Source organism: Pseudomonas sp. GM80 (assembly GCF_000282515.1).
Lineage (GTDB): Bacteria > Pseudomonadota > Gammaproteobacteria > Pseudomonadales > Pseudomonadaceae > Aquipseudomonas.
Genome location: NZ_AKJD01000055.1, coordinates 1 through 46,854, shown reverse-complemented (window position 1 = coordinate 46,854; position 46,854 = coordinate 1). Strand labels below are relative to the sequence as shown.

The 46,854-nt window shown below is 60.7% G+C and carries 42 protein-coding genes and 1 tRNA gene; 17 read left to right on the top strand and 26 right to left on the bottom strand.

What is annotated here, in order from left to right:
• Positions 1-62: 62 nt before the first annotated feature.
• The gene (locus PMI37_RS08850; protein WP_008080059.1) at positions 63-1,076 is read right to left on the bottom strand and encodes an ABC transporter substrate-binding protein; all 1,014 of its coding nucleotides are present in this window, start codon (positions 1,074-1,076) and stop codon (positions 63-65) included.
• 392 nt (positions 1,077-1,468) lie between these two features.
• On the opposite strand from PMI37_RS08850, the gene PMI37_RS08845 reads away from it, so the two are divergent.
• From PMI37_RS08845 to PMI37_RS08835, 3 genes are read left to right on the top strand one after another with little or no spacing between them, the layout of a single operon-like run.
• Positions 1,469-3,067 (top strand): ABC transporter permease, encoded by a 1,599-nt coding sequence (locus PMI37_RS08845; protein ID WP_008080054.1) that lies wholly within the window; start codon positions 1,469-1,471, stop codon positions 3,065-3,067.
• Complete coding sequence (locus PMI37_RS08840; RefSeq protein WP_008080052.1) at positions 3,064-3,879, top strand: ABC transporter ATP-binding protein; 816 nt, start codon at positions 3,064-3,066, stop codon at positions 3,877-3,879. Before PMI37_RS08845 ends, PMI37_RS08840 begins: the two co-directional genes overlap by 4 nt.
• Positions 3,880-3,893: 14 nt before the next feature.
• The gene (locus PMI37_RS08835) at positions 3,894-5,504 is read left to right on the top strand and encodes an arylsulfatase (RefSeq protein ID WP_008080050.1); all 1,611 of its coding nucleotides are present in this window, start codon (positions 3,894-3,896) and stop codon (positions 5,502-5,504) included.
• Positions 5,505-5,633: 129 nt separating this feature from the next.
• Here PMI37_RS08835 and PMI37_RS08830 read toward each other — a convergent pair whose 3' ends face one another.
• A complete protein-coding gene (locus PMI37_RS08830; RefSeq protein WP_008080049.1) occupies positions 5,634-6,707 on the bottom strand; it encodes a fatty acid desaturase in 1,074 nt (357 codons plus the stop codon).
• Between the two features lie 100 nt (positions 6,708-6,807).
• Here PMI37_RS08830 and PMI37_RS08825 point away from each other — a divergent pair, with 100 nt between their 5' ends.
• Positions 6,808-7,812, top strand: a complete 1,005-nt coding sequence (locus PMI37_RS08825; protein ID WP_008080047.1) for an AraC family transcriptional regulator — start codon at positions 6,808-6,810, stop codon at positions 7,810-7,812.
• Between the two features lie 103 nt (positions 7,813-7,915).
• On the opposite strand, the gene PMI37_RS08820 is transcribed toward PMI37_RS08825, so the two are convergent.
• Together PMI37_RS08820 and PMI37_RS08815 are read right to left on the bottom strand one after the other, a co-directional pair.
• On the bottom strand, positions 7,916-9,301 hold the full coding sequence (locus PMI37_RS08820; RefSeq protein ID WP_008080045.1) for a heavy metal sensor histidine kinase: 1,386 nt from the start codon (positions 9,299-9,301) through the stop codon (positions 7,916-7,918).
• A complete protein-coding gene (locus PMI37_RS08815; RefSeq protein WP_008080043.1) occupies positions 9,291-9,971 on the bottom strand; it encodes a heavy metal response regulator transcription factor in 681 nt (226 codons plus the stop codon). Before PMI37_RS08815 ends, PMI37_RS08820 begins: the two co-directional genes overlap by 11 nt.
• A gap of 135 nt (positions 9,972-10,106) precedes the next feature.
• Between PMI37_RS08815 and PMI37_RS08810 the strand changes: the two genes are divergently transcribed.
• On the top strand, positions 10,107-10,592 hold the full coding sequence (locus PMI37_RS08810) for a GlcG/HbpS family heme-binding protein (protein WP_008080040.1): 486 nt from the start codon (positions 10,107-10,109) through the stop codon (positions 10,590-10,592).
• Positions 10,593-10,604: 12 nt separating this feature from the next.
• Entirely contained in the window at positions 10,605-11,015 is a 411-nt protein-coding gene (gene uraH / locus PMI37_RS08805; RefSeq protein ID WP_008080038.1) for a hydroxyisourate hydrolase, read from the top strand.
• Positions 11,016-11,176: 161 nt separating this feature from the next.
• Here the strand turns inward: uraH and PMI37_RS08800 are convergent, their stop codons facing one another.
• Complete coding sequence (locus tag PMI37_RS08800; protein WP_008080036.1) at positions 11,177-11,854, bottom strand: Crp/Fnr family transcriptional regulator; 678 nt, start codon at positions 11,852-11,854, stop codon at positions 11,177-11,179.
• An 84-nt stretch (positions 11,855-11,938) separates the two neighbouring features.
• Between PMI37_RS08800 and PMI37_RS08795 the strand changes: the two genes are divergently transcribed.
• A complete protein-coding gene (locus PMI37_RS08795) occupies positions 11,939-12,463 on the top strand; it encodes an Mpo1 family 2-hydroxy fatty acid dioxygenase (protein ID WP_008080034.1) in 525 nt (174 codons plus the stop codon).
• A 44-nt stretch (positions 12,464-12,507) separates the two neighbouring features.
• Here the strand turns inward: PMI37_RS08795 and PMI37_RS08790 are convergent, their stop codons facing one another.
• From PMI37_RS08790 to dibA, 9 genes are all read right to left on the bottom strand, one after another.
• A complete protein-coding gene (locus tag PMI37_RS08790; RefSeq protein WP_008080032.1) occupies positions 12,508-14,718 on the bottom strand; it encodes a GMC family oxidoreductase in 2,211 nt (736 codons plus the stop codon).
• Positions 14,715-15,227 carry a hypothetical protein gene (locus PMI37_RS08785; RefSeq protein ID WP_008080031.1) on the bottom strand — a complete coding sequence of 171 codons (513 nt, stop codon included), beginning with the start codon at positions 15,225-15,227 and terminating at the stop codon, positions 14,715-14,717. Before PMI37_RS08785 ends, PMI37_RS08790 begins: the two co-directional genes overlap by 4 nt.
• Complete coding sequence (locus PMI37_RS08780) at positions 15,224-16,591, bottom strand: hypothetical protein (protein ID WP_008080024.1); 1,368 nt, start codon at positions 16,589-16,591, stop codon at positions 15,224-15,226. The genes PMI37_RS08785 and PMI37_RS08780 overlap by 4 nt, the downstream gene beginning before the upstream one ends.
• Positions 16,592-16,833: 242 nt before the next feature.
• Positions 16,834-17,823: a sulfate/molybdate ABC transporter ATP-binding protein gene (locus tag PMI37_RS08775; RefSeq protein WP_007963490.1), complete on the bottom strand. Its 990-nt coding sequence runs from the start codon at positions 17,821-17,823 to the stop codon at positions 16,834-16,836.
• A 3-nt stretch (positions 17,824-17,826) separates the two neighbouring features.
• A complete protein-coding gene (gene cysW / locus PMI37_RS08770; RefSeq protein ID WP_008080021.1) occupies positions 17,827-18,699 on the bottom strand; it encodes a sulfate ABC transporter permease subunit CysW in 873 nt (290 codons plus the stop codon).
• A 12-nt stretch (positions 18,700-18,711) separates the two neighbouring features.
• Positions 18,712-19,530: a sulfate ABC transporter permease subunit CysT gene (cysT, locus tag PMI37_RS08765; protein ID WP_008080019.1), complete on the bottom strand. Its 819-nt coding sequence runs from the start codon at positions 19,528-19,530 to the stop codon at positions 18,712-18,714.
• A 205-nt stretch (positions 19,531-19,735) separates the two neighbouring features.
• Complete coding sequence (locus PMI37_RS08760) at positions 19,736-20,749, bottom strand: sulfate ABC transporter substrate-binding protein (protein ID WP_008080017.1); 1,014 nt, start codon at positions 20,747-20,749, stop codon at positions 19,736-19,738.
• Positions 20,750-20,893: 144 nt separating this feature from the next.
• On the bottom strand, positions 20,894-21,076 hold the full coding sequence (gene oscA, locus PMI37_RS08755; protein WP_007917682.1) for a sulfur starvation response protein OscA: 183 nt from the start codon (positions 21,074-21,076) through the stop codon (positions 20,894-20,896).
• Between the two features lie 413 nt (positions 21,077-21,489).
• The gene (dibA, locus tag PMI37_RS08750; protein WP_008080015.1) at positions 21,490-23,409 is read right to left on the bottom strand and encodes a phosphodiesterase DibA; all 1,920 of its coding nucleotides are present in this window, start codon (positions 23,407-23,409) and stop codon (positions 21,490-21,492) included.
• A 146-nt stretch (positions 23,410-23,555) separates the two neighbouring features.
• Here dibA and desA point away from each other — a divergent pair, with 146 nt between their 5' ends.
• Both desA and PMI37_RS08740 read left to right on the top strand, forming a co-directional pair.
• A complete protein-coding gene (desA, locus tag PMI37_RS08745; RefSeq protein ID WP_008080012.1) occupies positions 23,556-24,737 on the top strand; it encodes a delta-9 fatty acid desaturase DesA in 1,182 nt (393 codons plus the stop codon).
• A 234-nt stretch (positions 24,738-24,971) separates the two neighbouring features.
• Entirely contained in the window at positions 24,972-25,961 is a 990-nt protein-coding gene (locus PMI37_RS08740; RefSeq protein ID WP_008080002.1) for a GGDEF domain-containing protein, read from the top strand.
• Between the two features lie 161 nt (positions 25,962-26,122).
• On the opposite strand, the gene PMI37_RS08735 is transcribed toward PMI37_RS08740, so the two are convergent.
• The 3 genes from PMI37_RS08735 to gabD all read right to left on the bottom strand — a co-directional run bounded on the left by PMI37_RS08735 (position 26,123) and on the right by gabD (position 30,379).
• The gene (locus tag PMI37_RS08735; protein ID WP_008080001.1) at positions 26,123-27,334 is read right to left on the bottom strand and encodes a response regulator; all 1,212 of its coding nucleotides are present in this window, start codon (positions 27,332-27,334) and stop codon (positions 26,123-26,125) included.
• Between the two features lie 137 nt (positions 27,335-27,471).
• The gene (gene gabT / locus PMI37_RS08730; RefSeq protein ID WP_008080000.1) at positions 27,472-28,749 is read right to left on the bottom strand and encodes a 4-aminobutyrate--2-oxoglutarate transaminase; all 1,278 of its coding nucleotides are present in this window, start codon (positions 28,747-28,749) and stop codon (positions 27,472-27,474) included.
• Between the two features lie 187 nt (positions 28,750-28,936).
• Positions 28,937-30,379 carry an NADP-dependent succinate-semialdehyde dehydrogenase gene (gene gabD / locus PMI37_RS08725; protein ID WP_008079999.1) on the bottom strand — a complete coding sequence of 481 codons (1,443 nt, stop codon included), beginning with the start codon at positions 30,377-30,379 and terminating at the stop codon, positions 28,937-28,939.
• Positions 30,380-30,811: 432 nt separating this feature from the next.
• Here gabD and PMI37_RS08720 point away from each other — a divergent pair.
• A tRNA-Arg gene (locus PMI37_RS08720) sits at positions 30,812-30,888 on the top strand.
• A gap of 68 nt (positions 30,889-30,956) precedes the next feature.
• Here PMI37_RS08720 and PMI37_RS08715 read toward each other — a convergent pair.
• From PMI37_RS08715 to PMI37_RS08675, 9 genes are all read right to left on the bottom strand, one after another.
• Positions 30,957-31,268 carry a type II toxin-antitoxin system RelE/ParE family toxin gene (locus tag PMI37_RS08715; protein ID WP_045123071.1) on the bottom strand — a complete coding sequence of 104 codons (312 nt, stop codon included), beginning with the start codon at positions 31,266-31,268 and terminating at the stop codon, positions 30,957-30,959.
• The gene (locus tag PMI37_RS08710) at positions 31,265-31,564 is read right to left on the bottom strand and encodes a type II toxin-antitoxin system Phd/YefM family antitoxin (RefSeq protein ID WP_008079996.1); all 300 of its coding nucleotides are present in this window, start codon (positions 31,562-31,564) and stop codon (positions 31,265-31,267) included. The genes PMI37_RS08715 and PMI37_RS08710 overlap by 4 nt, the downstream gene beginning before the upstream one ends.
• Positions 31,565-31,704: 140 nt before the next feature.
• A complete protein-coding gene (locus PMI37_RS08705; protein WP_177323302.1) occupies positions 31,705-31,971 on the bottom strand; it encodes a hypothetical protein in 267 nt (88 codons plus the stop codon).
• 20 nt (positions 31,972-31,991) lie between these two features.
• Complete coding sequence (locus PMI37_RS08700; protein ID WP_008079992.1) at positions 31,992-32,576, bottom strand: hypothetical protein; 585 nt, start codon at positions 32,574-32,576, stop codon at positions 31,992-31,994.
• Positions 32,573-33,154 (bottom strand): RNA polymerase sigma factor, encoded by a 582-nt coding sequence (locus PMI37_RS08695; protein ID WP_177323303.1) that lies wholly within the window; start codon positions 33,152-33,154, stop codon positions 32,573-32,575. Before PMI37_RS08695 ends, PMI37_RS08700 begins: the two co-directional genes overlap by 4 nt.
• Positions 33,155-33,183: 29 nt before the next feature.
• A complete protein-coding gene (locus tag PMI37_RS08690) occupies positions 33,184-34,872 on the bottom strand; it encodes a vWA domain-containing protein (RefSeq protein WP_008079989.1) in 1,689 nt (562 codons plus the stop codon).
• A 97-nt stretch (positions 34,873-34,969) separates the two neighbouring features.
• Positions 34,970-36,304, bottom strand: a complete 1,335-nt coding sequence (locus tag PMI37_RS08685) for an OprD family outer membrane porin (RefSeq protein ID WP_045123074.1) — start codon at positions 36,302-36,304, stop codon at positions 34,970-34,972.
• 98 nt (positions 36,305-36,402) lie between these two features.
• Complete coding sequence (locus PMI37_RS08680) at positions 36,403-37,797, bottom strand: amidase (protein WP_045123070.1); 1,395 nt, start codon at positions 37,795-37,797, stop codon at positions 36,403-36,405.
• Between the two features lie 50 nt (positions 37,798-37,847).
• The gene (locus PMI37_RS08675) at positions 37,848-39,161 is read right to left on the bottom strand and encodes an MFS transporter (protein ID WP_008079986.1); all 1,314 of its coding nucleotides are present in this window, start codon (positions 39,159-39,161) and stop codon (positions 37,848-37,850) included.
• 239 nt (positions 39,162-39,400) lie between these two features.
• On the opposite strand from PMI37_RS08675, the gene PMI37_RS08670 reads away from it, so the two are divergent.
• The 7 genes from PMI37_RS08670 to PMI37_RS08640 all read left to right on the top strand — a co-directional run.
• Positions 39,401-40,330 (top strand): asparagine synthetase A, encoded by a 930-nt coding sequence (locus tag PMI37_RS08670; protein ID WP_008079970.1) that lies wholly within the window; start codon positions 39,401-39,403, stop codon positions 40,328-40,330.
• A 65-nt stretch (positions 40,331-40,395) separates the two neighbouring features.
• Positions 40,396-41,469: an LLM class flavin-dependent oxidoreductase gene (locus PMI37_RS08665; RefSeq protein WP_008079969.1), complete on the top strand. Its 1,074-nt coding sequence runs from the start codon at positions 40,396-40,398 to the stop codon at positions 41,467-41,469.
• Positions 41,462-42,706: an MFS transporter gene (locus PMI37_RS08660; RefSeq protein WP_008079968.1), complete on the top strand. Its 1,245-nt coding sequence runs from the start codon at positions 41,462-41,464 to the stop codon at positions 42,704-42,706. The genes PMI37_RS08665 and PMI37_RS08660 overlap by 8 nt, the downstream gene beginning before the upstream one ends.
• A complete protein-coding gene (locus PMI37_RS30930; RefSeq protein ID WP_008079967.1) occupies positions 42,703-43,158 on the top strand; it encodes a cobalamin B12-binding domain-containing protein in 456 nt (151 codons plus the stop codon). Before PMI37_RS08660 ends, PMI37_RS30930 begins: the two co-directional genes overlap by 4 nt.
• A gap of 41 nt (positions 43,159-43,199) precedes the next feature.
• Positions 43,200-44,438 carry an ATP-grasp domain-containing protein gene (locus tag PMI37_RS08650; protein ID WP_008079966.1) on the top strand — a complete coding sequence of 413 codons (1,239 nt, stop codon included), beginning with the start codon at positions 43,200-43,202 and terminating at the stop codon, positions 44,436-44,438.
• Positions 44,435-45,931: a hypothetical protein gene (locus tag PMI37_RS08645; RefSeq protein WP_008079965.1), complete on the top strand. Its 1,497-nt coding sequence runs from the start codon at positions 44,435-44,437 to the stop codon at positions 45,929-45,931. The genes PMI37_RS08650 and PMI37_RS08645 overlap by 4 nt, the downstream gene beginning before the upstream one ends.
• Positions 45,932-45,934: 3 nt before the next feature.
• Positions 45,935-46,854, top strand: a 920-nt coding sequence (locus tag PMI37_RS08640) for a glutamate mutase epsilon subunit (protein ID WP_008079964.1), incomplete at its 3' end; no start/stop codon positions are given.

The window sequence follows — 46,854 nt, the reverse complement described above, 5'->3', positions numbered from 1 at the left end:
AGCCTGCGGCAGCTCCTACCTGGATCGATGTAGGAGCTGCCGCAGGCAGCGATCTATTGCTTTTAGAGCTTGGCCGCTGCCAACTCAGGCGCCACCCATTCATTGACCTTGAACGGCTTGCGAATCAGCTTCTGCTGCGCCGCCAGATCTACCTTGTCCTGCAAGCTGCCCAGGAACGCCGGATCCAGGGTCGACGGGAATACTTCGCTCAATTTCTGATCCTTCAGATCCTCGGTGAGGATCACCGGTGGATAACTCGCCAGCCCTGACACCAGCTGCACATAGGCATCCTTGTTGCTGTCCTGGGTCAGCCATTCCACCGCCTGCTGCTGCGCCTTGAGCAATTTCGCGACTACCTCCGGGTGCCCGTCGACAAACTTGCCGCTACCCACCAGCACCGACTGCACACTGCCGGCACCGCCCAAATCCTTGGTGTTCAACGGCAACTCGGCCAAGCCCTTGACTTGCAACGCCGCCAACCCGGAACTGCCCCACGATGCATCAATCTGTTTGGCCGCCAGCGCTGCGGTCGCGCCGGTGAAGTCGAGGTTGATCACCTTCAAATCCCTCTCGCTCAAGCCCTGACTGGCCAGCGCCGCGTCGAACGACAACTGCGTCGCGGTACCCTTGAAGATCGCCACACGCTTGCCCTTCAGATCCTGCAAGGTCTTGATCCCGGAACCCGGCACCACGCCGAGATACTGCTTCACTCCACGCGCACCGGCACTGAGCAATCGCGTATCGAGGCCGTTGGACTTGCCGATGATCGCCGCCAGATCGCCCAGATACGCCAGATCGACCTGGCCATTGGCAAACGCCTCATTGATCACCGGCCCGGCGCCCTTGAAGAAGCTCCACTGAATCTTGATGCCTTGGTCGGCAAAGGCCTTTTCGAAGATCTGCTGATCGCGCAGTACGTCCACCACTCCGCCACCGCTGTGCTGGGTGCCGGCGCTCAGGTCCGGCACGGCGATACGAATTTCCTTTAGCTCATCAGCCTGCGCGGTGAACGCAAGCAGGCCCGCCAGCGCAGGAACGGCAAACAGACTGAAAACGCGTTTAAAGGGAAGGTTCATGGGTGCGGCTCCTTGATCACGACGGGCGTTGAGGAACCGAAAGTAGGCTGAAGCGATGCATTCACTTAAATACTATAAATTCACATTTTTATAGCTTTTTGAGCTAAGCAAGGCATATCGGGGCTTGCGGCGGCGTATGCATTAACAGCATCGAAAATATTCTTCGAATGCATTGGATGCGCATGGGCTGGAGGCCTTAAATGGCCTCGCTTATCTCTCAAATGAATCTTTATCAGGTTTGTTATAACCATTTGTTTTTAGCTAATGCCGCTAAAGATCGCAGCCTTCGGCAGCTCCTGCAGGGGCAACGCAATGCCATGTAGGAGCTGCCGCAGGCTGCGATCTTTTGATCTTGACTCGATCTCGATCCAACCCGACAACGGAGGTCACCCATGGCCCGTCAATCCTTGCTCAGCCTGCCGCTGCCGGTGCCGCCGCTGAAACGCCGACGCACCTGGCCCAGCATCAATCAACGCGTGTTGCCATGGCTGCTGCCGCTCAGTCTGTTCGCCCTGTGGTGGCTGGCCGCGCGCAATGCCTGGATGAGCGAGCAGATCCTGCCCGCGCCATCACTGGTGTGGAACAGCGCCGTCGAGCTGGCGCATGGCGAGCTGTGGAGCCATTTTTGGATCAGCCTGCAGCGCTTGTTCTGGGGTTTGCTCGCAGGGATTTCGGCCGGTGCGGTACTGGGGGCGGCGCTGGGTTTCAGTCCGCGTCTTGAACGCTTGATCTTCCCGACCTTCGCCGGTCTGTCGCAGGTGCCGACGCTGGCGTGGATTCCCTTGTTCATGGTGTTTTTCGGCATCGGCGAAGTGCTGAAACTGGTGGTGCTGATCAAAGCCATCGTCGTTCCGGTGACCTTGCATACATTGGTCGGCGTACGCGATGCACAGCCAAAATTGCGCGAAGCCGCCGCCGTCTTGCGCCTGCCACCGCACCTGCTGATTCGTCGACTGGTACTGCCAGCCGCCCTCCCCGCATTCATGGCCGGCGTGCGTCTGGCGCTGGCGGCCGGCTGGACCTCGTTGCTGGCGGTCGAGCTGCTCGCTTCCAGTGAAGGCATCGGTTACCTGATGGTCTGGGCACGCCAGCTGTTCATGCTCGACATCGTCTTTGTGTGCATTGTGGTCATCGGTGTGATCGGCGTGGCGATGGATCGCGGCATCGGCCTGCTGGACCGAAAACTGGTGCACTGGCCGCACCCGGCCACTGCTGAAATTCGTCGTGGCCCGCGTTATCAAGGCTGGCAGCGTCTGCAACCGTGGCTGTTGCCACTCGGTTTGCTGGCACTGTGGCAACTGGCCAACGATCAGCAGTGGGTCGACGCCAATATTCTGGTCAGCCCATTGGCCGTGTTGAGCACCACGTGGGATGGCTTGCTCGACGGCACGCTGATCAGCGGCATGGCGCTGAGCCTGGGGCGTACCCTTGGTGGTTTGCTGTTGGGTGGTGGACTCGGTTTCGCCCTTGGCTTGCTGCTGGGTCTGTCGCGCACCAGTGAAAGACTGCTCGGCCCGACCCTCGCCGCCCTGCGCCAGATTGCCATCTTCGCCTGGGTGCCATTGCTCACCGCGTGGTTCGGTCTCGGTGAACTGGCGAAGTGGGTATTCGTCGCCCTCGCCGCTTTCTTTCCGCTATTCATCGCCACCCAGCGCAGCGTCGCCAACCTCTCGCCGCAACTCAACGAAGCCGCGCAAGTGCTGCGCCTGAGCCTCGGCCAGCGCCTGCGCCGCCTGGTGCTGCCGGGCGCCGCGCCGGGGATTTTCGCCGGCCTCCGGCTGAGCCTGATCTACGCCTGGCTCGGCACCATCGGCGCCGAATATTTCATGCCGTCGAATGGCGGCATCGGCAGCCAGATGATCGGCGCACAACAACTGCTGCGCATGGACCTGATCATGGCCGGCATGCTCCTCGTCGGCTTGACCGGCGCCCTGCTCAACCTCATTGGCCAACGCCTGGAAATTCGCGCGACCCGCTGGAGACACGCATGAACGCACCCATTGTCAGCTTCAACCACGTAGGCAAATCCTTCGACGTCGACGGTTTCGAACTGGAGGCGATTCGCGAATTCAACCTGGACATTGCCGAAGGCGAATTCGTCGCCATTGTCGGCTCCAGCGGCTGCGGCAAATCGACGTTACTGCGCTTGCTGGTCGGTCTCGACACGCAGTTTCGCGGGCAGATCACTGTGGACGGTAAAGCCGTCAGCGGTATCGGCGGCGAGCGCGGCATTGTCTTCCAGGAACACCGTTTATTCCCGTGGCTGACTGTCGCCGACAACATCGGTCTGGGCCTGGTCAACGAGCCGCTGAGCGCTGCGCAGAAACAACAACGGATCAACGATTTCATCGATCTGGTCGGCCTGCGCGACTTCACCCGCGCCTATCCGCACCAACTCTCTGGCGGTATGGCGCAGCGCGTGGCGATTGCTCGTGGCCTCGTCGCCAGCCCGCGCATTCTGCTGCTCGACGAACCCTTTGGCGCGCTCGATGCGCTGACCCGCCAACAAATGCAGGACGAGCTGTTGGCGATCCGCGCCCGCGCGAAAATCACCACAATCCTCGTTACCCACGATGTCGAAGAAGCGATCTTTCTTGCCGACCGCGTGGTGGTGATGGAGCCGCGTCCGGGGCGGATCAAGCAAGTGGTCGACATCGCCCTGCCCCACCCGCGCCAGCGCAGCAGTTTCGACTTCCATCAGTTGCGTGAAGAGCTGCTGCACGAGCTGACCAGTGACGACCATTACCAACCGAGCGTGCCGGTACAGATCCGCGATCTGCCGCTGACGTTCATTGCCTGCTGAACAGGAGTTTTGCGATGCCGCAACGTCCCAATTTTCTGGTGATTCTGGCCGACGATCTCGGCTTCTCCGACCTCGGCGCGTTCGGCGGTGAAATCGCCACGCCGCACCTCGATGCCTTGGCCAGCAACGGCCTGCGCCTGACCGATTTTCATACCGCACCGACCTGCTCGCCGACTCGTTCGATGCTGCTGACCGGCACCGACCACCACATCGCCGGCATCGGCACCATGGCCGAAACCCTGACCCCGGAGCTGATCGGCAAACCGGGTTATGAGGGTCACCTCAATGACCGCGTCGTCGCGCTGCCCGAGCTGCTGCGTGAAGCCGGTTACCAGACGTTGATGAGCGGCAAGTGGCACTTGGGCCTGACCGCCGAGCTGGCCCCGCATGCCCGGGGTTTCGAGCGTTCGTTCTCGCTGCTGCCAGGCGCCGCCAACCACTATGGCTTCGAACCGACCTACGACGAACAGACCCCGGGCCTGCTGAAATCGACGCCGGCGCTGTACATCGAGGACGACACCTTCATCGACGAATTGCCCAAGGACTTCTATTCCTCCGATGCCTTCGGCGACAAGTTGCTGCAGTACCTCAAGGAGCGTGACCAGACCCGGCCATTCTTCGCTTACCTGCCGTTCTCTGCGCCGCACTGGCCGTTGCAGGCGCCGGCCGACCTCGTCGAGAAATACCGTGGCCGCTATGACGCCGGCCCGGAAGTGCTGCGTCTGGAGCGCCTGGAAAAACTCAAAGCCCTGGGCCTGATCGAGCCGGACGTCGAGCCGCATCCGCTGATTCAATTGACCCAGCAGTGGGACGCGCTGAGCGAGGAACAACAACAGATTTCTGCGCGGGCGATGGAGGTCTACGCAGCGATGGTCGAGCGCATGGACTGGAACATCGGCCGGGTCGTCGAATACCTGCGCCAGCAGGGGCAACTCGACAATACGTTCATCCTGTTCATGTCCGACAACGGTGCCGAAGGCGCGCTGCTTGAGGCCTTCCCCAAATTCGGTCCGGAACTGGTCGCGTACCTCAGCCAACATTACGACAACAGCCTCGACAACATCGGTCGGGCCAATTCCTATGTCTGGTATGGGCCGAACTGGGCGCAGGTGGCGACCGCGCCGTCGCGCCTGTTCAAGGCGTTTACCACCGAAGGCGGGATTCGCGTGCCGGCGCTGCTGCACTATCCGCAGCTGGCGATCAAAGGGCAGATCAGCCACGGCTTCGGCACGGTGATGGACATCACGCCGACGATTCTCGATCTGGCTGGCGTGCGTCATCCGGGCAAGGTCTGGCACGGCAAACCGGTGGCGCCGTTGCGTGGGAAATCGTGGCTGGGTTTTTTGTCGGGCGAGACGGCACAGGTGCATGACGAGCACACGGTGACGGGTTGGGAATTGTTCGGGCGAAGGGCGATTCGGCAGGGATCGTGGAAAGCGGTGTGGATCCCCGGGCCGGTAGGGCCGGCGACCTGGCAACTGTATGATTTGAGCAGTGATCCAGGGGAGATTCATGATCTGGCGTTGAGTCAGCCGGAGAAACTCAGCGCGTTGATCGGGCATTGGCAGCAGTATGTCGAGGAGACCGGGGTGATTCTCAGCGAGTCGCCTTTCCAGCCGGATTGAGCGTGCCTGGTATAACGCTATCGCTGGCAAGCCAGCTCCCACAGGGTGCGATGCCGTTCACAAAACCAATGAATGACATAAAACCTGTGGGAGCTGGCTTGCCAGCGATGAGGCCCTCAAATTCAACCTTCAAGCCTGAGCTGTACGCACCTCTTCCTGCGCAACCGCATCTTTGCGAACAAACCGGTTCGCCCGCCCAAACGTGCCAAAATCATTAAACCTCACGCCCATCTCGCGCATCACCTTATGCGCCACCGGCACGGTCATCTGGCGGATATAAAACGGCTCCTTCACCACAAAATGATGAATCCCGTGACTGCTGCCAAAGTTGAAGCAGAACGCCTGCAACGGCCACAACCACCAAGGGTTCAACACCTGGCACTGTTGCAGCACATTGCCCAGTTCAACGTCCCCGTAGTAATGCATGTTCGAGCTGATGAAGTGCAGGCAGAACGTGCGCAATACATTTGGGCCGATGATCACCACGGCCGCAATATCAATCACCTGCATCACCGACAACGTCGTCGCTGACCATTCGATCGGTGCGCCCAGCAGGTACGCGATGCCATTGGCCGCATGGAAACCGAGAAACACATACCACGCGCCCCAATGCACCAGCGCCAGCGGCGCGTAGACCTTCAACGTGCGTTTGATGATGCTGAACTTGTGCGCCCAGGTTTTGGCTCGCAGCATGCGGATAAACGCCGACATCACGTTGTCGCCGACCATCAGCAAACGCGCAAAACCCCACGGCTCGCCGTTGGTGATCGCGCGTTCTTCCATATCGGTTTCGGTGCCGGAAACCTTGTGGTGATTGAGGTGCAGATGCCGACGAATCCACGGATTGATCGTGCTCGGCCGCGCCAGCCACACCAGGCCCATCATCAAATTGTGCGGCACGCGCTGCTTGCGGAAATACATGCTGTGGATCAGGTCGTGCTCCAGCTCATGGGTCAGCGAAGCGAAAAACGCGTTGAGCAACAGGCACGCCCACCACGCCATGTGGCCCGTGATGTACAGCGTCGCCGAGCCAACCATCCCGATCAGGGCAAACGCCAGAATCCCCGCCCCCAGCGCGTCCTGATGCTGGAGAATCGGGTAGCGCTCACGCAATTCAACGCCTTTGGCCAGCACCACTTGGCGAATATGTGCTGATCGCTGGGCCGCATTGTGTCGCTGGGGACTTGCAGAAGTACCGTCCATGCTTCCATCCTCGGGTTTATGATGTTCGCATCGTGCCTCGCCGGGGCTTGAATCGCGGTAGCCGAGAACGCCAACCTGTTGACCGGAAGCGCCAATCAGCATGAAGGAACCGACCTCCCTCGCCAGTTGGACCCGTGCCTTGCGCAAACAACTCGATGCGCTGGGGCTGGACAGCATTGCCCTGTGCCAACAGGCCGGACTCGACCCCAATTTGATGGACGACCCCAACGCGCGCTATCCGCTCTCCGGCACCACGCGCCTGTGGGAAATTGCCGTGCAGGTCAGCGGCGACCCGGCGATTGGTTTGCGCGTGTCGCGATTCGTCAGCCCGACCACGTTCCATGCCCTCGGTTATGCGCTGGTGGCCAGCGGCAGTTTGCGCGAGGTGTTCGAGCGCATCGTGCGTTATCACCCGGTGGTCAGCGATGCGCTGGAACTGGAACTGAGCCGCAGCGATGACCGCTATCAATTTCGTCTGAAAATTCCGTCAGGCAATCCGGCGCCGGCCTTCGAAGCCATCGACGCCTTCACCGCGATCTACGTGCGCACCTGCCGCAATCGGCTCGGCCGTGATTACGCGCCGCTGGCGGTTTACCTGCGCCGCCCGGAACCGAGCGATGCGCACCAATGGCACAAAGTCTTTCGCGCCCCGGTGCATTTCGGCTGCGCCGAGGATCGCCTGGAATTCGCCCTCGCCGACTTCGACAGCCACCTCGACGACGCCAACCCGGAACTCGCCGAACACAATGAAACAGTACTCAAACGCACGATGGCCCAACTCCAGCCGCTGACCTGGGAGCGCAAGGTGCGCGATGCCATTGAAGAACAACTGCCGGAAGGTGAGCCGAGCGCAGAACGGATTGCCCAGGCGTTGCATTTGAGCTTGCGCAGCTTGCAACGGCATCTGGCGGATGAGGGTTGTCGCTTTGATACGTTGTTGAACGAGAGCCGCGAGAATCTGGCGCTGCTGCACCTGCGCGATCCGCAGTGTTCATTGAGTGAAGTGAGCTACCTGCTCGGGTTCGCTGATACCAGCAGCTTCAGCCGCGCCTTCAAGCGCTGGACGGGGATGACGCCGGGGCAGTTTCGTGATGGGTTGCGTTGATCCAGAACCGGGTTGTCTGATCTGGCGCCATCGCGAGCAGGCTCACTCCTACAGGAGGAACGCATTCCAACTGTAGGAGTGAGCCTGCTCGCGATAGCGTCCTTTAATTCACCACAAACCCCAGCTCAAAAACAGTGCCGTCAGCATCACTAATCACCCGCACCTGTCCCCCATGCAGTTGCATGATCGACTGCACGATCGCTAGCCCCAACCCACCCGAATCCCCCGGTTCTGCCCGTGAAGGATCGACGCGGTAGAAGCGGTCGAACAGCTTGCTCAGATGCTCCTGCGCAATCGCCGGGCCATGGTTGTGCACTTGCAACCAGCACGCACCCGCCTCGTCCCGGCGACGCAAACTGATCACCGATCCTTGATCGGCGTGGCGCACGGCATTGGCCAACAGATTGCCGAGCGCCCGTTGCAACAACTGTTGATCAGCAAGCAACTCACCGTGCAGTTGATTGTCCAGCCGCAGATCCCGGTCATCCGCCAACGCTTCAAAATAATCACACAGCTCACCGCCAACGCTGGGCAAATCCAGGGTTTGCAGATTGAGCGCTCGCTCGGCCTGTTCGGCACGGGCAAGGAACATCAAGTTTTCCGCCATGCGCTTGAGCCGTTCGAACTCTTCCATGTTCGAGGCCAGCACTTCCTGATATTCCTCGGTGCTGCGCGGGTGATTCAGCGCCTGGCCGTTGCTCGCCAGCAAAGTGTGCAGTGGCGTGCGGATTTCGTGGGCGAGGTCGGCGGAGAACTGCGACAGGCGCTGCACGCTGTCGTCCAGACGCGCGAGCATGCCGTTGAGTGCCTGCACTGGTTCAAGCAGTTCGGCGGGCGTGCCATTGGCGGGCAGGCGTTGGTCGAGGCTGCGCAGGTCGATGCCGCGCACTGCTTCGCTCAACTGACGCAGCGGTTGCAGGCCCCGGCGCAGCAACAGCAAGCCCAAGGCAAAAGCGAGCAACGCACCGAGGCCAACCGACAGATACAAGCGCATGCGATAGCTGCCAAGCATCTGCTCGCGCTCGCTCAGCACCTTGCCGGCGATGATCGTCAGTGGCTCGCCGTTCGGCCCCTGCGCTTCGCCGGACAACAGTGCCAGCCCGGCACCGTCCGGCGCTTGCCACGTGAGCACATCGGGACGCTGTGGCGTTTGCTCGCGGGGGATCGCGTTCAGTGCGGGCAACTCGCGTTGGCGTGGATTGATCGCGATCACGCTCGACCCATCCGCACGCCGCACCAGCAACAGGCTGTCGAGATTGCCGAGCATGTTCTGATACAAACGTGGTCGCGCCTGCAAAGCCCCCAGGCTGTCGCTGTCGGCGAGCAAGGCGCGCACTTGCTCCAGTCGACCGAGTAACGCGAGGTCGTCGCGGTAGGCGATTTCCGAGGCCAGCGAGCGATAGAGAAACACGCCAATCGCGCTCAGCACCAAAGCGCAAACCAATGCGAACGCCAGCGCCAGGCGCCAGGCGATCGACCTAGAGCGCATCGTCAGGGGCTTCCAGCTGATAACCGACGCCGCGCACGGTGTGGATCAGTTTCGGCATGTACGGGTCATCGACTTTCGCGCGCAAACGACGCACCGCGACTTCGACCATGTTGGTGTCGCTGTCGAAATTCAGGTTCCACACCTGCGAAGCAATCAGCGTGCGCGACAGCACTTCGCCCTGGCGACTGGCGAGCAATTGCAGCAGGGCGAATTCCTTGTTGGTCAGGGCGATGCGCTGGCCACCACGGCTGACGCGGCGGCGCAGCACGTCGATTTCCAGATCGGCGATGCTGTACGACTCGGCTTCGCGCATCGGCCCGCGGCGCAGCAAGGTGCGCACGCGCGCGAGCAGTTCGGCGAAGGCGAAGGGTTTGAGCAAGTAATCGTCGGCGCCCAGTTCGAGGCCGCGCACGCGGTCTTCAATGGCGTCCTTGGCCGTCAGGAACAGCACCGGCGTGGCGCCGCGCTGGCGGATCAGCTGCAGCAATTGCCAGCCATTGAGACCGGGGAGCATCACGTCGAGGATGATCAGGTCATATTCCTGCTGCTCGATAAAGTAGCGCCCATCGAGACCGTTGAGCGCCACGTCCACGGCAAAACCCGACTCGCCCAGGCCTTTGGCGAGGAAATTTGCGGTTTTGGCTTCATCTTCTACGACCAGCAAACGCATGGCACACCTCGATTGATAGGCACACAGGCTAGGCGCCTTAGGCGGCGTTGCCCATTACAAACTTGTAATCAGACTGACGAGGTTCTGACGAAGACCGGCGATTAAGGTGGCGACCTCAGCTTTTGGAGCCTGCCCATGACCGTCAAATACTTCGTTGCAAGCCTGATGATCGGCCTCAGTGGCGCGGCTGTCGCCAGCCCTGAACTGCCACGTCACGCCGACCTCGACCTGAAAACTGCACGCCTGCTCGCCGACACAGCGATGAGCAATTGCACCGGCACAGTGTCGGTGCTCGACCGTGGCGGCAATCTGCTGGTGACCCTGCGCGGCGATGGCGTCGGCTCGCACAACACCGCTGCCAGCCAGCGCAAGGCGTACACCGCGCTGTCGACCAAAACCGCCACTCGTTTGTTTGCCGAACGCGCTCGCAGCAATCCGGAAACGGCAAACCTCAACACCCTCGACGAATTGCTGCTGCTTGGCGGCGGTATTCCGCTGTTCGCGGCTGATGAACTGGTCGGTGCGATGGGCGTGGCCGGTTCCGGCGGCGGCGAGCAAGACGAAAACTGTGCAATCAAGGCGGCCGAGAAGGCCGGTCTGGCCACTACCCGTTCCCAATAAGGAGATGCATCGATGAATACTTTGCGCATGACTTTCGCCGCGCTCGGCCTGAGTGCTTTTTCAAGCCTGGCGCTGGCCGCCGGTAATCCGTTGAGCGTGCATGTGCTCAATCTGGAAAACGGCCTGCCTTCGCCGGGCATTAACGTGACCCTGGAAAAACATGTCGGCGAGAACTGGCAGCCTCTGGCTCAGGGTACAACCAATGAACAAGGGCGGATTGCCGAACTGTTCCCGGCCAAACAGCCTTTTGAAGCGGGCGAATACCGCGTGGTGTTCAAGACCGGCGAGTACTTCAAGAAGGTCAAGCACGACACGTTCTTCCCGGAGATCCCGGTGATCTTCGAGGTAAAACAGACCGATCAGCATTACCACATCCCGCTGCTGCTCAGCCCGTACGGCTTCTCGACCTATCGCGGCTCGTAAAATAAACACAGATCCTTTGTTGGAACTGGCCTCTGTGGCGAGGGGATTTATCCCCGATGGACTGCGCAGCAGTCCCATTTTTCAGGGCCGCTGCGCGCCCCAGCGGGGATAAATCCCCTCGCCACAAGTATGGGTTTCCACTGTGGATGAATGTGGCGCCGTTAGATCGTGGCCAGGGCGCGCAATCGTGCGGCGTCGAGGATTTCGATCTCGCCGTACCCGAGGCCGATAATTCCCTGTCCCTGCAAATCCTTGAGGATCTGGTTGGTGGTCTGCCGCGACAGCGACAGCATCGACGCCAGTTGCTCCTGCGGCAGCTGCAGCACTCGGCGCGGCGCGTCGAGTTCGCCGTAACCTTCGGCAATCATCAGCAAGCGATGGGCCAGACGCGCCGGGGCCGGCAGCAAGCTCAGTTGTTCCAGATTGATAAAGGCCAGGCGCAGTTTGTGGCTCATCAGCAGCGCCAGATGTCGCCAGTACAGCGGCTGTTCTTCGAGCAGTTTCAGCATCGTTGCCTGCGGGATATTCAGCAGCGTACACGGCCCGACTGCATACGCATCATGGGTGCGCGGCTGACCATCGAACAGGCAGATTTCGCCGAACCAGTGCGGCGCCTCCACCAGACTCAACAACGCCTCCTTGCCCTGCTCGCTCACCGCGCCAATGCGCACCGCACCCTCGAGCACCGCGTACAAACCGCACGGCGCGTCGCCGCGCTGGAACAACCGTTGCCCCGCCGTCAGCCGCCGCTCCCGGGCCGCCGCCAGCAGGCTATCCTGAAAGGATGCCGGCAGATGGCTGAACCACTGGCCGCTTATCAGCCGTGAACGTATTTGCATAAACACTCCTGGATTGTCGCCTGCCTGACAGAGCGAACCCTGATCCCGAGGGATGATGCGATCAACCCTAACGGAGGAACAACAATGAAAAGCCTCGTCGACCATCTCAGTCAATACGCCGCCTACCACCGTGATCCGCGCAACATCGCCAGCCACTTTATCGGCATTCCGCTGATCGTGGTGGCCGTCGCGGTATTGTTGTCGCGGCCGGAATGGTCGCTGGGCGGGTTGTGGATATCTCCAGCCGTTATCGTGGCGCTGGCCTCGGCGTGGTTTTACCTCAGACTGGAAGTGAAGCTCGGCGTATTGATGACCGTGCTGATGGGTCTTTCCGTCTGGGCCGGGCATGCGCTGGCGCAGCAGAGCACCCTGATCTGGCTGAGCAGCGGCCTGGCGATGTTTGTGATCGGCTGGGTGATCCAGTTTGTCGGGCATCACTACGAAGGGCGTAAACCGGCGTTTGTCGATGACGTCAGCGGGCTGATCGTCGGGCCGCTGTTTGTGGTGGCGGAAGTAGCGTTCATGCTCGGTCTGCGCCAGGAATTGAAGCAGGCGATTGAACAGCGCTCAGGCCCGGTGACCCTGCGCGAACACAAAATCGCTCATTGAAAATTCAGGCGAGGTGCACCGCCGCGCACCTCGCCTGACGAGTTTTACAGCGTACCGAACGTCACCTGCACCGTCAGCGCGCCCTGATTGTCTGCGAGCCCGACACCGTAGCGGCCCTGCAGATCGTCGTTGATGCACAGTTGCAATTCGCCCTGCTGCCCCGGCGGAATCGGCGCCAGATCGCCGATCAGAAACGGCGCCCCGGTACTGCCGATCCGCCCGATCAACGCACCCTCATTGGCGCCCGGCAAGGTGTAACCGGGTTTGGCGATCAGCCCTGCGCTGCCGTTGCCATCGACCATGCCCCCGACCGGACTGGCGAACCAGCGCCCGCTGAGGTAACGCACCAGGCGCGGGCTCGGCCCGTTGATCTGCACGCCGGTGCCCTGCCAGGGCTGATTGGCCTGAACCTGCACCGTGGCGGTTTTCAGGTCGTTGGCCAAGGTGTCGCCGGCCTGAATCGACAACGCAGCGATGGTCAGGCTCGGGTTCGAAGTGCCGGTGCTGGGAAACACGCCATCGCCGACCAGGAACAGATTTTTGTGATCCCAGCTGCGCTGATCCTTGTCGACCACCGAGGTCAGCGGGTTGTCGCCCATGCGGTAGGTGCCCATCAAATGGCCGGCACCCTGGAAACTGTATTCGTCGCCCTTGTAGGTGAACCGTCCCGGTGGCAGGAGCTTGGTCAACTCGGTGGCGCCGAGCAGTTCAGTGATGATGTGCGTGGCGAGGATCTTCGCCTGGCGGAAGCCTTCCTTGGTGTAGTCGGACAAGTCGTAGTGAATCTCCGGGCGCGGAATGCCCAGGCGATCCTTGTACTGCGTCGACGGCACGATGTAGCAGTTGGCGTTATCCGGATCGTCCTCAACTTGTTCCACCAGAAAACCGATGCGGAACTGGCGGGTCAGCAAGTCGTTGAGTTTTTGTACCAGCGCTGTGCCATACAACACTTGCTGCGGGCCCTTGGCCGGAGGCAGTGGATTGGTGGCGCTGCCGTTGCTGCCATCGATCAGGTCGGCGACGGTGACGTAGGGATCGCCCACCGGCCAGTTGAAGCCTTCGTTGCCGATCTCGATCCGCCACGCCGCACGCTGACTGCGAAAGGCACCGTCGCGCAGGCTTTCGATGCCCGCCGTCGATACCGGGCCGCGATAGGGAAATACCGCTTTGCCTTCCGGCATCAAACCCCAGGCCAGGTAGATCGGATGATCCGCCAGGCTGCGCCCGACCTGTCCGCTGCTGTTGGCCACGCCTTTGGGCCACGCGGGGCTGGTGGAGTTGAGCAGCAGCTTCGGCGTCTCGATGGCATGGGCGGCAATCACATAGCGCTGGCCTACCGCGACACCAGTCCCGGTCGGTGGGCCATCGCCCAACTGGTATTGAATGAACTCTATGCCACTGATGGATTTGTCCGCCGCCACCGTGACTTTGCTCGCCACGGTTTTGTACAGCACCCGCACATTGCCGGTGTTCAACGCGTTGTTCAGGGTGACAGTGGCGTCGTACTTGGCCTGGATCGGGCAGATCGGTGTGCAGTTGGTGTTGCCGGCGCACACCCGACGTCCCGCGTAGGGCTGCGAATTGCGTCCCGCCGGTGTCGGGCTGACCACCAGTGGCAAGCCGTCAAACGACTGGCCCTGAACCGCCGCGACAAAACTGCCATCGACCAGTGACAACGGAATGCTGGTCATCGGGAATTGATAACCATCGGGGAACGTCATCCCCAGATACGCCTGATCCGCCACATTGGCGGCCACGCCGATTTCCGCCTCGGCCCGGCAGTAAGCGCTTTGCAGATCGTTGTAGCTGATCGGCCAGTCGACACCAACGCCGTACAGTGACTTCAGGCGAAAGTCGTTGGGCACCATGCGCAGGCAGGTCGCGACCCAGTGCCAGGTGGTGCCGCCTCCGACCCGTTCATAGGTGCTGGTAAAGGCCAGCGGGCCCTTTTGCACCAGGTAGCTGACCTCGGGATTGTCCCAGCCAAGAATCAGGTCGGCGATGGTCGCGCGCGGCGCATTCTGCTCGGCCGGCTTGCGCGGCGTGTCCAGCGTGCTCACCGGTGGATAGGGCGATTCCGGGGTCTTCAGGGTCGCCGTGTAAAAGCGCTCCAGATACTGATTACGGTTGGCCGGCACTTCCGGCCCCGATTCCAGCACCAACACTTTCACCCCGGCCAGACCCAATTGATAGGCGATGATGCTGCCGGCCAGACCGGCACCGACGATCACCACGTCCGCTTGTTCGGTACTCATGACGACGCTCCTTGTTGTCCGCTGGCGGGAACCCCGGTGAAGTCTTCAAGGCTGGGCGGTACTTCGTTCCAGTAACCGAAGAAGAACTCGCTGTAACCCATGGGATGCGCCTGGGCGATTCTCCATGCCCAGCTCTGCGTGTAGGCCTGATCGGAAACGACCATCTGATCACCGGGCTGGTGGCTGCCGACGGCATACGGCTGATACCAGACGCCCAGCAACCACAGCTTCATGATCGAACGGGCGGCTTGTGCCGTTTGCGTGGTGGCCGGTTGCGCGCCGTTCATCAACACGGCCTCGGCGATCTGATCGGGCGGCACTTTATCGGCGAGCAGCGTTGCGTACTGGGTCAACAATGCCTGCACCACCGGGGTGGTGATGCGCGGTTCGATGAAGGCCAGAAACTGCGTCGGCAGATCGATCGGGTCGACCGAAGGCGCGATAAAGGTGAGCGGGATGCCCGTCAGGGCCGATGACAGCCCGGCGAAATTTTTCAGATCGGTGCTCATGGCTGACTCCTTGTCGCGCCCGTCGATTGTGCGCGTTCGAGCAAGTAGGTGAAGTCCGCGAAACTGGTGCGCGGCGATTCGGTGACGTGGGTGGCGGCATTACCGTGACAGGCGATGCAACTGGACGAGGCTTGCGGCACGGTGCCCTGGATGTAGGTTTCCAGAGTGGTGTTGGCGAGGAACGAAGGCGCCGGGCGGCCCAGGGGCTCGGTTTTCGAGATCTGGCACGGTGGCTGCGGCGTCAATGTCGGCCATTGCGTGCTGATCAACTGATAGTTGGCCCAGACACTCTTCGGATTCACCGTGCGCAACAGCGTCTGATAGGTGCTGTTGAGGGTTTTGGTGGCCGGCGTCAGTGAGGCCTCGCGAACGATCTGCGACGGCGTGGCCTTGACCGCCGGGTTCCACGGGCGCGGCGGTGGCTGATTGACAGGAGCCTGACTGCTGGCGTTGTAGAACAGATACGGTCCTTTGCGCTCGGCCACCGGGGTGGACTGCTCCGGCACGTTATCGACATGTTCGAAGGTCGACCAGACCCACTGCGGCGCGCTGCTGGTCTTGTGCACGATGTGCAGACCGACCAGCCCGACAGGTTCGGCCTTGCACGATTCCGGCACCACCGGGCCCTTGCTCGGGTCGCTGTTGCCCGGGGTGTAGACCAGCGCATCGACCGTATGGAAGCTCTCGCGACGGTCGCTGCCATCGAGCACCTTCCAGGAGGCCTTGACCATCAGCGAGCCGACCTGGCGGGTGTCGCTATTGCCGCAACTGAACGCCACCGTGTTCTTCGGATCCGCCGCGAAAAACTTCTGCTGGCCCTGAACGCTGTACAGACCGTTGTTGACGATGTCGTCAAACATCGGCTGGTTGACCACGATTTCGTTGCGCGTATACACGCCGCTCTGATCGACCAGCGGCCCGCTCTCAAACGGCTGGATAAACTCATCGAGCACGTCCGGTACTTTGCCCATCTGTTGCAGCAAACGCCCGGAACCCAAGCCTTCACAGGCTTTGGGAAGGGTCGCTGGCGCGCTCCAGGGGTTGGGTGTCTGGCCGTTGGCGAGGAATATCTGATAACTCTCTTTCCAGCTCTCCCAGACCGTCGCGCCATCCTGTTGGCCGATCGACGTGCCGGTGTTCGGGTCACCGTTGTCCAGCGCCGGCCAGTTCAAGGCGATAAACGTCTGCCACGACATTTCATCGAAGTTCTGCTGCAGGCTGGTCAGGGAAAACGGCGGGGTCGCCGTAACATCGAAAGGTATCTGCGTGGACAGCGTCGGGTCGGCGCTGGCCAGTGGGCTCAACATTGCGCCGAACAGCGCGCAGCCGAGCCACGGCGCGGGCCGGTGGACTTCCATTCTCATCGTCATCTCCTTGGCATCAGGGCCCAGGAGATACGCCGGTCCGTCATGGACTCTTCACTGCGCCTCCTGGCACAGACAGGAGATTAGGCAAGGAACCGCTCAAGGTTGTCGGGGGCGTTAGACCAAATCGAGTTAAGTCCAATAGCCACACGACACACCTCCCTGTAGGAGCTGCGGCACGCTGCGATCTGTTGATATTCAAAATCACTATCAAAGATCGCAGCACCCGCAGTTCTTTGGCGTTAGAGACTGGCGACTTTCTGCCAGACCTTCGGCTTGAAGAACAAGGTTTCACCCTTGGCCAGGCCGATCAGGCTGTCGTGGTCTTTCACCACTTCGGCTTCGATCAGATCAGTCTGCCCTTCGACCTTCAACGTCACCCGCGTGGTCGCGCCCAACGGCCGGATGTCGCGTACTTCGGCGGCGTGGTGGTCTTCCAGTTCGTGTTTGGACAACGACACTTCGTGCGGGCGGAACAGCACGTGATTGTCGTCGCTCAGCAGCAAGCGGTTCGAATCGCCGAGGAAGTGATAAACGAAATCGCTGGCCGGGTTCTCGTAGACGTCGCCCGGTGAACCGATCTGCTCGATCACGCCTTTGTTCATCACCACGATACGGTCGGCGACTTCCATCGCTTCTTCCTGGTCGTGGGTTACGAACACCGAGGTCAGGTTGATGTCTTCGTGCAGACGCGCCAACCAGCGGCGCAACTCTTTACGCACCTTGGCGTCGAGAGCGCCGAACGGCTCATCGAGCAGCAGCACTTTCGGCTCGACCGCCAAGGCACGGGCCAAAGCGATGCGCTGGCGCTGACCACCGGACAACTGCTCCGGATAACGATCCGACAGCCAATCCAGTTGCACCATGTTCAGCAGTTCGTGAACCTTGGTCGCGATCTGGCTTTCGCTCGGGCGCTGGTTTTTCGGTTTCATGCGCAGGCCGAACGCGACGTTGTCGAACACGGTCATGTGGCGGAACAAGGCGTAGTGCTGGAACACGAAACCGACGTTGCGATCACGCACGTCGTGGCCGGAAACGTCTTCACCGTGGAAAACGATATTGCCGTTATCCGGGGTTTCCAGACCGGCGATGATCCGCAGCAGCGTGGTCTTGCCGCAGCCCGAGGGGCCGAGCAGCGCGACCAGTTCACCGCTGTGGATATCCAGGCTGATGTTGTCCAGCGCCTTGAACGCATTGAAATTCTTGCTGACGTTACGCACTTCGATCGACATGAATTATTCCTCCGCGGCGCTGGCGCGCAGGCGGTTGATACGGTTTTCGCTCCACTGCTTGGCCAGCAGGATGAAGAGCGCCAGGATCAGCAACAGGCTCGCCACGGCGAACGCGGCCACGTGGTTGTATTCGTTGTAGAGGATCTCGACGTGCAGCGGCAAGGTGTTGGTCACCCCGCGAATGTGCCCGGAAACCACCGACACCGCACCGAATTCACCCATGGCCCGCGCGGTACACAGCACCACGCCATAGATCAGGCCCCACTTGATGTTAGGGACGGTGACGTGCCAGAACATCTGCCAGCCGTTGGCACCGAGCAGTCGCGCGGCTTCCTCTTCCTGCGTACCTTGTTCCTGCATCAGCGGGATCAGTTCACGGGCCACGAACGGCACGGTGACGAAGATCGTCGCCAGCACGATGCCCGGCAAGGCGAAGACGATCTGGATATCGTGATCCTGCAGCCACGGCCCGAACAGGCCCTGCGCGCCGAACATCAGCACGTAGACCAGACCGGCGATCACCGGCGAGACCGAGAACGGCAGGTCGATCAGCGTCACCAGCATGCTCTTGCCACGGAACGAGTATTTGCTCACGCACCATGCAGCGCTGACGCCGAACACCAGGTTCAGCGGCACCGAAATCAGCACGGCGAACACGGTGAGTTTCAGCGCCGACAGTGCGTCCGGTTCAAAGATCGCGGTGAAGAATGCACCGAGGCCATTTTTCAAACCCTGCGATACGACGATGAACAACGGCAACAGCAGAAACAGGAAAAACACCAGCCAGCCAAGGCCGATCAGGATTCTGCGCGAAGTGGCACTGCCACGGCGTGCAGCGTTGGCCGAAGAGGCGGCCGCAATAGACGATTGGGACATGTTCGCGCCTCCTTATGGGGTTTCGATGCGCCGCTGCAGCAAGTTGATCAGCAGCAACAGGACGAAGGAAACCACCAGCATCAGCACGCCGATGGCGGTAGCGCCGGTGTAATCGTATTGGTCGAGTTTGACCATGATCAGCAGCGGCAGGATCTCGGTTTTCATCGGCATGTTGCCGGCGATGAAAATCACCGAACCGTACTCGCCGACGCCACGGGCGAACGCCAGGGCAAAACCGGTCAGCCAGGCGGGCAGCAGCGCGGGCACGAGGATGTGGCGGAACACCTGCAAGGGTTTCGCACCGAGGCACGCGGCGGCTTCTTCGACTTCACGAGGGATGTCGGCCAGCACCGGTTGCACCGTGCGCACCACGAACGGCAGCGTGACGAAGGTCAGCGCCAGCGTGATACCGAGTGGGGTGTAGGCGATTTTGAAACCGAGGTCGGCAGCGAATTGCCCGACCAGGCCGGCCGGCGCATACAGCGCGGTCAGCGCGATACCGGCAACGGCTGTCGGCAGCGCAAACGGCAGATCGATCATCGCGTCGATCACCTTGCGCCCGGGGAAGGTGTAGCGCACCAGCACCCACGCCAGCAGCGTACCGATGATGCCGTTGATGATCGCGGCACACAGCGCGGTGCCGAAACTCAGCTTCAATGCCGCCAGCACGCGCGGTGCGGAGATGATCGCCCAGAACTGATCCCAGGTGAGTTGAGCGGCGTGGACGAACATCGCCGCCAGCGGGATAAGCACAATCAGGCTGAGGTACACCAAGGTGTAACCCAGCGTCAGCCCGAAGCCGGGTATGACGGGGGAGATACGACGCGACATAAAAGTCCTTGGTTAAAAACGCATCAATGTGGGAGTGAACCCTGTGGTGAGGGGATTTATCCCCGTTGGGCTACGCAGTAGCCCCAAAATCGGCAAATGCGGAAAACCAGATACACCGCATGTGATGGTTTTGGGGCAGCTTCGCTGCCCAACGGGGATAAATCCCCTCGCCACAAAAGCCCGCTCCCACAGTTTTGTAGTCAGATTACTGCGCCTGATAAATCTGGTCGAACACGCCACCGTCGTTGAAGAATTTCGGTTGCGCGGTTTTCCAGCCGCCGAAGTCCTTGTCGATGGTCACCAGATCCAGTTTCGGGAACTGCTGGGCGTATTTGGCAGCGACTTCTTTGTCACGCGGACGGTAGAAGTTCTTCGCGGCGATTTCCTGCCCGGCCGGGCTGTACAGGTGCTTGAGGTAGGCTTCGGCGATCTGCTCGTTGCCTTTCTTCTCGGCGTTCTTGTCGACCACGGCCACTGGCGGCTCGGCGAGGATCGACAGCGAAGGCACGACGATGTCGAACTTGTCCGCACCGCCATCTTCTTTCAGCGCCAGGAACGCTTCGTTTTCCCAGGCCAGCAACACATCACCCTGACCGTTGTTGACGAAGGTAATGGTCGAACCGCGTGCACCGGTGTCGAGAATCGGCACGTGCTTGAACAGGGTCTGGACGTATTCTTTGGCTTTGGCTTCGTCACCGCCATTGGCTTTCAGGCCATAGGCCCAGGCGGCGAGGAAGTTCCAGCGGGCACCGCCGGAGGTTTTCGGGTTCGGGGTGATCACCGAGACGTCGTTCTTGACCAGATCGCCCCAGTCCTTGATGCCTTTCGGGTTGCCCTTGCGCACCAGGAAGACGATGGTCGAGGTGTACGGCGTGCTCGCTTCCGGCAGACGCTTCTGCCAGTCGGCGGGCAGGGTCTTGCCGAGCTTGGCGATTTCATCGATGTCGCCAGCCAGCGCCAGGGTTACTACGTCGGCGCGCAGACCGTCGATCACCGCACGGCCCTGCTTGCCCGAACCACCGTGGGATTGCTGGATTTTCACGGTGTCGCCGGCGTGATCTTTCTGCCAGAACTTGATGAACTCAGCGTTGTAGTCCTGATACAGCTCGCGCGTCGGGTCATACGACACGTTGAGCAGTTCGTAATCCTTGGCAACCGCGGAACCGGCAAACACAGCGCTGGCCAGAGCGGCCAAAGCGTAACGGCGAATCGACGACATGGTGAAAGCTCCTGGAATTCTGGTGGTGGCTTTTTCTTATGTATTTCGGAAATCGTGTTGCCGGTTCAAAGATCGCAGCCTTCGGCAGCTCCTACATAAATCCCCCGTAGGAGCTGCCGCAGGCTGCGATCTTTTGATCTTCACTCAGCCCGGTTGCTTACCCGGTTGCTGCAAACGAAATTTCTCTTTGCGTTCGATCTGCACGACTTGCGCGTTGTGCACAGTGATTTCCACCGCGCCAAAACGCAGATCGCGCAGGGCGCTCTGGATTTCACGCAAGATGGTGCTTTCGTCCTGACCGTCAACGCTGCGAAGGGATGCGCTCATGGTGCTGCTCCTTTGAATGGGATATGCCTGGCAGTGGGCGGCACTGCGTTCGGCGTGGGAGCAATATAAGAGAGGCGCGGATATTCTTAAAAAGACTATTTAAGAATGTTTATATAACTGAAAAACATTATGTGGCGGGGCAAGGGTTTGCGCCGATCTCAGAGCGACAGATAACCCTGTGGCGAGGAGATTTATCCCCGTTGGGTTGCGAAGCGACCCTGAAAATTTGGGACTGCTGCGCAGTCCAACGGGGATAAATCCCCTCGCCACAGGTTTTATATTCACCACAGATTTTGTGTGCACCACAGGTTTTGTGTGCACCACAGGTTTTGTATTCACCACAGATTTTGTGTGCACCACAGGTTTTGTATTCACCACAGATTTTGTGTGCACCTCAGGTTTTGTGTCAGCTGTCAGCCAATAACAGGTGCTTTCGTCCAGTCAATTTCGGTCGCCGGCACCGGCCGGCCAAACCAGTACCCCTGCCCCAGATCACATGCCTGCTCCAGCAAAAACACCGCCTGCTCCGCCTGCTCGATCCCTTCCGCATGCACCTGCATGCCCATGCTCCGCGCCAGCGCGATGATCACCCGGACAATCGCCGCGTCGTCTTCATCCCACGGCAAACCTGCAACAAATCCCTGATCGATCTTCAATTTCTGCACCGGCAAACGCTTGAGCCTCAGCAGCGACGAATAGCCGGTGCCGAAATCATCAATGGCCAGGCGAATCCCCAGTTCACGTAAACGGTGCATCTGCTCCAGCGCCACTTCCGGATCATCCATCACCGCGCTCTCGGTGACTTCCAGCTCCAGGTAGGCCGGATCCAGCCCGGTATCGCGCAGCACCTGCGCCACTTGTTGATACAGCTCACGACGGGCGAACAATCGCGACGAAACATTCACCGCGACAAACGACAACACCACGCCGGCCTGCTGCCACTCACACATCTGCCGACACGCCTGCTGCATGACCCAGGCGTCGATTTCGGCGATCAGCCCGGTGCGCTCGGCGATCGGGATGAATTCTGCCGGTGATACCAGACCGCGCTGCGGATGCTGCCAGCGCACCAGCGCTTCGACGCCGATCAGGCGACTGGTTTTCAGGTCATGCACCGGTTGGTAATAGACACGCAGCTCCTGTTGTTCCAGCGCGCGGCGCAGTTCAAACGCGATTTCGACGCGTTGCTGGGCGTGGGCAGTGAGTTCTTCGGTGTACAGGGCGTAACCGTTGCGTCCGCTGCCTTTGGCCTTGAACAGCGCGGCATCGGCATTGCGCAGCAACTGCTCGGCGCTCAGTGCATCGCTGGGAAACAGGCTGATGCCGATGCTGGCGTTGATGAACAGTTCGTGACCGTCGATGCAGAACGGCTCCTTCAGCGCATCGAGAATGCGCTGGGCCAGTGCCGCCGCCTGCACCGGCTGTGGACAACTTTCCGCGAGCACGGCGAACTCGTCGCCACCGAGGCGCGCCAGGGTAATCCCCGGCCCGAACAGTTCCTGCAAGCGCGCCGCCACAGCCTTGAGCAAGCGATCGCCGACGTTATGCCCGAGGCTGTCGTTGATCATCTTGAAGTGATCGAGATCGAGCATCAGCAAGGCACAGCCGCGCTTGTGGGTCTGCGCCGACGCCAGCGCCTGCTCGGCGCGGTCGCTGAACAGCAGGCGATTGGGCAGGTCGGTCAGCGGGTCATGGTGGGCGAGGCGCTTGAGCTCGGACTCCGAGTCCTTGATCGCGCTGATGTCGGAGAACACCGCCACATAGTGGCTGATCCGCGCCTGATCATCGTGAATGACCCGGATGGTTTGCCACTGTGGATAAATTTCGCCGCTTTTACGCCGGTTCCAGATCTCGCCGCTCCACTCGCCCTGCGACTCCAGCGTGGCAAACATTGCCTGATAGAAACCCGGCGGATGATGGCCGGACTTGAACAGGCTCGGCTGCTGCCCGAGGACTTCTTCGCGCTGATAACCGGTGATCTCCATGAAGGCGCGATTGACGTGCACGATCAACCCCTGATGATTGGTCACCAGCACCCCTTCTCGCGTGCAGTCGAACACCGCTGCCGCCTGACGCAAGCGTTCACGGTCTGCGTGGCGCTCACGCAAACGCGCACCGATTCCCAGAAACGCACACAAACGCGCCCGCGCGAGGAAAATCAGCCCGGCGCTGACCGCCGCAAACAGGTAACCGTTGATCAGTTGCCAGCGGGCAAGATCGACGGAACTATCGAAGAAATTGTTTAATAAATGATCAGAACCTTGCAGCCAGACAGCGGCAAGCACGAGATAGAGCAGCGCTGCACGCAAGGCATCGCGATAAGTGGCAGACATTCGGCTGTCCATGTCCCTACAAAAAGGTTGAAATTATAGGTCAAGAAACATCCAGCGACTCTTATCTGAAAGGGCGACTGGTTTTATCTGTGTGCTTAGTGATAATGCAACGGCTGTTTTTATCTTTATCGAGGGCCCTATAGCCTATGTGGTACGAAGGTTTTCTTGGCTTGTCGGCCTGGTCTCTGGTCGCAGTCACCCTGCTGATGACCCACGTGACAATTGTCGGCGTCACGGTTTATCTGCACCGTTACTCGGCCCATCGCTCCCTGGAGCTGAATGCTGGCCTGAAACACTTTTTCCGCTTCTGGCTGTGGCTGACCACGGCGCAGAACACCCGCGAGTGGACCGCCATCCACCGTAAACACCACGCCAAATGCGAAACCGAAGACGACCCGCACAGCCCGGTCATCAAGGGTTTGTCCACGGTACTGCGTACCGGCGCCGAGTTGTACCGCGCCGAAGCGCAGAATCCGGAAACCTTGCGCATCTACGGCAAGAACTGCCCGGAAGACTGGATCGAACGCAACGTCTACAGCCGCTACCCACTGTTGGGCGTGGCGATCATGGGCGTCATCGACCTGCTGCTGTTCGGCACCATCGGCATCACCATCTGGGCGATCCAGATGATGTGGATCCCGGTGTGGGCCGCCGGCGTAATCAACGGTCTCGGCCATGCGGTCGGCTATCGCAACTTCGAATGCCGCGACGCGGCGACCAATCTGGTGCCTTGGGGCATCCTGATCGGTGGCGAAGAACTGCACAACAACCATCACACCTACCCTAACTCGGCCAAGCTGTCGGTGAAGAAGTGGGAGTTCGACCTCGGCTGGGCGTGGATCAAAGTCTTCAGTTTCCTGCGTCTGGCCAAGGTTCAGCGTGTCGCACCGATTGCCCATCGCGTGGAAGGCAAAGGCAGTCTGGACATGGACACCGCCATGGCGATCCTCAACAACCGCTTCCAGATCATGGCCCAGTACCGCAAATTGGTGATCGGCCCGCTGGTCAAGCAAGAGCTGGCCAAGGTCGATCATTCGGTACGTCACCAGTTCCACCGCGCCAAGCGTCTGCTGTCGCGGGAAACCAGCCTGCTTGAAGATCGTCACCACTTGCGTATCCAGAACATGCTCGAGCACAGCCAGGCGCTGAAGGTAATTTACGAAAAACGTCTGGCCCTGCAGCAGATCTGGGTCAAGACCAGCGCAAACGGCCACGATATGCTCGCGGCCATCAAAGAGTGGGTTCACGAAGCAGAAGCCAGCGGCATCCAGTCCCTGCGCGACTTTGCCGGCCAACTGAAAACCTATTCTCTACGCCCCACCGCCTGACGGTGTAGCAGCTGCCGCAGGCTGCGATCCTTTGTTTCTGTTTGTTGAAATCAAAAGATCGCAGCCTCGTTTCACGCGACAGCTCCTACAGGCGTGCAGCGATGGCCGCTTGGCAGTATCCGCTAAACACCGGGAACTTCGCCCAAAATCCCCTATCTCAAAGACACTTCGCCATCCCGGCGGGCTGTACTGTGGCCGTTGTCGATTGCGGCACGCCCTTTGAGACTTGTGCCGATGGTCAATAACAACCAAAAAGACTCATCCTTCCCGCAGTGGCCCGAGGCCGCGCAAACCCTTATGGCGTTGATGCACGCGCAAGGCGAAGTCGCCCGCCTGAGCGAACGCGAGCAGCTGTTCAGCTCGCTGCTGGTCAGCGTCAACGCCGTGCTTTGGGCTTTCAACTGGGAAACCCGTCAGGTGCTGTACGTCAGCCCCGCCTATGAACGGATTTTCGGCCGTTCCGCCGGCCTGTTGCTCGCCGACTACAACCAGTGGCGCGACAGCATCTACCCCGACGACCTCGAATACGCCGAACGCAGCCTTGCCGAAGTCCTGCACAAGGGCGCGGTGGAAGATCGCGAATACCGGATCATCGCCGCCGACGGCCAAGTGCGCTGGCTCAGCGACAAATGCTTTATCAATCGTCAGGACGAGCCCGGACAGCCGGTGATCATCGTCGGCATTGCCGAGGACATCACCGACAAGAAGCAGATGGAAACCGAACTGCATCGTCTGGCGACCACTGATGTGCTGACCCAAAGCAGCAACCGCCGTCACTTCTTCGAATGCGCCAACCGCGAGTTCGACGAGGCGCGTCTGCAAGGTTCACCGATGGCGTTCCTGCTGCTGGATATCGATGATTTTAAAATGATCAACGACACCTATGGCCACCCTGAAGGCGACAACGTGCTGCAACGGATTGCCGAGTGCGGGCGTGGATCGTTGCGCCGCGGCGACCTGTTCGGACGCATTGGCGGGGAAGAATTTGCTGCGGTGTTTCCGGGTTGTGCGCCGGACATGGCGATGCAGGTGGCTGAACGGTTGCAGCAGGAGATTCAGCGGTTGAGTTTCAACCACGACGGCCAGACCTTCGCTATCACCGTGAGCCAGGGCCTGACCAGCCTCACCGAAGATGACGAGAACCTCGACAGCCTGTTCGCCCGTGCGGATGCGGCAATGTACGAGGCCAAGCGCCAGGGCAAGAACCGCATCATCTCTGCCTGAATATTCGATTTGAAATGCGACCTGTGGCGAGGGGATTTATCCCCGCTGGACTGCGCAGCAGTCCCCTGCTTTTTTAAATCAAAAGAGGGGCCGCTGCGCAGCCCAACGGGGATAAATCCCCTCGCCACAAAGGCTCGACTCTTAAGAAAGGTGTGGGCGGGTTACTTACGCATCCGCATCAGCTCCGGCAAGCCGATCTTCAGCAGCCGCGCCGTGCGGCTCTTCGCCAGCTCCTCAACGCCTTCATGCTCGGTCAGGCGCGCCATCTGCGCCGCCATGTTCATCACCAGTGCTTCGCGTGAATAGACCCCGCCGCCGAGCTGGTAGACCGAGGCAATCAACTCCCGCAATTCCAGCGGCAAACGCCAACGTGTACGCAAGGCCGAACCATAAGCCGCACCAAACTCAGCCAGCGCCTCACCGACTTCCTCCAGCTCATCCAGCTCACCACCGGCCTGCTGCCACTCCTGCAAGCAGCGCAACAGCGCCAGATCACCGAGCCGATGGAGCATGCCCGCGCAATAGCAGCGTTCCTGATCCAGGTCGAGCAAGCGCGCCAAGGTGCGCGCGTATTCAGCGGTGTGCAGCGACAAGCCCCAATAACGCTCGGCATAGTCGGCCAGACACGGATCACTGAGTTTGGCACTGCGCTTGAGCGCCAAGCCGAGGATCAGGTTCATGCTCTGCCCGGTGCCCAGTCGATGCAGCGCCTGAGCCAATGTCTGCACCGGCGCGCCATGGTGCTGCGCGGCGCTGTTGGCCGCCGCGATCAACACTGCGGTGATTTGCGGATCGGTTTTTATCTCATCTTCCAGCAGCTTCAGGTCGAGGCCATTGGGATTCAGGCTGCGCTTCACGGCCACTTGAACGTCGGTCATCAACGGCGCGCCATCGGCTTGCTCACGGCGACGCTCAAGAAACACCGACAAGGTCATGCCCGGCGCCAGCGCCGGCACTTCGCAGAACACCTCTTCCCCGGCATTGAGCAGCAAACCCTGCAAACGGGCGGTCAGACTTTCCATGTTCAGCGGTTTGGTCAGATACGCCGTCGGCGCCAACGGAATGGCTTCGCGCACACTGGCGCTGTCATTGCGACTGCTCATCAGAATGAACGGCAGCGGCGGATTGCGTTTGCGCTGGCGCACGCTGCGCAGCACGTTCAAACCATCGACGCCGGGCAGCTCCCAATCGACGATAGCCAAGTCATACGGAATTTCGCTGAGCATCGACATGGCTTGCTGCCCATCGGCACACAGATCCAGCCGCGCATCACAACGCACGTTCAGCAATACTTGTTTGAGCAGGTCGCGCGACCACGGGTCAGCCTCGGCAATCAACACTCGCGGTACGGCGGGTAATTCAACGGCAGTCATGCGCGCTCTCCCTTGCAATGCCTGAACCTTAGCCAATGCTGGCCATTCGATACAGTGCTAAAGCGCTCGATGTGTTTCAAGGGGCGTAAAAAAACCCGCCGAAGCGGGTTTTTTGTCGATCAGGTCACACGGGGAGATCAGAGCTCGGAGAAGCACTCTTCGATGATCGCCAGACCTTTGTCCAGTTGCTCGTCCGGCGAGGTCAGCGGTACCAGTACGCGCAGAACGTTGCCGTAGGTGCCGCAGGACAGCAGGATCAGACCCTTGTCGCGCGCTTTGGCCACAACCGATGCCACAGCGGCAGCGTTTGGCTTGTGACTGTCGCCGTTTTCGAACAGCTCGACGGCGATCATCGCGCCCAGCGCGCGGACTTCACCGATCACCGGGTACTTGGCCTGAATAGCCTTCAGACCAGTGACCAGACGCTCGCCGACTGCCTTGCAGCGATCCAGCAGGTTTTCTTCTTCGAACACTTCCATCACTGCCAGCGCAGCGGCGCAAGCGATCGGGCTACCGGCGTAGGTGCCACCGAGGCCGCCTGGAGCAATGGCGTCCATGTATTCGGCCTTGCCGCAAACACCGGCCAGCGGGAAGCCGCCCGCGATGGATTTGGCGAAGGTGGTCAAGTCGGCAGCAACGCCCATCTGTTCCATGGCGAAGAAGGTACCGGTACGGCCAGCGCCGGTCTGTACTTCGTCAGCGATCAACAGGATGCCGTGCTGGTCGCACAGCGCGCGCAGGCGCTTCATGAATTCCTTCGGCGCGACGTAGAAACCACCCTCACCCTGTACAGGCTCGATGATGATCGCGGCGATGTCTTTCGGCTCGGCGTCGTTCTTGAAGATGCGTTCGATGGAAGCGATCGAGTCGTCGATGCTCACGCCATGCAGTTCGTTCGGGTACAGCGCGCGGAAGATGCCGCCAGGCATCAGACCCATGCCGGCCGAGTAAGGCACGACTTTACCGGTCAGGCCCAGGGTCATCATGGTGCGACCGTGGTAGGCGCCAGTGAAAGCGATCACGCCAGCGCGGCCAGTGGCGGCACGGGCGATTTTCACGGCGTTTTCTACCGCTTCGGAACCGGTGGTGACCAGCAGGGTTTTCTTGGCGAAATCACCCGGGATCTTCGCGTTGATCTTTTCGCACACTTCTACGTACGGCTCGTAAGCCAGCACCTGGAAGCAAGTGTGGGTCAGCTTGTTCAGCTGTTCGGTCACGGCGGCGATGATTTTCGGGTGCACGTGGCCGGTGTTCAATACAGCGATACCGCCGGCGAAGTCGATGAACTCACGACCTTCAACGTCCGTCACGGTAGCGTTCTTTGCCGATTCAGCGAAGATCGGGTGAATCTGGCCAACACCACGTGGAACAGCTGCGGTCCGGCGGGCCATCAGTTCAGCGTTAGTCTTGCTCATTACAGTCCTCATTCGCCGCTCATCGGGCGGCGTGGTTCAAGGATTAAGCGGGAGGAAGCGACGGTGGCAGCATGCGATGATCGACTGCCACAGCGTTCCCGGCCGCAGAGAAAATTCCGGTTTTGAAACGACGCAAAGGGGCAGCGCTCTCGTGCCCTTTGCGTTTGCAACGATCCCTTTCTCGGCTTTAGATGCCCAGGCAGAGGTATTTGATTTCCAGGTAATCTTCGATGCCGTACTTGGAGCCTTCACGGCCCAGGCCCGAGGCCTTGATGCCGCCGAACGGCGCGACTTCGTTGGAGATCAGCCCGGTGTTGACGCCAACCATGCCGTATTCCAGCGCTTCCGCGACACGGAACACACGACCGAGGTCGCGCGCATAGAAGTACGAAGCCAGACCGAACTCGGTGTCGTTGGACATCGCGATCACTTCGGCTTCGTCTTTGAAGCGGAACAGCGGTGCCAGCGGGCCGAAGGTTTCTTCCTTGGCCACGGCAGCATTTTTCGGCACGTTGGTGAGGATGGTCGGCTCGAAGAAGTTGCCTTCCATCGCCTTGCCGCCAGCCAGCACGGTGGCGCCTTTGGATACGGCGTCAGCAATGTGTTCCTTGACCTTGGCCACGGCCTTTTCGTCGATCAGCGGGCCAGTGGTGGTGCCGTCTTCCAGACCGTTGCCGATCTTCAGTTTGGCCACAGCCACTTTCAGCTTCTCGGCGAACGCGTCGTAGACCGAATCCTGAATGTACAGACGGTTGGCGCAGACGCAGGTCTGGCCGTTGTTGCGGTATTTGGAAATGATCGCGCCTTCGACGGCCTTATCCAGGTCCGCGTCGTCGAACACGATGAACGGCGCGTTGCCGCCCAGTTCCAGCGAGACTTTCTTGATGTCCTTGGCGCATTCAGCCATCAGCTGACGACCGATTTCGGTCGAACCGGTGAAGGACAGTTTGCGCACGATCGGGTTGCTGGTCAGCTCGCTGCCGATGTCGCCGGCGCTGCCGGACACCACGCTGAACACGCCCGCAGGAATGCCCGCACGCTGAGCCAGTTCGGCCAGGGCGAAAGCGGAAAACGGCGTTTGCGAAGCAGGCTTGAGCACCATCGTGCAACCAGCGGCCAGAGCCGGGCCGGCTTTACGGGTGATCATCGCCGCCGGGAAGTTCCACGGGGTGATCGCGGCGGTCACGCCGATTGGCTGCTTGATCACGATCAGACGCTTGTCTGGCTGATGACCCGGAATCACGTCACCGTAAATGCGCTTGGCCTCTTCGGCGAACCACTCGATGAACGAAGCGGCGTAAACGATTTCGCCTTTGGCTTCGGCCAGTGGCTTGCCCTGCTCGAGAGTCATCAGGCGCGCGAGGTCGTCCTGGTTCTCGATCATCAGTTCGAACCAGCGACGCAGCTTGCCGGCACGCTCTTTGGCGGTCAGCGCACGCCAGGCTGGCAGCGCCTTGTCGGCCGCTTCAATGGCACGGCGGGTTTCGGCGGCGCCCATCTTTGGCACGGTACCGAGGATTTCGCCGGTGGCCGGGTTATTGACCTTGATCGTCTGACCGTTGTCCGCATCAACCCAAGCGCCATCAATAAAGGCTTGCTGGCGGAACAACTGGGTGTCTTTAAGCTGCATGTCGGCTTTCCTTAACAGCACCGCGGCCTGCGCGGAGCAAATTATGATTGTAGAAAGGCGCCTCGCAAGGCTGCCGTCAGGGAAATCAGTGACCGGGTGTGGCGCATCAAGCGTGGACGTTTCGAACCACCAGCGCTGCAACACCCAGCCTAAGAGCGTTTGAAATCTCAAACGGATCGTAGGATCAAAGGGGGTAAAGGACAATAGGTCGTTCGAAAAAAAGAACAAAAACGCCGCGTTTGTGGAAATTTTCAGATCAACGAGCAAAAAGCCCTCGCGGCAACAGAACCATAGATCAGTCCCGTGAAAGCGCCAAGCGAGGGTTTTGCAGGACGTTACAGCTTTAAGGAATACAGTGATTTCAGCGGACACGCGCACTGACAAACCCCAGCATGGACGCCCCGAGCCGACCTAGGTATGATGTCGCCCGCTGCACCAGTAGCTCAGCTGGATAGAGTACTGCCCTCCGAAGGCAGGGGTCGTGGGTTCGAATCCCGCCTGGTGCACCATTGATTAAACGAGAAAGCCCCGGACTGTGATGGTCCGGGGCTTTTTTGTGGGCGATTGCATTTCAAGTTTACTGAGGCTCACGACCTACAGCTTCAAACAATCGGGCAAGATCTCGCGCACTGTGCAAAACCCGCTCTATCTGAACGTCTCCCTCCACGATCGAGTAAAAAATCAAATAACGAGCGTGAGTGATCATTTTCAGACCCTTGGCGCAATCCTCTCGCGAAATGCCTTGATTAGGCTGAGTGATCAAGTAATCACACCGTACGCGTAACTCGCCAACGAAAGAACGTGCACGCCGGGGATTATCACGAGCGATAAAGCGGGCAATCTGCTGCAAATCCTCCCGTGAAAGCGCGGAAAAAAACAACTGCCTCATAAACGATTTTGCTCAGCTTCAACATCATCTATAAGCGCATCAAGCTCATCGAATACAGTGTCAGCGGCTATGGCCGGACGGGGATCATTTCGACTGGCCGCAATCGCCTCGCGTAACTCGGCAGCTCGAAGGCGATCCAGCAACTCCTGATAAGTCGCATGCGCCAACAGATAGGCAGCGGGACGATTATGATTGAGAACGGCAATAGGTTCTGAGCCCGCCTGCTCAATCACCGTACTCGGGCTCCGTTTCAATTCGGTAATACTTACCGAACGACTAGCAAGCAACTGCTCCATGGCGGCTCCAAAAGGTACATAAAAAAGTACTTTATAGTGCCCTTTTTAGAGATGGGGGGTCAATGCTTATGAATCTGCGTAAAGAAATCAGGACAGCGAGTGTGTTTACAAATTAAAACCAGAGTCTGCCAGAGCGGGGGTTACTCCGTCGTCCAGTCAAACTCATCATATTCATCGTCATCTTCTTCCCCCTCAACCTCCTCAAAAACCTCGTCTTCCTCAACGACATCTTCTTCCGGCTGGTTCAGCAGAAATTCCTTGCGTGCTTCAGTAATCGCGCGGCGCATCTCTTCGCCCTTTTCCGGGCAGTTGAGGAGTTGGGCGATGCGGTCAATTTTCGATGCCACGTTGTCCTCCAGCGTATTGGCAATGGCCCGATAGTGCGCGTTTTTGCGGGGCAATGCCAAATGGCTGAGGGTTCAGGGGGTCATTTTTTCTGCAACTGTTCGAGTCGCGCGTCGAGGTCGGCGTTCGGGTAGCGTTTGTGCAGGTTGTTGAACAGGCTGTCGGCCGCTTGCGACTGGCCGGATTCGCGCAGGCGCAGGACTTCGCGCAATTGTGCGTCGAGGCCATTGGCCGGTGCGGCGGCGCGCTTGCTCAGTTTGGCTTCATCGGCGCTGATCGCCTGGCTTTGCATCGGCGCGGCCATTTCCGCCATGGGCGCAGGAGCGGACATGGCGCCAGCGGGAGCGCTCAAGGCTTCGGGCGCGTGTTTGCGCGCCAGTGGCGCCGGAGCTGGGGGAGCGTAGTCGAATTGCGGCTGCGGTTCAGGCGTGCGTTGCACCAGCGACAACATCAGCGCGACGCCGACCAGGCTGGCGAACGCGACTTGCCAGCGCGGCTGGCGGCAGGCGTCGAGCCAGCGTTGCCACCGGCCTGGCTTTGGCGTTGGAGTTTCGCCGCGTGCGGCATTGAGAATGTACGCATCGATATGCGCTGGCGGTTCAGCGTTGTGCTGTTCGCGCACATGCCTGATCAGCGGATCTTCGGGTGTCTGGCGGGCGTCAGTCATGTCAGTACCTCCTCGGCCAGCAGCCGACGCAGTTTTTGCTGGGCGTAGCGCAAGCGGCTTTTGACGGTTTCCAGCGGTGTGTCGGTGAGGCTGGCGATTTGTGCCAGGTCGAGGTCGCCGTGGGCGCGCAGCAGAAACACTTCGCGCTGGTCGGCCGGCAGGATTTGCAGGGCGCTGTCCAGGCGCTGACTGTCGCGGCTGAGGCTGAGCAATTGTGCAGGATCGTTGGTGTCGTCGCTGACCGCGTGGGCCTGCTCGTCGTAACTGTCGTGCAGCGGTTGTTGGGCGCCATGCTTGCGCCAGTGATCGATCAGACGATTGCGGGCAATCTGGAACAACCACGTACGAAAAGTCGCCCTCCCTTGTGGCTGACTGCTACTGCGAATCAGGCTCAACCAAGTCTCCTGAAAGACTTCGTCAGCGAGTTCGGCTTTGCCGCTCAAGCCGAGCAGAAACCGGTACAAACCCAGACGATGACGGGCGTACAAAATCTCGAACGCCGCGCCGTCGCCCTCGCGATAACGCGCCAGCAGCGCTTCATCGCTGCTGGCGGTTGAGCTGTCTGCCGAGGCAAACAGCTGGCTGATAAAACCCTTCAGACGACTCACTATTCAATCCGTCGCTCAGTGGGCAACGCATTCGCGACGGTCGAGGCGCGCAAGCTCTGCGCCAGTTCCACCAGTTGCACGAACTCGTTACGCAAGCCAAAGCGATCATCGCCCCGCGCGCCACGGGCCAGTGTTTCGGTGTCCTTCAGGCTGAAGTCGCCGGTGTAGCGGCCATCCTTGAGTTGCTGGGAAAACGCTGCGACCGCCGCAGCAAAACGCAGATCTTCACTGGCGGTTACGACTTGATCGGAAATCGGCCGCTCGATCAGCAGACTTTTCCCACCTTCAGGCTGTTGATAACGCACACGCAGCATCGCCAATTCTCCGTTTTTGCCGGAAACAACCGGGGCTGATTTACCGTAGCGCAGCGGTTCCAGCCACCCTTTTTCGCCCGCCGGGACAATTTCGTACAGCGCGGTCACCGTGTGCCCTGCGCCGATCTCGCCGGCATCGACTTTGTCATTGCTGAAATCCTCACGCTTCAAGGCACGATTTTCGTAGCCGAGCAGGCGATATTCACTGACCTGCGCCGGGTTGAACTCCACCTGCAACTTGACGTTTTTCGCCACCACGGCGAGGGTCGAGCCGAGTTGATCGACCAACACTTTGCGTGCCTCACGCAGGTTGTCGATGTAGGCGTAGTTGCCATCGCCGGCATCGGCCAGTTGTTCCATCAAGTGTTCATTGTAGTTATCCACACCAAAACCCAGGGTGGTCAGCGAGATCCCGGTTTTGCGTTTATCCACAGCCATTTGCTTGAGGCTGTCGAAGTCGCTGACCCCGACGTTGAAATCACCGTCGGTGGCCAGCAGGATGCGGTTGATGCCCTTGGGGATAAAGGCTTGCTGGGCCATTTGATAAGCCAAGTCGATGCCGGAGGCCCCAGCGGTCGAGCCGCCGGCGGTCAATTGCTCGATGGCTGTACGAATTTTGGCTTTCTCGCGTCCGGAAGTTGGCTCCAGTACCACCCTCGACTCACCGGCATACACCACCAGCGACACGCGATCCTGATCGCGCAATTGATCAACCAGCAACTTCAGCGTGCTTTTGACCATCGGCAGCCCTTCGCGGCGATCCATCGAACCGGAGACGTCGACCAGAAACACCAGGTTGGCCGGCGCCAATTGCGCCACGGCCCGATCGGAGGCTTTGATGCCGATGCGCAGCAGGCGCGTGTGCGGGTTCCACGGTGACGCGGCCAGCTCAGTGGTCACGCCGAAAGGCGAGCCATCGCTGGGTAATGCGTAGTCGTAGGGAAAGTAATTGACCATCTCCTCCAGGCGCACCGCGCCTTCCGGCGGCAGCCGCCCTTGATTGAGCAAACGGCGCACGTTGGCGTAGGCGCCGGTGTCGACGTCGGCACTGAAGGTTGAAACCGGCGTTTCGGCAACGCTGTGGATCGGGTTGTCGGCGAGTGTTTGATACTGCTCGCGCGACTCGTCGCGATAGCCCTGTGGATAACTGTCGGCGGCGGGCATCGCCGCGAAACTGGCGATCGGTGCCGGACGCGCCGAGCGCTTGGCCATCGAGCCTGCGGCCATGACCGCTTCGTGTTGAACCTGAGCTTCTTCAGGCTGCGCCGGTGCTGGCACGGCGGCCGACTCCGGATGCGAGGAAACGCCACAGCCACCGAGGGCCAGCAAAACACCGACCGCAACGGGGCGCAGGAAAGGCAGAGGAAGGGACATGGGGGCTGACCTCGGGATGAAATTGAGCATTCATCCACTGAGACGGCCAGCCCTTGCGGTTCGGGTTAACTCTGCTGAAAAAATTTTCGCGGATTTTTCAGAACAGATTGAACGGCACATTCGCCACCAGCCGGAACTCGTCGTAGCTGCCGTCAATCTGCCCGCCACTGGCCCGATGGTTGTAGACAATGCTGCGCAACACGGTGTTTTTCAGGCTGCCGGACTGCACGACGTAGGCGACCATCAAGCCGTTTTCATCGTGTTTGGCGCCATCCAGCCCGCGCACGTTGTAGCCGGTGTTGTGGCCGTCGCGGTCGCCGCTGTAATGCGTGCCATCGATGCCCCAGCCCTTGGCGTGCCAGAGGCTGGCGGTCAGGCCCGGCACGCCATAGCTGGCCAGATCGAGGTCGTAGCGCAACTGCCAGGATTTTTCGTTGGGGCCGTTGTAGTCCGAGTACAGCGAGTTGGCCATGTAGTTGCCCGTGGACTCCCACACATAGTCAAAGTATTCGTCGCCAAACACTTGTTGCCACGCTGCGGTCAGGCCATGGGCACCGTGGGCGGCCGTCACCGCCAGGCTGTAGGCATCGTTGTCGATGAAACCCAGGCGCTGTTCGCCCTGATCGCGGGTGCGGTAATAGTTGAAACTGGTTTTCAGCGCCAGGTCTGCGCGATTGCCGACCAGGTGCGTCGCGCCCAGATAATATTGTTGCCACATGTCTTCGAAGCGCGAGCCATAGGCGCTGAATGTCAGCCCGGCCGGGGCTGTCGCCGTGCCGCCGGCGTAGCTGATACGCGAACCACTGTAGGCGCGATTACCGAACGTCGTGGTCAGCCGTTCGCTACCGCTGCCGGTGCGCGGGATGGCGCGTTCGAAGCTGCCGGCTTGCAGCGCCAGCCAGTCGAATTCGTTGCTGTTGACCGCAACGCCTTGAAAGGTCGACGGCAAGGCGCGGTTGTCCTTGTAGCGCAGGATCGGATTTTCCGTGAGCATCCGGCCGGCCTTGAGTTCGGTGCTCGAAACGCGCAGCTTCAGATCCCCCACGCCCAGGCGGCTCCAGGTCGGCACGGCGTCGCCATCACTGTCGACCAGCACACGATCACCACCGTTGGCCACTGCACCATGGCCGCGCTCAAGCGTGACCGCGCTGAACAATGCCGCATCAATCCCTACGCCCAGCCAACCCTGGGTGTAACCGGAGCTGTAATTGAGCATGCCGGTCTGCACCCAGGTGATGCGCTCGCGGGTCGGCTCGGCGACGCCGTTTTTCTTGATCACCAGGTGCGTGCTGCGCTGGGTGTGCTGATTGGAATAGTAGTGGCGCAAGTTGAGGCTCAGGTGGCTGCCGTCCAGCAGCCCCGTGGCCTGATCCTGCGCAGTGACCGCTTCGGCGGCCCAGCCGGGCGGAACAACCGCCAGCATCGCGACCATCGCGCCAACTGCATGTGATTTCATCGGAACGCCTGCAAAAAGAAGGTGCACCGCCGCAAGCACCAGAGGCTCGTGCGGTGTACCACAACCATCGGGATTCAGCGGGGTGGTGCGGACGGCCAGTGTTTGATCGGACCGCGCCAGTTTTCATAGGCCTTGGCGCACTTCAGCAACCACTGATCGGAGAAGCGTGGGGCAATCATCTGCAAGCCGATCGGCATGCCCTCAGACGTGAAACCACAGTTGATCGACAGGGCCGGTTGCTCGCCCATGTTCCACGGCACCGTGAACACGATGTGTTCGAAAGGCTGGCGCGGATCGTTGCCCGGTGAAGGCCATTCGGCCGGGAAACTGCTGACCTGATTGGTCGGTGACAACACCAGATCGAGATCCTCGAACACCGCCGCGCAGCGTCGGCGAATCTCGAACGTCTGGTTGAAACCTTCGACCGCTTGCACCGCGCTCATCTTCGCCGCCGGCGCCGCCCAATCCTCGATGTATGGCAAGACTTTGGCGCGTTGCTCCGTGCTCAGGGCTTGCAGTTGCGACAACTGCCGGGCCCGCCAGAAATCATCGAGGCCGTCGAGCAAACGGCGATCCATCACCGGCCCGATCAACGCCACCTGTGCACCATTGGCCTCGAACAGCCGTGCAGCCTGCCGCACCGCCTCACACACTTCGTTGTCGGGCTGGAAGCCGCAACCGGGGTCGAGCATCAAGCCGATTTTCAAGCCCTGCATCGACGGTGCCTGCAGGTTCCAGTCCAGCGCCTGCGCGGCGAGGCTGGTCGCATCGCGAGCATCCGGCTGCGCCAGATAACCCATCATCAAGGCGCAGTCATCCACCGTGCGGGTCATCGGCCCGGCACAGCGGCCGGTGTAATACGGGTCTATCGGAATTCGCCCCAGCGTTGGCTTGAACCCTACCAGGCCACACCAGCCCGCCGGCAGCCGTACCGATCCGCCGATGTCGGTACCGACATGCAGCGGGCCATAACCGGCTGCCGCCGCTGCTGCCGCACCGGAACTCGAACCGCCCGGGTTGCAGCGGATGTCCCAGGGGTTGCGTGTGATGCCATGAAAGCTCGACAGTCCCGACGACAGCATGCCGAAGTCCGGCACCGTGGTTTTGCCGAGGATGATTGCCCCGCTCTCGCGCATGCGGGCGGCCGGTGGCGCGTCTGCGGTTGCCGCAATCAGGCTGCTGGCGCGCGACCCTTGAGGAATGCAGTCGCCTTGGGTGGCGATCAGTTCCTTGAGGGTCACCGGCACACCATCGAGCCAGCCGCGCGGCGCGCCTTTGCTCCAGCGCTCGCTCGACGCCCGCGCCTGCTCGCGCACACGCTGTGGATTGAACGCATACAGCGCACCGATGCTCGGCTCCCACCGTTCGATGTGGGCCAGCAGGTGATCGTAATACTCCAGCGGAGACAACTCGCGACTGGCGAACAGGGCCAGCAGTTGGGTCGCCGGTAATTCGTGTAATTCCATCATCCAGTAGCCATCCGTGCCAAGTCCAAGGTGCGCACTCTGCATCGTTTGCCTCAACGCTCCGCGACCATTGCCGACGCGGTCTGGCCAGGCTCACGCCCGCCAAACCAGGTCGCACAGCCGACACCCACCGCGCCCATCACCACGCAGTACGCCACGCACACCCAAGGGCTCCATGGCATCAACGCGATCAGCAGCAACGGCGTGGTACTCGCCCACAGGGCATAGGCAATGTTGTAGGTAAAGGAAATGCCCGACACGCGGATGTGCGCCGGAAACAGGCTGACCATCACTGACGGTATTGCGCCGACCACACCACAGCTCAAGCCCGCCAACGCGTACGCCAGCCCCAGCCAGTTGCCGCCGCTGATCAGGCAGCCATAAAGCACGGCGATGCCCATCGGCAGCAGCACGCTGTACAGCTTGACCGTGCGCCAGGCGCCAATGCGGTCAACGATCAGGCCGGCAATCACGCAGCCGATGTTGAGAAAGACGATGCCCAGGCTGCTCAGGCCAAAGGTATGGCTGGGGGTCATGCCAAAACTCTTTTGCATGACGGTCGGGGTGATCACCACCAACACCACCACGGCCGAGGTCAGTACACAGGTCAAAATGAACGCCGGCAGCAACATCCCGCGGTGTTCACGCAGCACGGTGCGCAACGGCAGTTCGGCATCGGCTTCACGGCGTGCCTGCAAGGCCATGAACACTGGCGTTTCGCTCAACCAGCGACGCAACCACACGCCGATCACTCCGAACAATCCGCCGAGCAGAAACGGCAGGCGCCAGGCGTAATCGAGGATTTCCGCCGGGGTAAACAGTTGCGCCAGCAGGGTCGCGGTCAGCGCCCCCAGCAAATAGCCGAAGGTCAGTCCGGCCTGGAGAAACCCCAAAGCGTAACCGCGATGCCCGGCAGGTGCATGCTCGGCGACGAACACCCAGGCACTCGGCACTTCACCCCCCACCGCAGCGCCTTGCAGCACGCGCAAGAGCAGCAACAACAGCGGGGCGAAATAACCGATGTGCTCGTAGGTCGGCATGATGCCGATCAGCAGGCACGGCAACGCCATCATCAAGATGCTCAGGCTGAACACGCGCTTGCGGCCCAACTGATCGGCGAAGTGCGCCATCAGGATCCCGCCCAGCGGCCGCGCCAGATAACCGGTGACGAAAATGCCGAAGCTTTGCAGCAGTCTCAGCCATTCCGGCATCTCTGGCGGAAAGAACAACTGGCTTAAGGTCAGGGCAAAAAACACGAAGATGATGAAGTCGTAGATTTCCAGCGCGCCACCGAGCGCAGCGAGGCCCAGGGTCTTGTAGTCAGACCTGGAAAACTGGTGGGGCCGCGAGCCATTTAGGGCAGTCATGGGCGAACTCTGAATAGACGAACTGGAGAGAGCGGCGCCGGCTGACAGGGTCTGTAGGAACCTGCCCACTGGTGCGCCACCCGATCAATTTCAGCAGCGCGATATCGTCCATGCAAAAGCGTCGTCGGACAACCAAACCCGAGCTCTGTGCTGCTTTTTAGTCGAAATCTGTACATTGAGTTTTCGTTCGATTAAACAATAATCAGGGCCTCCCTAACTCCCTGAATATCTGGCCAATCATGGAAGAAATTACCCGTAACTTCGTCGATTTTGCTAATCCAGACATAGAATCCATTGCCATCATCCGGGGCCGCGTCCTACAAGCTTTGCAGCAATATTTGCTGGAGCGCGACTTCAAACAGTTGATGCCGATCCTGATGTCGCCGATCACCGATCCACTGAACCACGCGGTGTATCCGGCCGAGATCCAGTACGAAGAACGACGCCTGAAACTGACGGCGAGCATGATCTTCCACAAGCAGTTGGCATTGACCGCCAAGGGTCACGAAAAGATCTTTATCGTGGCGCCGAACATTCGCCTGGAAAAAGCCGAGATCAAGGATTCCGAAAACCACTTGCTGGAGTTTTCGCAGTTCGATTTCGAGATCCGCGACGGCGACATGCACCAGGTCATGGCCCTGATCGAAGGCCTGATCAAGCACGTGTTCAGCGAAGTCAGCCAACACTGCGCCACCGAACTGGCGCAACTCGGCCGGCAACTGCCGCACTTCGCCACCGCGTTCCCGATCTACAGCTCCGACGCGTTGCGCGCCGAGCATGGTGACGACTTCGAGAAGATCATGTCGGCGCAAGCGCACACGCCGTTCTTCGTCACCAACTACCGCCGCGAATTCTACGATCGCGAAACCCCGGGCAAGCGCGGGACCTACAACAACTATGACCTGATCTATCCCGATGGCTACGGCGAAGCCCTGTCGGGCGCCGAGCGCGAATTCGAATACGAACAGATCGTCTACCGCATGAACGAACTGTCGATGGACCTTGAGCCGTTCGCCAACTACCTGGAAGTCGCCCGTCGCGGCTTGCTGCACCCAAGCGCCGGTGGCGGCCTGGGCATCGAGCGTCTGCTCAAGTTCATCTGCGGCAAACGCCGCATCCGCGACGTCGCGCTGTTCGACCGCACCGTCGGTACCAGCTTCCTGTTCTGACCCGCACTGATTGCCCTCGCCTGCTCCCGCTCCGGCGGCGGCAGGCTGTGCCATGGAGAAACACAATGTCTGCACCACTGCGCATTCACTGGTGCTCACCGCTGGACAGCGGTCAGCAAAAGGCCTCGGAAAAATACAACACCGGCGCTCTCGATTTTGCCGGCATCGTCGACTTTGCCCAGGAAGCCGATGAGTTGGGTATCGACTCGCTGTTGATGGGCATCAGTTATCACATGCCCGATCCGCTGCCGATGATTGGCGCGCTAGTGCGTGAAACCGAGCGGGTCAAATTCATCCTCGCCTACCGTCCCGGCCTGGTGCCGCCGACGTTGTTTACGCAGATCGTCAACACGGTTTCGTGGATGTCCGACAAGCGCATTTCGCTCAACCTGGTGGCCGGTATTTCGCCGGACGAGCAAGCTTATTACGGCGACTTCGTGGCCCACGACGGACGCTATGAACGCACCGGCGAATTCCTCGACATCCTGCATCGGTTCTGGAACGGCGAATCGCCGCTGACCTATCACGGCGCGCACTACCGCATCGAAAAAGCCCAGTTGGGCCTGCCGTTCAAAGACGCTGAGCGCCCGCGTATTTACCTCAGCGGCGCTTCGGACATCGCCCAGCAGATCGCCATCCAACACAGCGATTGCTGGCTGCGTTACGGCGATACGCCTGAAGGTATTGCCGAGGCCAGCCGCACTGTTCTGGAATCGGGCTGCTCGGTCGGCATCCGCATGCACTTACTGGCTCGCGAAACCCGCGAAGAAGCGCTGGCGGCTGTCGAAAGCATGATGGAAAACCCTGACGAACAGCATCGTGAATGGGTCCGTGAATTTGTCGGACGCTGCGATTCGGAAGCGGTGAAAACCTCGTTCCGCCTGGCGGAGAAGGCGCAGCACGACTGGTTGTCGCCGATGCTCTGGTCGGGGGCGGTGGCGTATCGCGGCGGCCCGGCGCTGTGCGTGGTCGGCAGTTATCAGGAAGTCGCCGAGTACTTGTTCGAATACAAAAAGGTCGGCGTCAGCGAGTTCATTTTCTCCGGCTGGCCAACCCGCGACGAAATGCGCCGTTTCTGCAAGTACGTGCTGCCTTACCTGCGCGAACTGGAAACGATCTGGGATCGCGATCATGCCTGAGGTCCGCGCCGATGCCCGCCATAGCGCCATCCGCTGGTTTGGTGCCGGTCTGCTGTGCGCCTTGCTGGCGGAACAGACCGTGCTGTTTGCTGTGCCGCTGATGATTTATCAACTGACCGGCAACGTGCGCTATTCCGGCGTCGCGTTTGCCCTTGAATGGCTGCCGGCACTGATTGCCTATCCGTTTGCCGGGTTATTGGCCGACCGTTTTGGCGGCCGTCTGCTGTTTCGCACGGCCAACACGGCGCGCGCGCTGAGCCTGGGCGTCACGCTGTGGATCTGCTGGTACCAGCCGCAGTGGATGATCTGGGCGTTGATCGGCAACGGCATCGTGCTTTCAGTGTTGATGGCGCCGGTGCGCATGGCGGTTGAAAAAAGCGTGCCGCTGATCGCCGGTCCCGAGCGTCTCGCGCACTGTCAGTCGCTGGTGCAGAACATGGAATTGCTCGCGATGGCACTCGGTCCGGCACTCGCCGCTGGCCTGGCGATGTACACCGACAAGCGCTGGCTGCTCGGCCTGGCGGCGGTGGCACTGTTTGCCGCGGCGCTGTTCTGGCGCGGGCTGCCCACGGCGCGCACGGCGGCCAGCGGCCCGAGCAGCGTGTTCAAAGACCTGGCCCTCGGCTGGCAGCTGTTGCTTGGCAATCCACCGGTGCTGACCCTGGCCGGGCTGAATTTCACCATCAACCTGGCCTTCGCCGCGGTGCTGAGCGCCAATGCGTTTGTCATCAGTGGGGTGTTCAGTGCCGCCGACGGTGTCTTTGGCCTGATGAACGCCGGGGCCGGCGCGCTCGGGCTGCTGAACTTCATTCTGGTGCCGCGCCTGCTGGCGCGCATGTCGATTTATCGACTCGGTGCGCTGGGTTTTGCCTTGCTGTGTCTGGGCCTGATCTGCATGGGCGTGGCCAACGGCGTGTTGCTGTATGCCCTGAGCTTTCTGCTGGCAATGGCCGGTTGTGCGTTGTTCAACGTGTTCAACCGTACGCAGCGCATCAAAGCGATCGACCGCGCCCACCTGGGCAAAGTCATGGGACCGTTTTACCTGGTCAACCTGCTGTCCTACCCGCTGGGCGGCCTGTTGACCGCCAGTGTCGGCCACGTCTACGGCGCGCAGGTGCTGATTCTGGTGCTGGCACTGGTGCTGACCATCCCCGGCACTTTGCTGTTCATCCTGACCACCCGGCGCTTTCAACTGGCCCTGGGTGGTCCGTCGCTCGCCATGGAGGCGTCTCAATGAAAGCCCTGCCGCACTGCGTGCTTGCCACGGTCGAGTCCGACTCGCACATGTGGAACCTGGTGTATTTGCAACTGTGGCTCGCCGAGCATGGTTTGAACGTGAAAAACCTTGGCAGCTGCACCCCGATCGACGTCGTACTCAATGCGCTCGAACAGCGCCGCACCCAACTGCTGGTGGTCAGCAGCGTCAATGGCCACGGGTACTCGCAAGGTCTGGAGCTGATTCGCCAGGTACGCCAGAAGCACCCGCACCTGCCCTGCGTGATCGGCGGCAAGTTGACCACCTCCGAGGATGAAACCCTGGCGGTTCGCCAACCGTTGATCGAGGCCGGCTACCACCAGGTGTTTGTCGGCCCCGACGCGATCGAATCCTTCAGCGGTTACCTGGCCACGCTGCATGCGCCAGCCGACGCCGAACCTGCACCCGCCGTTAGCGTGCCGTCCTGGGGCTGATCCCCACCACGGCTGACTTCGCTCAATCAAGGATATCCACGATGCACATCGTTATCGTCAACCGCTGGCCGCGCTTTCGTGATGAGCGCCGCTGGGACAACGAACTGACTCGCTACGAAGACTTCTTCGATCATCAACAACACCGCATCAGCTACGTGGTCGATGCCCCCGGCGCCGAAGGCGTGCTTGCCCCGGCGCAGCACATCGCCCATCAGGTGCAGGTCAGCGACGTCAATCAATACGAGCAGCTGCTGGGTGCGGTTCAGCAAGTCATCGAGCGGGTGGGCCCGGTCGATCAACTGATCGCGCTGTCGGAGTTCACCCTGGAAATCGCCGCGCGGGTGCGCCAGACCCTGAACATTCCCGGTGACGGGCCGGACGAAGTGGCGGTGTACCGCGACAAGGCCCGCATGAAGGAAATTCTTCAGGCCCAGGGCCTGCCGGTGCCGGCATTTGCGCGCTGCCAATCGGCGGAACAGGCCCTGCACTTTGCCCGCGAGATCGGTTTTCCGCTGATCGTCAAACCGGTCGACGGTGCCGCCAGCATGGGCGTGGAAAAGGTCGAAAACGAAGCGGCGCTGCGCAACCTGCTCGACACCCTCGACCTCTCGCGTTACGAGATCGAAGCGTTCATGCACGGCCAGACCTACCACATCGACGGCTTCGCCGATGTCGACGGCAGCGTGCCGTTTCAAGTGGTCTCGCGCTACATCAACAGTTGCCTGGATTTTGCCAAGGCGCAGCCATTGGGTTCGGTGATTGTCCAGGCGTCGCCCTTGCGCACGCGGATCGAGGCGTTCAGCCAACAGATCCTGCGCGCGCTGAATTTGCGCTGCACCGCGTTTCACCTGGAGATTTTCGTCGAGCCGGACGACTCGCTGGTGTTCCTCGAAATCGGTGCGCGGGTCGGCGGCAGCGAAGTCCCGCACCTGATCAACAAGGTCTTCGGGGTCAATCTGTACGAGCACTGGCTGCGCCGCCTGGCCGGCGAGCAAGTGCCATTGCCGGCGAACGACCAAGACCCGAGTGGCGGCTGGCTGGTCATCCCCAAACCGGCACAGTTGCCCTGCCGCGTCGTGCAGGCGCAATCGCTGCGCGACACCGTGCCCAATCTGTGGCGCGAGTTGCTCCCCGAACCCGGGCAGATCCTCGAAGCCGGCGGCAGCTACGACGCGCTGCACAGCGGCCGCTTCATTTTTGTCGGTGGCAGTGAAGACGCAACTGAACGCGACATCCACCACACCACCCAGACGTTCCAATTCCAGGCAGAACCGCTATGAACGCCAATACCTCCCAAGCCTGGAACGACGAGCCGTTGCTGGGTCAGCTCAATCATTACCTGCGCGCCGATGAACGCCGCGCCGTCGCAACTATTGGCGAACGTCTGATCGATGCGGCGGGTGGTCTCGACGGGCTGACCGACTACAAACTGATGGTCGCCTACGGTGGCGGCAAGGACAGCTCCTACACCGTGGCCATGCTGCGTGCCACGCAGTTGCACCTGTCGGTGCTGCATGGCCGCACGTTCCAGCTGCGCATCGCCAACATGCGCCACGCCGGTGTGCCGGATGCGGTGATGGCGAACATCGACCGGGTCTACCGCGCCTTGCACCTGTTCGACGATCCGCGCGTGGAAATGCTGGTGGTCGATCATCAGCAGATCCGGCCGTTCGAGCGCCACCTGCCATTCCCGGACGATGTGCAGGCGATGAACCGTTTCGACGTGTTGATGAACGGCCATCGCACCGCCGGTGACGGGCGACCGACCTTCTGCAACAGCTGCAACCTCGCCGTGGCCGATTTCTATGGGCGGGCGGCATGGTGGCAGGGCGGCGTCGATGCCGTCGTCACCGGCGACTCGCGCAAGGAACAGAAGCACTATTTCACCTGGATCATGCGCCTGGCGCAGCGTCTGGGCCTGAATGTCGATGAATGCCGCCGCCAGGGTTTTCGCGGCCTGCTGCAAGCGCTGGACGGCGTGGCGCAAAGCTATTTTGTCGAGCTGTTCGGTGAAGGTTTCGATCAGCAGCGCGAGGAACGACGCGTCGCGTGCGGTGATGAGCATGCTGATCCGGAGTTCGTCAGCATCTACGATCTGGTCAGCTACAAGGTCGAGGATCACTGGGAACTGATCACCGAGTTTCTCGATTTCCGCTTCGAAGAACTGGCGTTCAGTTTCACCGAATCGGACTGTGCCAACCCGATGTTGATGGCGCACTTTCGTGGCCTCAAGGCCGAGTACGCACAAGGCCGCCGCTACAACCAGGGCATTGCCGAATACCTTGAACTGGCGCAGGCGTTGATGCGCAAGAAGGAAATGCCGCAGCGCCTGATCGATCTGGCCATGGCCGCGTATGCCGACGAACAGGGCATGCAGGCTCGCCGCGATCTCGCCGCACGCTTCGCCGTGCAGGCGTTCGGCCTCGATGAGGCGCAACTGGTGTGCATGCAGTTTGCCCCGTTCGTTGACCGTGGCCGTGAGCTTTCAAGCTTTCTCGGGCTGTGCCACGCGCAGCACCTGGGCAACCTCGATGCCCTGCACCGGATCCTCGCCGGCGAACACAACGAGCCGGCCCTCAGCCAGTGGCTGACCGAGGTCAGCGGCCTGCCGTTGCCGGCCTTGCGCAGCCTGTACGCGCATCAACGGATCGATTTCGACAGCGACGCGACGCTGATTGCCCGGGTTCGTGCCGGCGATCCGCACAAAGGCCGAATCAGTCGCTACGACCCGGCCACCGGCGAAACCGTGGTCGAACTGGTCTCGGGACGCTGACGCATGACAGCGTTCAGCGGCGGCCATTTTCAACAATTCATCGAGCGTGCCCGCGCCCGCGACGAGCTGGTGGTGCAGCCGCGCATGGGCTTTGGCGCGCTGGGCCAGATGCGCGCCGGGCTGGCCAGTGTCGCCGCCCTGCCCTGCGCGGCCATCGGCACCATCACCCTCGACAGCTACACGCGGGTCGGCGATTACCAGAGCGCGCTGCAGTGCCTCAACAGCTCGGCGCCAATGAACGGTTTCCCGATCATCAGCCACCCGATCGAAGCGGTGCGCAGCATGCTCGCCGGGCTGTATGGCGCAGACTTTCCGATCCAGATCCGCCACGGCACCGCCAAACCGCAGAATGTGTTCCAGCGCCTGGCCGCTTTGGGCCTCGACGCTACCGAAGGCGGCCCGGTGTCGTATTGCATGCCGTACAGCCGCTTGCCGCTGGCCGAGGCGGTCAGCGCCTGGGCCGAAAGTTGTCAGCTGCTGGCGGGCGCGACCGAGCATGCGCATATCGAGAGTTTTGGTGGCTGCCTGTTGGGGCAGTTGTGCCCGCCCTCTTTACTGATAGCGATGACACTGCTCGAAGCGCTGTTTTTCCGCCAGCACGGGGTTCGCGGGGTTTCGCTCAGTTATGCCCAGGGCACCTCGATGGAGCAGGATTTCGGCGCCTTGCAGGCCCTGCGCGAATTGGCCGCCGAGTATCTGGACGGCGATCACTGGCATGTCGTGGTGTATTCCTACATGGGCGTGTTTCCGACGACCAACCATGGCGCGCGGCGCTTGATTTGCGACAGCGCGCGCCTGACCCGCGCCGCCGGTTGCGAGCGGCTGATCGTCAAGACTGTCGCCGAGTCGCGGCAGATTCCGTCCGTCGACGACAACCTCGACGCCCTGCGCATGGCCGCCGACGTGGCCGGCGGCGACCTGCC

What these genes read in the sequence shown, in the direction of transcription:
- PMI37_RS08850 (WP_008080059.1), bottom strand. Translation starts at nt 1,076, where the DNA reads ATGAACCTTCCCTTTAAACGCGTTTTCAGTCTGTTTGCCGTTCCTGCG.
- PMI37_RS08845 (WP_008080054.1), top strand. Translation starts at nt 1,469, where the DNA reads ATGGCCCGTCAATCCTTGCTCAGCCTGCCGCTGCCGGTGCCGCCGCTG.
- PMI37_RS08840 (WP_008080052.1), top strand. Translation starts at nt 3,064, where the DNA reads ATGAACGCACCCATTGTCAGCTTCAACCACGTAGGCAAATCCTTCGAC.
- PMI37_RS08835 (WP_008080050.1), top strand. Translation starts at nt 3,894, where the DNA reads ATGCCGCAACGTCCCAATTTTCTGGTGATTCTGGCCGACGATCTCGGC.
- PMI37_RS08830 (WP_008080049.1), bottom strand. Translation starts at nt 6,707, where the DNA reads ATGGACGGTACTTCTGCAAGTCCCCAGCGACACAATGCGGCCCAGCGA.
- PMI37_RS08825 (WP_008080047.1), top strand. Translation starts at nt 6,808, where the DNA reads ATGAAGGAACCGACCTCCCTCGCCAGTTGGACCCGTGCCTTGCGCAAA.
- PMI37_RS08820 (WP_008080045.1), bottom strand. Translation starts at nt 9,301, where the DNA reads ATGCGCTCTAGGTCGATCGCCTGGCGCCTGGCGCTGGCGTTCGCATTG.
- PMI37_RS08815 (WP_008080043.1), bottom strand. Translation starts at nt 9,971, where the DNA reads ATGCGTTTGCTGGTCGTAGAAGATGAAGCCAAAACCGCAAATTTCCTC.
- PMI37_RS08810 (WP_008080040.1), top strand. Translation starts at nt 10,107, where the DNA reads ATGACCGTCAAATACTTCGTTGCAAGCCTGATGATCGGCCTCAGTGGC.
- uraH (WP_008080038.1), top strand. Translation starts at nt 10,605, where the DNA reads ATGAATACTTTGCGCATGACTTTCGCCGCGCTCGGCCTGAGTGCTTTT.
- PMI37_RS08800 (WP_008080036.1), bottom strand. Translation starts at nt 11,854, where the DNA reads ATGCAAATACGTTCACGGCTGATAAGCGGCCAGTGGTTCAGCCATCTG.
- PMI37_RS08795 (WP_008080034.1), top strand. Translation starts at nt 11,939, where the DNA reads ATGAAAAGCCTCGTCGACCATCTCAGTCAATACGCCGCCTACCACCGT.
- PMI37_RS08790 (WP_008080032.1), bottom strand. Translation starts at nt 14,718, where the DNA reads ATGAGTACCGAACAAGCGGACGTGGTGATCGTCGGTGCCGGTCTGGCC.
- PMI37_RS08785 (WP_008080031.1), bottom strand. Translation starts at nt 15,227, where the DNA reads ATGAGCACCGATCTGAAAAATTTCGCCGGGCTGTCATCGGCCCTGACG.
- PMI37_RS08780 (WP_008080024.1), bottom strand. Translation starts at nt 16,591, where the DNA reads ATGAGAATGGAAGTCCACCGGCCCGCGCCGTGGCTCGGCTGCGCGCTG.
- PMI37_RS08775 (WP_007963490.1), bottom strand. Translation starts at nt 17,823, where the DNA reads ATGTCGATCGAAGTGCGTAACGTCAGCAAGAATTTCAATGCGTTCAAG.
- cysW (WP_008080021.1), bottom strand. Translation starts at nt 18,699, where the DNA reads ATGTCCCAATCGTCTATTGCGGCCGCCTCTTCGGCCAACGCTGCACGC.
- cysT (WP_008080019.1), bottom strand. Translation starts at nt 19,530, where the DNA reads ATGTCGCGTCGTATCTCCCCCGTCATACCCGGCTTCGGGCTGACGCTG.
- PMI37_RS08760 (WP_008080017.1), bottom strand. Translation starts at nt 20,749, where the DNA reads ATGTCGTCGATTCGCCGTTACGCTTTGGCCGCTCTGGCCAGCGCTGTG.
- oscA (WP_007917682.1), bottom strand. Translation starts at nt 21,076, where the DNA reads ATGAGCGCATCCCTTCGCAGCGTTGACGGTCAGGACGAAAGCACCATC.
- dibA (WP_008080015.1), bottom strand. Translation starts at nt 23,409, where the DNA reads ATGTCTGCCACTTATCGCGATGCCTTGCGTGCAGCGCTGCTCTATCTC.
- desA (WP_008080012.1), top strand. Translation starts at nt 23,556, where the DNA reads ATGTGGTACGAAGGTTTTCTTGGCTTGTCGGCCTGGTCTCTGGTCGCA.
- PMI37_RS08740 (WP_008080002.1), top strand. Translation starts at nt 24,972, where the DNA reads ATGGTCAATAACAACCAAAAAGACTCATCCTTCCCGCAGTGGCCCGAG.
- PMI37_RS08735 (WP_008080001.1), bottom strand. Translation starts at nt 27,334, where the DNA reads ATGACTGCCGTTGAATTACCCGCCGTACCGCGAGTGTTGATTGCCGAG.
- gabT (WP_008080000.1), bottom strand. Translation starts at nt 28,749, where the DNA reads ATGAGCAAGACTAACGCTGAACTGATGGCCCGCCGGACCGCAGCTGTT.
- gabD (WP_008079999.1), bottom strand. Translation starts at nt 30,379, where the DNA reads ATGCAGCTTAAAGACACCCAGTTGTTCCGCCAGCAAGCCTTTATTGAT.
- PMI37_RS08715 (WP_045123071.1), bottom strand. Translation starts at nt 31,268, where the DNA reads ATGAGGCAGTTGTTTTTTTCCGCGCTTTCACGGGAGGATTTGCAGCAG.
- PMI37_RS08710 (WP_008079996.1), bottom strand. Translation starts at nt 31,564, where the DNA reads ATGGAGCAGTTGCTTGCTAGTCGTTCGGTAAGTATTACCGAATTGAAA.
- PMI37_RS08700 (WP_008079992.1), bottom strand. Translation starts at nt 32,576, where the DNA reads ATGACTGACGCCCGCCAGACACCCGAAGATCCGCTGATCAGGCATGTG.
- PMI37_RS08690 (WP_008079989.1), bottom strand. Translation starts at nt 34,872, where the DNA reads ATGTCCCTTCCTCTGCCTTTCCTGCGCCCCGTTGCGGTCGGTGTTTTG.
- PMI37_RS08685 (WP_045123074.1), bottom strand. Translation starts at nt 36,304, where the DNA reads ATGGTCGCGATGCTGGCGGTTGTTCCGCCCGGCTGGGCCGCCGAAGCG.
- PMI37_RS08680 (WP_045123070.1), bottom strand. Translation starts at nt 37,797, where the DNA reads ATGATGGAATTACACGAATTACCGGCGACCCAACTGCTGGCCCTGTTC.
- PMI37_RS08675 (WP_008079986.1), bottom strand. Translation starts at nt 39,161, where the DNA reads ATGACTGCCCTAAATGGCTCGCGGCCCCACCAGTTTTCCAGGTCTGAC.
- PMI37_RS08670 (WP_008079970.1), top strand. Translation starts at nt 39,401, where the DNA reads ATGGAAGAAATTACCCGTAACTTCGTCGATTTTGCTAATCCAGACATA.
- PMI37_RS08665 (WP_008079969.1), top strand. Translation starts at nt 40,396, where the DNA reads ATGTCTGCACCACTGCGCATTCACTGGTGCTCACCGCTGGACAGCGGT.
- PMI37_RS08660 (WP_008079968.1), top strand. Translation starts at nt 41,462, where the DNA reads ATGCCTGAGGTCCGCGCCGATGCCCGCCATAGCGCCATCCGCTGGTTT.
- PMI37_RS30930 (WP_008079967.1), top strand. Translation starts at nt 42,703, where the DNA reads ATGAAAGCCCTGCCGCACTGCGTGCTTGCCACGGTCGAGTCCGACTCG.
- PMI37_RS08650 (WP_008079966.1), top strand. Translation starts at nt 43,200, where the DNA reads ATGCACATCGTTATCGTCAACCGCTGGCCGCGCTTTCGTGATGAGCGC.
- PMI37_RS08645 (WP_008079965.1), top strand. Translation starts at nt 44,435, where the DNA reads ATGAACGCCAATACCTCCCAAGCCTGGAACGACGAGCCGTTGCTGGGT.